This is a genomic window from Bacillus sp. DNRA2 (assembly GCF_012843265.1).
Classification (GTDB): Bacteria; Bacillota; Bacilli; order Bacillales; family Cytobacillaceae; genus Bacillus_BU.
In genome coordinates this window covers 57,672-115,342 of record NZ_JABAIT010000006.1, presented here as the reverse complement: position 1 = coordinate 115,342, position 57,671 = coordinate 57,672, and the positions used below count along the sequence as shown (strand labels likewise).

Sequence of the window (57,671 nt, the reverse complement as noted above, 5' to 3'; positions counted from 1 at the left end):
TTTGTTTCGAGTCTGATGACGTGCTCCTGTGAGAGCTGGAGCTCGGCCGCGTCTTCGATGGTGACGATTCGTTCGTCCTGAGGGATGAACCCCGAGAGGACGTTGAGCAGCGTTGTTTTTCCAGAACCGGTTCCGCCGCTGATGAAAATGTTGAGTCTTGCTTTTACGCAAGCGTCAAGGAATTGCGCCATTTCCGTTGTGAGCGTGCCAAAGCCGATGAGATCCTCAATTTGGAGTCGCTTGTTTGGAAATTTCCTTATCGTAATCGTTGGCCCGTCAAGTGAGAGCGGCGCGATGATGGCGTTGACGCGCGAGCCGTCGGGCAGGCGGGCGTCGACCATCGGGCTGCTTTCGTCGATTCTGCGGCCGAGCGGTGCGACGATTTTTTCAATCACCTGCAGGACATGCTCATCGTCCCGAAAGGTATAGTCTGAGAGCTGGAGCTTGCCGCGCTGCTCGACATAGATTTGGTTCGGGCCGTTGACCATGATTTCCGAGACAGATGTGTCGTTTAAGAGCGGCGTGATCGGGCCGAAGCCGATGAGCTCGTTCATGACTGAAGTGACGAGTTCTTTCTTTGCTTCAAAGGTGAGGCGCTCGCCTTCTTCACTAAGGAATTTCATCGCCTCTTGCTCGATGAATTTTTCCATTTCCTCGTCGTTGGCCTCGATGAGCTGCTTTTTGATTTCGGTGATTAGGTGCTTGTGCAGCAGGTTTCTGAGGCCGTAGTCCTTCGTTTTTTTGGTTTCCTTTTTTTCGATGATTTGCTCGACGTCCGTTTTGACGGAAGGCGCAACGGCGTTTTTTTCACTTAAGCGTTTGAGTAAAGACATCGTTATGCGACCTCCTGGTGTGTGAGTTTAGTTTGGCTCGATGTAATGGCACTCCGAAAATAGGTAACTTTGTTTCTATATATAAAATAAGAATTTGTCTTGTTCGTGATTATTGCGGTGGAGCAGCAAATCTAGGCTTTCTTTTTAAAAATAGAGAAGGTGTGCCGCTTTGGTTTTGATTTTGGCTTTTCGGTTTTGATTTTCCCTGGTGAAACTAAGCTTTCGGCGAATTTCATTGTCGTCTTGGCGACTTGGGTGCGCGGAGCTGAGATGACAAACGGGACGCCTTTATTAATAGAAGAGATCACCGTCATGTAGTCGCTCGGAATGCGCGCAAATATCTGTTTGCCAAGGACGTTTTCGATTGAACCAAGGTTCATGCCCTTCATTTCGGCATCGCGGTTTAGGACGATTTTGATTTTATCGGTAAAACCTAACAGCGCCATCGTATCGAGTGCAAGCTTGCCGTTCTTGAGTGCCGGCAGGTCGAACGAGGTGATCAGCAAGATGTCATCGGCATAGTCGAGCGCGACGAGATTCGTTTCGACGAGGCTCGGCGGCGTGTCGATGATGATGATATCGTAGCGTTTCTTCAGCTCCTCGATGAGACGTGCGACGTGATCCCCGCTGATGAGCTCGGCAAATTCCGGCAAGGGTGGCGCCGCGATGAATTCGACGCCGGATTGGTGCTTCACCATGTACGGTTCGACCTCTCCGTCCTTTTCATCGAGCGATTCTTTGACCCAGTCATAGATGGTCGCTTTCGGTTCCTTGTCAAACAAGAGTGGCACGTCGCCGAACTGGAGATCGAGGTCGATGACGGCGACGGCCAGGTTCTTCTTAGCGAGGGCGGTGGCAGCGTTTACGGACAGTGTTGTTTTGCCGACCCCACCTTTCGTGCTCAAAAAAACGATGATTTTTCCGTCCTTCTGCTGTGTAGTGTTTTGGGCGCTATTGTGGCCGGCCAGGGCCAGATATTGCGCGTTGTTTTCTAGTTTAAGAGCAAGAGACTGTTCTGCTTTTTCAAGTGCGCTTTGGAATTCATGCTTGGGCGGGGTCGTGGTCAGGATGTCGACGACTCCGGCGTAGAGTGCTTGTTTCAGGTCGATTTGTTCTGGTTGGAGCATGAGCAGCACGACGACGGTGGTGCGGCTGTGGAGCATGTGTGTGATTTCGCGTGCGATTTCGTATGGGCTCCGCCCTTGACACGGGCCGATGATGATGATGGCCGGCGTGCTGGTTGTTTCGAGTTCCTTTTTTAGGTCAAGTTCGGTTGTTACGGATTTGAGTTTAGTTTTGGCGAAGCCGGGTTTTACGTGTTGGAGCATTTCGGCCAGGTCCGTGCTGAAGGAGAGTTTTGAGCTTAGGACTAGGTAGTTAGTTGTCATTGGTTGTCTCTCCTTTTGTTGATGTTTTGGTTGTTTCCGGGTTTTGGCGGAGCATCATTGTAAGTGAGCCCTTCACGGAAACGTTGGCGATGGCTAGTGCCTCGTCTGGCGTGACTTCGACGGTGACGGTCGGGTACGTGAATGTCGTTTCGACGGCCGGGTCGATGTTTTTGATGGTTTTGTCGGTTTGGCTGCCCACGGCGAGAACTTTGATTTCCTCGAGGAGGATTTCTGTCGTTTCCGGGTTTTTCGCACTTTCCGGAATGAAGGCGATGATGTCGACGTAGTTGCCAGGGCGGATTAGGCCCGATACCCCTTTGACGTGGTCGACGGCAATCGAGATTGCCCGCTTGTTTGCTGCGATTTTGAGCTTTTCTTTTGGCTTGGTTGTTGTTTTTTCGGATTTTGTTGATTGATTTGTTTTGGTTGATTTGTTTGATTGTTGTTGCTGCTGCTGCGCAGAAGCTGTGTTCTCTGAGTTTGCTGTTGTTGCGTTTATATAAAAGTAAAACAGGATTGTGAAAATGGATGCTATGAGCATGGACAGCATCCAGATTTTTTTCGGTTTCATCTGTTCACCTGCTGTCTGGGTTAAAATAAATATCGGCTTATGCTGCTATTTTTGTTTTTAGTAACCTAATTTTGAATTGCTGGGCTAAATTAGGGCACTAACAGAATGTTTAGTGACCTATTTTTGCTTTGCTGGGCTAAATTAGGGTACTTATGGCGTGTTTAGTGACCTGTTTTTGTTACGCAAGGCTAAATTAGGGCACTTAGCACAGCTCTTAGTGACCTGTATTGCGTGCCTACTATAAAAAGAGGGCACTTAGCGAATTTCGCGAGCGGGTGCCCTCTCTCAATCTGAAAAAAGCAAATTATCTTGTCAGCTTGAAGCCGTAGGCTCCGTAGTTTGTTGTGCTGTAGCTGATTTCGCCGGAGTCAGCGGCCTCGATGAAGCGGCCGACAATTTCGGCGGATTGGCTACCTGAGTTTACATTCTCGATAAAGAAATTGGCAAAGCCGACGATTTTGACTTGCTTTACTTGGTTTTGCTGGGTGACCACTGATTGAAATACTGGTACTAGCACAACTCTCGGGCAATCAGCCGGATGGTTGAGATAAGTCGAGGTCGGGCAGGCGGCGATGCGATAATTAACCGCTCGTGCAGTCGGGCCTGCGAGATTCCCCGTTTGCGTGTCGATGATTTGGTTGACACGCAGCTCATTTTCATAGCCGTTCTTAAAATCTTCCTCGTATAGCTTGGCACCGGGACCGGCGAGGGCGAGCGCACCGAAGTTTCCGACCGTGGCGTCCTCGACCTTGAGATATTTTATATCACCGAATGCAATTTGACTGGTGTACTCGATGCCAACCGGGACCGCCCCTCTCCCTGAGATGAGCGAGCCGATTTCGACTTTACTGAAGGCATCGACTTTGGCTTTATCGAAGCCGAGCACTTTTGCAAAGACGAGGTTGACTGATTTTTGGGCTCGGACCGTGATCCGATGTTTATTTTCATTAAAATTTATGTTAAAGAGATTAGGGTTGGTTTCATTCAATGTTATTGCTTGGTTTGCTTGCGCCGTTGCTTTATCAATTGCCGTTGGGAGCTCTTGGGCTCCGGCCAAGGCTGCAGCGTCGGTAACGTCCTGAAGTTTTTGCTTTTCAAGGTAGAGCATGCCTCCGTCGATGACGAGGGCTGTGACACCTAGAAAAGCCACCATTAACAACGCTACGACAATGATAACAGCACCTTTTTCTTCCTTTATTAGTCGATTCATTTATTCCACCCTCATTACGGTTTTACTTTTTACAGTAAAAGGGTTGGGCAGGATCATTTCCATCAGCGGGACGGAAATGGTCACTGGGTACGAGGTGGCGACGGTCACGTATGTTCCGCGTTTGCGCAGGTCCTGCTGCGGCGTGACTGTGACGGTTAGTTTGGCTGCTTCGTCGACCTGGGCAGCGGTCTTGGTTGCAGTTGTGATTTCGGTGTCGGTCGCGCCAAGGCTGGCGAGCCGCGCCCCCTCGCGTGTAGCATGTTCGGTCGTCAGGTAAGCCTGAAATATCCGACCAAAGTCGATGATGGCGAAGACAATGAGCAACAATACTAACAAGCTGAGTGCCAGTTCGACGGTCGCCTGGCCTGCTTCTGAGTGGGCCAAGCGCCGAGGTTGGCGGGTCTGGCCTGCTTCCGTGCGGGCTAAGTGCCCATGTTGACGGGTCTGGCCTGCTTCCGTGCGGGCTAAGTGCCCATGTTGACGGGTCTGGCCTGCAAAGCGCCGGGATCGACGGTTGCGCCCCCGCTTGTTAGGAGCTTGGTTTTCTCCATCCGGACTTGAATGTTTCATGGGAGGCTGGCTCCCAGCTGGGCAGCTGTGCCGATGACAATCGCCACGCCGTATGGAAAGGCGTGATGATACTCAGATCGGTCGAGCCCGGATAAAGTCTTTATTTTTGTAAAAATAATGATTCGTTTCAGGGTGTTGAGTAGGTCTTTTTTGGCAAATAAAATGATGAGCGCGATGAGGCCGCCGGTGATTGCGGTGAATAGGAATGCACCGAATACGAAGGCTGCGCCTTTGAGCGCGCCGATGGCAGCTAGGAGTTTGACGTCGCCGGCGCCCATTCCATCGAGTAGATATGGGATGAGCAGGAGGCCAAAGCCAAGTAATAGTCCTAGTCCGCTGAATGTGAATCCGGACCAGCCAGCGGCGATGCTGTGATAGGTTAGTCCGATTGCCATCGTTGGAAATGTTATGATATTTAAAATTCGTCTACTTTTGAGATCGGTGACAAGTGAGACGATGAGTATGAGTATTAAAATGGTGTTTAAGAGCATCTTTCACCTCGATAAACATGCTTAAGACGCCTGCTTGCGTGTTGCTTGGAGGCGTCTTGTTTGGATGGAGCGCCGGCTTCGGTACGGCGCTGCAAATGGGAAAAGACCCCCACCTTCAATGTGCAATTGAAAGCGGAGATCTGATATTGTATGTGAAAGTGATTATGGCGTTGTTGTGCCTTCGGTGCCGTCTCCTTGTAGTTCTTTTAGGAGGGCATCGAATTTGGTGTTGAGCTCATCACCAAATAGCCCTAGTACTGCTACTACGGCAAGTGCGATTAGACCTAGGATTAGTCCGTATTCTGTCATACCTTGTCCCTGTTCTTCGCTGAAAAGTCCTTTGATTTTCTTCATCATAATTGTTCACCTCATATTATTATTGGCAAACAACGATAAGTAACACTACAGTTTCGGTAACTGGCTGACTTCGGGCACCTATGGTCTTTAGCTTGATTACGGAGTCGGTGATTTGCTGACGTGGAAACTATTTTTTGCCATGGAATAGATTAGTTAATTGGCATAAGAGTTTAGTTGCTCTGTGAGGTCACTTTTTTTGCACCCTTAATACACTACGAATTTGGCAAGTTGTGATCGCTTATGTGTGTGGTGTGGTTCGCAGTTCCATAAGCATCGGCCGTTTGCTTGTTCGATTTTGGGCGAAAAGATGGCGTGTGTTGTCGTATAGCATAGCGCGGCATGAGTTAGGTCTGCTCGATTTTTGCTAGATTGCTAGACCTGTTGTTTGTTCGCTTGTAGTAGTACGTTCATGTCGGCATGGCTAAACTGGCCACTTTTCGAGTTGCATTGTGCCCTCTTTTGCCTTTCTTCTAATCGATTTTTGGCTATTGTTTAGTTATACACTGTTAGCACTTCAACAGATTCGGTAACTGGCTGACTTCGGCGTTCCCCGTTAAGCCCCTATAGCTTTGCGTCCCAAGATTTCTCAAGGTTTGCCTTTTTCGTTTGTTTGCTATTCAAATATAACATTCTTAATAGTAAAATTCACCTAGGTACTTTATCGAAGGAAGGGCAAAATTGTGAAAATTATAAGAAATAATTATGAATTTGCGGTTGATTTGGAAATTACTGTGTGTGATCGGTTTTGGCCGCGCTTTAGAGGATTAATGTTTCGGTTGCGGCCGATTGTTGATGAAGGAATATTGCTTGTTCCGTGCAATTCGATTCATATGTTCTTTATGTTCTTTCCAATTGATGTAGTTTTTTTGGATGGCGATGACGTGGTGGTGACAGTGCGCGAGAGGGTGAAGCCCAATCGGGTCATTATGCCTGTGGTGGGAGCGGTAAAAACGCTTGAGCTGCCTGTGGGAACAATCGAGAAACTAGCGCTTAGCTCTGGTGACAAGATAGTATATTAACATAGTTTAGCGCGGTGAAGTGTTGGGGGACAGTCCCCCAGCACTTCACCGCAGCAAAGCAGCGGGGGACTGTCCCCCGCTGCTTTAGTGTGTTAACGGATGATGATGGCGCCTTTCATTTTGATTTCGAAGGTGTCGATGGCTCGTTTCATGGCTTGGACAGGGTTTCTAAGGATACCGCCATGTCCGGGGGCGAGTAGTTCTGGATTGTAGATTACGAGTTTTTTGGCACTCTCCAGTGCAGTTGGCTTGCTCCAGGTTGCCCAGCCCGGAAACGGGAAAAGCTTTTTCACATCACCGGCAACAGCAATCCCTCCATGTGTTTGAAAGGCATCCCCGGCAATTAATGCACCTGTTCGCTTATCTAAATAAGACATCGAACCCGGCGTGTGACCTGGCGTTTCGATGGCTTGCAAAGAACCGATATGATCTCCCTCTTTAAGTGTTACATCTGCTTTTGTTTTTATTCTTTTCGGAATGCCCCCCTTAATTGGCGCCTGATCCTCATCAGCACTAAGTGTGTAGTCTCCATTCATAATCAGGTTGTCGCGTTCAGATATATAAACTTCAACTTCTGGATTGGCACGTTTTATCGCATCAAGAGACCCAACATGGTCTTCGTGGGCATGTGTAAGCAGAATTCGCTTGATTGGCTTGCCGATTATTTCTGCCGTTTTAAGGATTGTTTTCGCACTGTATGGGAGTGCCGTATCAATTAAGGTGAGGTTATCGTCTTCCTCGATTAGATAGCAATTTACCGGAAAAATGTGTGGTACAAAGGTAATTTGATACAAGCAATCGCATTTTGTGATTTTCAATTGGATTCCCTCCCTTTTTTCCAATAACTTAAGATATTAAAAGAAACCTTGTATTATTCGGGTTTCGAGGTGTTTTCACTACCGTCATGTAATAAAATGTTCAAAATCTTTTTACGGATTTGTGAATTCAATCACACATGTAACTTTTTCTAATTTTCGTTTGGTATATTTACAGTGTGGAAAGCAAATAAAACATAAGCACTAAGGAGATGTTCTAAATGGTAAAATTTTTACGAGAAAACACTATCGCCGCTGGTATTCTTACAATTATTAGATTGTGGCTTGGATATAACTGGATGACTGCAGGTTGGGGCAAATTAACTGGACCTGGCTTTGACGCTTCAGGATTTTTGAAAAATGCCGTTGCCAATCCGGTAAAAGGTCCAGATGGTAGTGTGGTTTATAGCTGGTATGTGGACTTCTTAAATCATATCGCTCTTCCAAATGTGGATGTATTCAATACTATTGTGCCATTAGGTGAATTCTTAATTGGTCTTGGCCTAATCTTAGGTTGCTTAACAACTGCTGCTATGTTCTTTGGACTTGTGATGAACTTTTCATTCTTCTTGGCTGGAACAGTATCTCATAACCCATCTGATATTTTCTTTGGTGTAATCATCCTAGTTGCAGGTTTCAATGCAGGTAAATTTGGTTTAGACCATTGGGTGATTCCGTTTATCCGCAAAACTGTTTTCAAAAACGGTGGGGCGACTGGAAAAGCTGGCAAAAATGCAGCGTAACGAGTTTGTGTAAATTCGCGATATGGTTCGCGTTTAGAATAGCTTAGATTTGAAAAACCCTTCTGGTTGATGTTGTAAGGATGGTCCTCCCCCTTCCCGACTTACAATGCAACGGAAGGGTTTTTGTGTTGTTTGGAGTTGGTGTTCGGGTGAATAAGTGTAGCGTGGGCTGGCCCCTACATCTGTACTGCTTCACCGTGTTGGGGGACTGTCCCCCACTTCTGTGCCGCTTCACCGTAGTGGGGGACTGTCCCCCACTTCTGTACCGCTTCACCTTGTTGGGGGACTGTCCCCCACTTCGCTAAAGTTTTTTGAATATGTGGTTTTGTGCGTTCATATGATTAGTAGAAAAGGGGCAATGTGGCGTGGTGAAGGCGTGTCTTGTTTGTGCAGCGGATACTAGAAGGGTAATTCGAAGAGGGTTTGAGTTGGTGTATGCTGATAGCAAAGATCCGTTTACCCAGGAGATTTTCGATCGGTATGGTGTGCCATTCTTTGGAGTTGGCGCAATTTGCAATCATTGTTTGAGTAAGTTGGCAAATAACAAAGCATATTTTATCCCAGCTTTGTTTTCGCCAATGATGCGGGGAAAGCTTTAAACTTTGGTCATTATATCGTTCATTTATAAGGTGAAACCTCCCTAGCAGGAACTAAACTTTAGAAAAAATAAGGTTTAACGCAGTAAAGCGATGGGGGACTGTCCCCCATCGCTTTAAAGTGTGTAAGTGCGGGTTTCGTATGGTTTTAGTTCGAGTTGGTTGAGTGGTTCGTGTGGTGCGACTTCGTAGTTGTGGAGCAGCAATTGATCGTACGCCAGAGATTGCGATATTCCCTGCTCCAGTTGGAATTGTGCTGAATGTGCGGAGAGGTTGGCAATCACGATGATTTTATCGCTGTTTTCATCACTTATTAGAGTCCGTGTGTAAGCGTAGATTTGCCCGTGGCCTTGCAGCAGCAGCTCATAGCTTCCGTAGGTGAAGACTAAGTTTTCCTTTTTCAACCTGATCATTTTTTTATAAAAATTTAGGATGGATGACTCGTCGGTTTGTTGCTGCTCAACATTAATGCTAACGTAATTTGGGTTTATTTTTAACCAAGGCGTGCCAGTGGTGAAGCCGGCATTCTCCGAAGCGCTCCATTGCATCGGTGTGCGAGAGTTGTCACGGCTTGAGTCCCAAATGATAGCCATGATTTCCTCATGAGGGATGCCGCTCTCGCGCTTACCGTTGTACAGGTTACGAGTAGCAACATCGTTGTAATCTTCAATAGCTGGGTAATGGACATTGGTCATGCCGATTTCCTGACCTTGATAGATGAATGGTGTGCCTTGCATAAGAAAATACATCGCAGCGAAGGCCGTTGCACTCTCGCGCCAATATTGCTGATCATTACCCCATGTGGAAACCATCCTGGGTTTATCGTGATTTTCAAGAAACAAAGCATTCCAGCCTTTATTCTCAAGCCCTTTTTGCCAGCGCGTCAGGACCTGCTTCAAATCGTTTATATCAAGCTGTTTTTTCGCTTCGGCATCCCAAAGGGCCATATGCTCGAATTGGAAAACCATGTTGAATTTGCCTTCTGTTTCACCGACCCATTGCTCAATATCGGCTGGATTTTCGATGGAGACACCGTTTGCTTCGCCAACCGTAACGATGTCGTATTTCGCAAAGGTTTGTTGTTTCAGCTCCGCAAGATGGGTGTGGATGCCTTCAACGTTCATCATTTTCGGAAAAGCCGGAACGTATTGGTCACCGTACGGATTTGGCATGTCGGACAAGCCGGGTTCTTTTTTTATATGACTGATAGCGTCAACGCGGAAACCGTCGATGCCCTTGTCGAGCCACCAGTTAATCATTTCATAAAGGCTGTTGCGCATCTCGGGATTTTCCCAATTGAGGTCTGGTTGTTTGCGCGAGAATAGATGCAGATAATATTGATTGGTTGCCTGGTCGTATTCCCAAGCAGAGCCACCGAAAATGCTCTCCCAGTTGTTTGGGGGAGCTGTTTGTATTGGTGTTTCAGATTCAGTTTCAGTTTCAGTTGCCGCAGCTTCATTTTCAGGTCTGGTTGCGAATTCAGTTGCCGTTTCAACGATGTAGTGTGGGTTAGCGTCCGTTGTATGTTGGGTTAGAAATCCATCGTTATTTTTTCCGTTGTCAGCGTTCTTGCCGTCCCGCCAGATGTACCAGTCCCGCTTTGGTGAATCAAGTGCGGCACGGGATTCAATAAACCAGGGATGCTCGTCACTAGTGTGATTGATGACGAGGTCAAGGATGAGTTTCATGCCGCGACGATGCGTTTCCGCAAGAAGTTGGTCGAAGTCAGCCATCGTACCGAATTCAGCCAAGATTTCCTGATAGTTGCTGATGTCGTACCCGTTATCGTCGTTCGGCGATTCGAACATCGGGCAGATCCAAATTAGGTCGATGCCGAGGTCTTTCAGGTAATCAAGCTTTGAGATAATTCCTTGGATGTCGCCAATTCCGTCACCATTTGAGTCCATAAAGCTTCTGGGATAAATTTGGTAGGCGATTGCTTCTTTCCACCATGCTTTTTTCATGTGCATTGTGCATACCTCACTGATAGATTTATTTTGTAAAATTGTTATGGTTTTGATGGTTGTGTAGGATTCTGGGTAGATATGTTTGTTTGGATGCTTCACGGTTTACAGAGTTGTGGATTCATGTGGGTTGGTTTCAAGTTTTAGGTTACAGGTTTCTGGATTGAGTTTATCTCATGTTTATCATACGCATGTGCCCAGTAAGTTGTTAGTTTATTTAACTTTTGCGAATGATTTTTACATTCCTAGCGTTGACTTTTTTTCGCTACTTAAAACCTATGGGATTTCAAAACCTACTACTTTTTTGCGTTAAAGCGCTGGGGGACAGTCCCCCGCTGCGGGAACGCAGTGAAGCAGTGAGGGACTGTCCCCCAGCACGGTAGTGCGGTGAAGTGGAGCACACACTTCACGTCGCTTTTGCACATAAAAAGGGTGCCTGATGTTAGGTCAGGCACCCGAAAGTGGGGTTGATCGCGGCGGCCATTGATTCTATGTATGGATGGAGATTTGAATGGGCCAAAATGCATAATACAGAATATGGCTTTTAATAGAATCAAGCATCCGATGTCTTATGGTACAGTGCTTCCAGATCGAGCAATGAATGAAAAGCATTCTTCATGTCTCGTAGGCACATAAGCAGGCGCTTCAACCTCTGCTTGAGCTTGAGCTTCAACCATGAATTGCTCAAGCTGTCCCATTCGCACTGTTAAGTCGTCCAATCTTTGGTTGGATCGCCCTAGCATCGCAATTAGACTTTCAATTAACACTTCTAATTTTTTATTTTGCTCCAAAGCTTGTTCAAGTTCGATTTGTCTCATGTGATGGTTAGACCTCCTGTTAAAACGGCGGATCTGCAGAATCAGATTGTGCGCCATGACCAGATTCACTCAAGGCCATTACTGCTGATATTGCAGCAGCGCTTGACTGGTCACTTGAAGCCTGAGCAACGGTAAATCCATGGGCTTCTCTTTGAGGTAGTGAAGCGGTCGTTTCAACAGCTTCTCTAAGCGGTTGTGATGTGCTTGCGTGTGTGGAGTCTTGTTGAGGTGGTGAATCTGCAACTGCTGCAACTGTCCCTACTGCGGGATTTCCCTGTGCAGATGCTGATTGCGTTGCAACCGCTACTGCACTAGACCCAGACTGTTGCGGTGCTGATGCACCATCCGCACTGTTAGTTTCAGTGCCAGAATTGGATCCACCAGCCGCTTGTCTAAGCGGTTGAGGCTGCGGGACTGCGACTGGCGCATTGGCTGTTACCCTTTTTCCAAGGAATTGGACCGTTTCAGCGACAACTTCGGTTACATACACTCGTTTACCATCGTTGTTATCATAGTGGCGGGACTGGATTCGCCCGGTGATACCGATGACTGAACCCTTGCGACAAAAACGGGCCGTATTTTCAGCAGTTTTACGCCAAAGCGTACATTGGACAAAATCAGCTTCAATTTCACCATTTTGATTTTTAAAATGGCGATTTACCGCTAATGTAACATGAGTGACGAGGATACCATCATTCGTCGTGCGCAGCTCGGGGTCCTTTGTTAATCTGCCTACAAGCGTAACTTGATTTATCATTTCTCATCTCCTCTCTTGTTTGATGAGTTTATTCTCCTATTTTTTTCATTAAACGTAAAATAGGTAAAAAAATATTTTTCACCCAAAAATACCCCTCAAACTTCCAAAATCCCTATAGAAAAATCAATTTTCGACCAAGTTTACATGCGCAAACTTAAAAATCGGCCTTTTTTTATATATTTTTCGACAAACGTGAATTTTGGCTTTTAATTGCCATATGTTATAATTTGAGCAAATTTTACGAAGGGAGGATTTTGAATGAAAACATTTAAACTCATTTCTATCGAGGTATTTGATCATGATACATTCAGGGAAATTGAAATGGTAGATGGTCTAATCATCAATAAAGAGGATGAGAAAAATACTTGGCTCATTGAAATTTATACAAAGCCTGATCAGGTTGATTTTTTTGAAAAATCATTACAAAATCAGGAAGATCAAATCATCCGCGTCGTCATCACCAAGAAAGACAATGACCCCGTTTCCTTCCATATTCAAACGCGTTCCATCACGAAATTAGAAAATAATGTAAGCGTCATGCTCCACGGAACCTTAAAACGGACCTCTCGGAAAAATTATTCCGAAATCCTGTTGAAGGATCTATTAGATCAAGGTTTAAATGGTGAAACCCTGCTGCAGGAATTCCAGAGCAAAATGAAGAATAAACCTTACTTAACCTCTATCAATAACTCTTCGTCTTCTTCCTCAAATTGAAATTGAAGGAGACGGCCTACATATTTATTTTTACCAAAACAAGACAATGGGCGTCCCTTACGAAAAAGGAACAGCCCATTGTTTTTATTCGTCCTTATTGTCGCGGTCTCTTGCGTCATTGCGGTCTTCAATCAAATCTTCGCCACGACCATTATTGTCCCTTGCCGGATCCAGGTCATTTCTGGTATTTCTGTCACGCGTATCTGGGGTAAGTGTCCCATTGCGGTTCGCATCATTAATACGCGCGTCAGGTAATGTGCCATTTCGGTTCGTATCGTTAATGCGCGTGTCAGGTAATGTGCCATTATTTCTATTGTTCACGCGATTGTTTCCGTTGTTGATACCGTCTCTGTCGTCGAGGATACCATTATTGTCACGGTCACGATCAAGAATTCTGTTATTGCGATCGTTATAATTCTTCACGTTTACTCCGTTGTTTTCTGGCGGCGGATTATCCGTATCATTATCAGCACATCCAACTAACATCGTTGCCGATAGGATGGCACTCCCCATTAGCGCAAATAGCTTTTTCTTCATGATGTAAATAGCCCCTTTCTGCTTTGAAAAATTGACCTTGTTTCATCGGTCTGCAGTTATGTTTCCCAATTGATATGCGAAACTTGACACCGTATTTTTTCCAATTTGATTACAGCAGTGGATTCGGCCTTTAGCGCGAGGCCCCGATAGGCTTGTATGCATTTATCTGAGGCTTGTTTTTAGTTGTTAGGTAAGTGCATTTTCTGTTTGCGTTTACCTAGAGCTGGTTTTTAGCAGCTAGGTAAGTACATTTTCTGTTTGCGTTTACCTAGAACTGGATTTTAGATGCTAGGTATATGTATTTTTTTCAAAAAATAAAAACCGGATATCGCTTGTAACGCCGATGTCCGGTTTAATTCTTGGAGCTATTCTTGTTTTGGTCCGAGGGCGAAAGTCATTTCGAGTTCACAGGCTACTTCGCCTTCAACTGTTGCGACGCCTTTGCCTTTGCCGATTGAGCCGCGCACACGAGTCATTTCCACTTCAAGGCGAAGCGTATCGCCGGGGCGAACTTGGCGCTTGAAGCGGCAGTTGTCGATGCCACCGAAGAAGGCTAAGCGTCCGCGATTTTCTTCTTTTTTAAGCATGGCCACAGCACCCACCTGAGCTAAGGCTTCCACAATCAAAACGCCAGGCATGACTGGGAAATCTGGGAAATGTCCGTTGAAAAATTCTTCGTTGGCAGTGACGTTTTTGATGCCGACTGCTCGCACCCCTTCTTCAACTTCTAAAATTTTATCAACAAGTAAAAATGGATAACGGTGTGGAATGATTTGCTTTATTTCATCAACATTTAACATCATTATGACCTCCTCATAATATTTGGTACTTATTTTATATTGTACTAAAAACACCATCAAAAACAAACATGGATTTTTGGACAAATGAAAAGGAAGGGTTGTCCCTTCCTTGGTCATTCTTTGTTGATGAGGTCGACGATGTGGGTCCAGGTTGATTGTTTCAAAACTTCCCATGGATTTCCTCCACCAATGATGCCGTAGCCAACCATCGCACCCACCACAAGCGCAAAGACTAATAATAAGAAAATGATGACGAGGCGGAGCCAGATTGGAATGAGGCGAATCTTTGCGTGTCGGAAAGTTAGCTGTTGTTGCTGCTGTTGTTCTTCCTCAGGGTTTTCTGTTGTCCGTTCTTTTTTAACTTGTTCTCTTGTTTGATTCACTTTAGGGGCAGCGCCAGCGCTTGAAGCCTGTGATAGCTCTGAAGCTTGTGGCTTTGCAGACGTCTGCACTTGTGCTTGATTTCCGTTTGCCGCTTGTGCCTGGTCAAAGTCTGCCGCCGTTTGAGTCTGTTGGTTTTGGTTTGGCGTGGTGTCAGGATTATTTGTGTTTATTTTATTATCAATTTGCGGGGCCGGCTTAGTTTGGACCGCTACCGCTGAGCCATTTTGGCCAGCTGAGGCCTCTTGTTGGGCCGTTTCCGGTTTTGTGTCGGTTACTGACATTTTTTTACTCCTTTAGGATATTCCGAGTATACTTACCTTTATTTTATTCTATTATAAGAAAATTTTGCAGAATAAACATTAGATTTTGCAGAAAAAGGTCAGAAATTCGTGAGATGGCAGTTTTTGGGCAATGCATGGTGGGGTTTTTATCATCGGAAAATGAGGAATGTTCGGCAGTTCTGGTTTATATATTGAAAAATAAAAAGCCCAGCATTCCTTGGTGATTTTTCCAAAAAATGCCAGACTTGAAAATCATTTTATCCGAATCGTCTTGATGGGATTTTGTCGATGTTATCTAACATAATACCTGTGCCGATTGCTACGCAATCCATTGGGTTTTCGGCAACGAGTACTGGTACTTTTAGTTCTTCCGCTAACAGCAGGTCGATTCCGTGCAACAGTGCGCCACCACCTGTTAGGATGACGCCGCGGTCGATGATGTCGGCAGAAAGTTCTGGCGGAGTGCGCTCAAGGACGCTTTTTGCCGCCTGTACAATGACTGCAACTGATTCGCGAAGTGCCGCTTCGATTTCCGCAGAGCGAACAGTGATGGTGCGTGGAAGTCCAGATACCATGTCACGGCCACGGATTTCCATTTCTTCGTCGCGAGATCCTTTAAAGACTGTCGCAATATTGATTTTAATATCTTCAGCAGTACGTTCGCCGATTAATAGCTTGTATTCGCGTTTGATGTAGTGAAGGATTTCCATATCGAATTTGTCACCGGCCATTTTGATGGAAGAAGATGTAACGATGTCTCCCATTGAAAGTACTGCGACGTCAGTTGTTCCGCCACCGATGTCAACAACCATATTTCCGCTTGGTTGGAAAATATCCATACCTGCTCCAATTGCAGCAACTTTTGGCTCTTCTTCTAGATAGATTTTTTTGCCGCCGCTCTTTTCAGCAGCTTCTTTGATTGCTTTTTGCTCAACGCTAGTAATGTTGGTTGGACAACAGATTAAGATGCGTGGCTTAGATAAGAAGCCTTTCACGTTGAGTTTGTTGATGAAATGCTTTAACATTGCTTCTGTTACATCAAAGTCAGCAATTACTCCGTCCTTTAATGGGCGGATGGCAACGATATTACCAGGCGTACGGCCGACCATGCGTCTAGCTTCTTCACCAACGGCTAATACTTTATTTGTATTTTTATCGATCGCCACTACAGACGGTTCATTTAGTACGATACCACGGCCTTTAACATGGATTAACACGTTTGCCGTACCTAAGTCGATTCCAATATCCCTAGCAAACATTTCTTTCGTTCCTCCTTGAAACAATTGGCCAGTTCCAGCTTCCTTCTTATACAGTTGCCTTCACTGCTTTATCTACGAGCACAGTTCTGTCCTAATTTTATATTTTAACATATTTTACCCAAAAGGAATAATGAAATTGTCAAAATTAGTATTATTTTTGATGATGTTTGTCAAAATTAGTAGAAAAATATTTATTGACATCGTTTTCGGTGATTATTTTAGGCAAAAAAAAGAACCTGAGCCCTGTTTCAAGCTGGTTCTTGTCAGTCATAGCCGTCATCTCCGTTATTAAACTCTATGCTGTCAGGGGGTACTTTCGTTTGTTTAGTTGAATATGGGTTATGTTCGGTTGTTCTAAAATCCTTATTTTGTTCACAAAATTGTCGTACTATTGTACCGGTTCTTCTTCAAACTCCTCTTTTCGATATTTTAATTTCGTTGCTTCGCCACCGCGGAGGTGACGGATTGATTTATGATAATCCAATATTTCCTTCACTTCATTTGCCAGATCGGGGTTGATTTCTGGAAGTCTTTCTGTCAGGTCTTTATGGACTGTACTTTTGGACACGCCAAACTCTTTCGCGATGACGCGAACTGTTTTCCTCGTTTCCACGATATACTTTCCAATCTTGATAGTTCTCTCTTTGATGTAATCGTGCACACCACTCGCCCTCCCTAAATTGAAGATGAGAAGCGTGAAATGAGATCCGCTTTTTGCCAACCCTAATGCTGTCAATCCGCATGTGGTGTCATAGGTATATCTGAACTGGTTATGGAACATATTCCATGCGGCAGAAAGCGTTTACTTTCTGTAGTTGTGTAATATAATCGTATCTCCAACTATAATCGCTGCCTGCGTACGACTCCTCACCTCAAACACTTCCTTTGTAAGGTTTGTAACAGTTTATTAGAGCGGGGACGGGAATATGCACAAAATAGTGAAACAGGACGGAAAATTTTTGCAAAATTTAGAAATTTTCATTTAGGAGACCGGTGTTTTTGGTGTAAATGAGTCTGGCTTTACATACTTTTGCTCTGGGGGAAGATTGAGGGGCGAGTTCACTGCGTTTGAAAATAAGCGGACAAATTCCGGTTAAATTAGGAAATTCCTAAATTTCCTTAACAATAAGGGAAGTTTTTCCGCTTAAATGATTAAAATCTTTAAAATTCGGCTTATTTTGAGCAGATAAGCGGAATATCTCCGCTTATCTCAGCTTATTTTGTTACCAGCTAATGCATTAAGCGGAAAATTTCCGCCTATGAATTCTAGTGATTTTCCGAAATGTAAATGCCGTTCATTACATGATATGCATTGATGAAGGAGGATTTTAACATAATTGGGGGGATATGTTTATTCAGATCTATTTTAAAAATAAAAATAAAAAAGCCCACAGGAGGAGCTTTCGGTCTGGAGGAGGTCCAATCCAGGTGCTCGCTTATGTGGGCTTTTGTGATAGATCAAGGATTCGTTTTTACGAAACCGCTTGATTAGGAATTCATGCTGGATTCAACTGGTTTTTTGCTGTTTTCAGCTGGCTTGCCAGGTTCAGCATTTTTGTCTGATTCAGTTGACTTATCGTCTTCAGATTTGCCGCTGTCATCTTTTGATTTTTCATCAGATGGCGTGCTTTCGTCTGTTGACTTTTTGTCATCTGCTGGCTTGCTACCTTCTGTTGACTGCTTGTCTTCAGCAGGTTTGCTATTTGTTGTTGAATCTTTTTCTTCTTTTACATCTTTATTGTCAGTGGCTTTTTTGTCATCAGTTGTTGAGCTGTCATCTTCTGCAGCCTTATTTGCCTTTACGTCAGCGTCTTGCAGGGCGCTAAGTGGCTTGTTGATAAAATCTACAGGGTTGACAGGCACGTTATCTTTGCGAATTTCAAAGTGTACGTGAGTGCCAGCTTTTTCGTTGTACAAGCTCTTTCCTGCAGTCGCAATTGCTTGACCTTGTTCGACTTCGTCACCGGCTTCAACTTCGATATCCGTAACAGATGAATATTGTGTTACAATACCTTTATCGTGTTCGATTTCGATGACATTTCCTAGTAGAGAGTCTTCTCTGACGTCAGTTACGGTTCCGCTAAGGGCTGCAACAACGTCGAAAGCTTTTTTGTCTCTCATCGTAATGTCGATACCAGTGTTTGGATGGTAAGAGTTTTTGTACTCTATTAAAGCTGCTACTTGCTCTTCCTTTTTGCCGTCAAATTCATAGAATTGTTTTTGAATGACGACATCTTCAGGAGTGCTAACAGGCATCACGAAGTTTTCCATTGCGCGGTTGACTTCGATTGCTGGCTCTTCGTTGATTTTTTTGCCAGAAATGTCTGATGCGTTGTAGTCCAGATTTTCTGAACCTAAATCTTTACTATTTTGATACCATAGGATTCCAGTTAGGATGATTGCGGCGCTTGCGATGTAGATTGCTGGAATCACCCAACGTTTTTTGAAAAAGCGAATTATACTAGAATCCCGAGAAGAATTTTTCTTTTCGTCCTCTCTCATTTTCATCACCTCTGCAATCATTGTGAACACAATGCGAGAATAATATACATTTGCTTAAAAAAATTTTTTGGTCTTATTTTTCGACACAGATGTGGGTTTTATACATGGAATGTAAATATTTTTTCAAGGAGTATTTGGGATGTTTTTTGTGAAGTGGATTTTTCGGATTTTGCCGTTTGCTTATATGGTGGCGGTGTGGGTTATGTCGAGCATGCCTAGTAATGCGGTGGTGGAGCTGCCGATTCTGAGTGTGGATCGATTTATTAAGGAGTCTTTGCATTTAGTGGAATTTGCAATTTTGTTTTGGTTGTTTGTGGCGGCATGGTTGACTTTGGGTGCTGATGAGGGTGAAGGTGCTGGTACCGGTTCGGGTACAGGTGCGAAAACCAGGCAGCGAGTTTCGTTTACAGCGAGGGTGAGCCTGATTTTAGCGATTGTGGCGGGGGCGTACGGGATTGTTGATGAGATTCATCAGTCGTTCGTACCGTACCGCTCAGCGACGGTGATTGATGCTGTGAAGGATTGGACAGGGGTGCTAGTGAGTTTGTATTTGGTTCGGGTGGCATATTTTGGTGATGGCACGCGGTTCGTGAGGTTACGTAAAGTTCTGAAGGGGTTTGAGGGGATGTTTGTTCGGGTTCGAGGCTAGGTTGTGGTTTATCCTTATTTCATAAGGACATTTTCGGCATTTCTGAGTGTAGTTTTGGTCTTATGAACACTTCATAAGGACATTCCCGGCTCTCCTGAGTGTAGTTTTGGTCTTATGAACACTTCATAAGTCCATTTTCGGCATTTCTGAGTGTAGTTTTGGTCTTATGAAACCTTCATAAGGACATTTTCGGCATTTTTGGATGTGGTTTTGGTCTTATGAGCCCTTCATAAGGTCACTTTTGGCATTTCTGAATGGGATTTTGGTCTTATGAAACCTTCATAAGGACACTTCCGGTGCTCCTGAGTGTAGTTTTGGTCTTATGAACACTTCATAAGTCCATTTCCAGCATTTCCAAATCTAGTTTTGGACTTATGAAAGTTACTAACACCTGGCAAGACGAATGACCATTTTTCTTTTACCAAAAATCAACAAAATAAACAAAAAGCAGTCGCTGGGCTATGCAGCGACTGCTTTTTCTATTTCTTGGCGGTGATTTGGGCAAGCATGGTGTCTGAGGCCGCAACCTCAACACCTTGATAATAGTGTTTTACAATTTCTTGGTAGGTTTTACCGGAGGTGGCCATGCCGTTAGCACCGTATTGGCTCATTCCGACACCGTGGCCGTAACCTTTTGTATTAATGACGATGTTATCCCCTTTGACGGTCCAGGTGAAATCAGTGGACTTCAAGCCAAGCTTCTCTCTGATTTCTTTTCCCGTTAAGGTTTTGCCATTAATTTTGACTTTTGCGACGCGCTTACCGTCAGTTCTCTCGATAATCGTCCCAACGGAGTCTTTGCTGGCTAATTTTACACCGAGCTTTGCTTCAAATACTGAAATGGTAAAGATTTTTTGATCAGAGAATTTTGGAGATTGCTTATCCCACGGACTTTCGACGCTGCGCAAGTATGGGAAGGAATTAGACCAGTAATCCTCTGAGTTTTCGGTATAGCCATTGCTCGTTGAGAAAAATGTGGCGGTGATTGGCTCGCCATTATACGTGATAATTTGACCGGCTGTTTGGGCGACAGCTTCCTTAATTTTTTTGATTTTCCAGCTATAATCGGACTTCCATAAGTTTCTGAGCTCGGTGTCGTTTTTGTAAACCTGGTGGAGCTCTGTATCGGCGGTGTCTGCACCATCGGGAAGACCAACCCGATTTTGGGTGAGCATTTGCTTGACGATGTAGGTCCGTGCCGTTAGCGCCTGAGCTTTCAGGGCCTCAATTTCGAAGTCTGCCGGCATTTCAGCAGCAACGACGCCAATTACGTATTCCTCAAGCGGGAGCCTTTCCATTGCCTGAGAAGCGGTCCGATACACCGCTACCTCGACCCCGTAATCAGTTGGTTGTTGTTGGCCTGCTACAGCCTGACTGCTTTCAGTTGGGTTTTGAGCTTGATTCTGTCCGTTGGGTTGCTTTTCGCCGAGTTTTCCGCTTGCCTGGTCCTCATTAAAAGGAAGCACTAGTATGGTCGGTACGAGGAGTGTTACTACAATTAACAAAGCCGTGACTACGATGTAAAGTTTGACTTTTGTCATGTCTGAGCCTCCATAAGAAAAGGTAACGCCAGCGGTGGCCCTGCTTATCTTTAACGCGTTGCAGTATCGGGGGACTGTCCCCCGGCGCAGTAGCGCAGCACAGCAGTGGGGGACTGTCCCCCATTACCGCGTCGTTTCATTCAATCTTATGGTTGCAGACAGGCTTTTATGACAAAAATCGGCTATTTGAGTCGGATGACTTTGATGAGGTAAATGACAATAGAACTAAAGATCACACCGAAAAAAATGGGCAATTCCCACACCCCAAGTCCAAACTCACTTCCCTTTGCAATTTGAATGCTTTGGACACTGAGGTAACAAAAGGAGCAGGCTAAGAAAAATTTCAGGAAACTCAACAGTGACCGAGCATATTTATATTGGTTTTCCGCATTTTGCTCAGTGAAATTAATATAATTGTAAATATGTGGATACTTCTCAAGAATGGTCAGCGGCAGCCACAGCACTATGCCCATGATGGGCAGTATCCAAACTTCAGTTTTGCTGCCCCAGCGGTCTACTTCACCAGCGGCGTTAAAATGTCCGGGGAATTTTTCTGGCAAATCTGGCCACTCTATTATGATGTACACGATATTACCAACAAGAAGCAGCAATGAAATGATTGTACTAAGCTTTTGTAGTGGGGTAACTGGAATATCAAGTTTCGGACGAGTTGGTGGGGAAAATTGATTATATTTCTGGTGGTCCATATTTACGCATCCTGCCTTTCCAAAAGAATTCAATCAATCTTATTATAGCTAATTATCAAGGCTTCGGCGCTTTTCAACAAACACAAAAACCGAAGCCTGAGCATAACTCAAACTTCGGTCGTCATCCATACAATATTTATTTTACAAAAAGCTAAAAGCAAAAAATTACGCATTTAAGTCTGAAACAATCTTAGTTTCATGAATTAAGCTGACTTCTTCTTCTCTGACGCGCTCGATATCGGCACCTAAAAGACGAAGCTTCTCGTGGAAGTCCACGTAGCCGCGGTCTAAGTGTTTCAACTCAGTCACGCGTGTCATGCCATCTGCAACAAGACCAGTTAGAATCAATGATGCAGCAGCACGCAAATCAGTTGCCGCAACTTCTGCGCCTTGCAAATTAGATGGACCATTCATGATTACTGAACGACCTTCGATTTTGATGTCAGCATTCATGCGACGGAATTCTTCAACGTGCATGAAGCGGTTTTCAAATACTGTTTCGGTAATCATGCTCGTACCGCGCGCCCGCAACAATAATGCCATCATTTGTGATTGCATATCTGTTGGGAAGCCTGGGTGCGGCATGGTTTTAATATCCACTGGTTTTAATAGGTCTGGGCCAATCACGCGAACACCATCGTTCTCCTCAATGATCTCCACGCCCATCTCTTCCATTTTGGCAATAAGCGATGTTAAGTGCTCTGGAACTGCACCTTGCACAAGCACGTTACCACCTGTAATTGCGGCAGCTACCATAAATGTTCCTGCCTCAACTCGGTCAGGAATGATGGTATGATCTGCACCGAACAGGATGTCAACACCCTCGATTCTGATTGTGCCAGTACCAGCGCCACGAACCTTCGCGCCCATTGCATTTAGGAAATTAGCTAAATCAACGATTTCTGGCTCCTTCGCTGCGTTCTCGATCACTGTTGTGCCAAGAGCAAGCGATGCGGCCATCATGATATTTTCCGTTGCACCAACGCTTGGAAAATCAAGATATATTTTCGCACCTTTAAGGCGATCCTTTACTTCGGCCTCGATAAAGCCGTTGCCAACCTTTACTTCTGCTCCCATTGCTTCAAAACCTTTAAGATGTTGGTCAATTGGACGTGAGCCAATCGCACAGCCGCCAGGAAGAGCGACCCGCGCACGGCCATTTCGTGCCAATAATGAACCCATCACTAATACAGATGCACGCATTTTACGAACGTATTCGAATGGCGCTTCATCCTTTAATGGTTTTGAGGCATCTACAGTTACTAAATTATTGTTAAACTCCACTCCGGCATTTAAGAAACGTAGCACTTCATTGATCGTGTATACATCGGAGAGAGCTGGTACATCACGAATTACGCTTTTTCCGTCACTTGCTAATAATGTTGCAGCGAGCACAGGCAAAACGGCATTTTTTGCCCCTTCAACTTTAACGGTACCGCTAAGCCTATTTCCGCCGCGGACGATGATTTTTTCCAAAGTGTATTCCCCTCCGCGTCCATATTCTCTATATTAATATTCAATCGTAATGATCGGTGTGCCAACAACAAGGGTCGTCTTTGTGCCCATTCCTTGTGTTCGCAGCGCCAATTGTAAGTTGATGCTTTCCTGGTTTCTTTTTAGCGATTCGGCGAATAAAGGCGAAGCTGCCGTTACAGAAATAAATGAGCTTTCAGATAGTGATTCTATTTCATTCGCATTAAATGCTTTTAGTAAACCATCTTTTGTCAGCGACAAAGTCGATACCATCTTATCATCTATTTCCGCCTTGACACAAGAGAAAATTTGCGGTTTGTTGCGAAAAATGTTAGAAAATGTCGAAGGTAACCCAGTATTTAAATAATTTACCGTATGCTTTGTCCAGACCGGACCTTTCAACTCGTAAATAACATACGCCTGGGTGCTTTGTTTTGTGTGGGTCGAAACAATTTTGACACTTTCTTGGAGTGTGGAATGGTCTGGGGATTTAGCCGTGGCCTCCCAATGAGCCTTATCGCTTGCTTCAGTCCAGTCCCATGTTGGAAATTGTTCCCTTAAGCTCTTAATGTAATTTTCTACATCCTTCGAATTTTTAACGCTAGTTAATTTTTCTCTTGCATGAATGGACCATTCGGCGATTTCAATGTTTTCGCCTTGTAAACGTTCCGCTAAAGTAATCAAATCACTGGCTTCCGGTGCGTTAGAATTCGATGATTTAGTTGCTTCAGTCGGACGATTCCCGAATTGCACAAGGATAATACTAATAATGACTAAAATTACCACTTTATTTATATGTTGTTTCATTTCGAACTCCTCTCCTTACTTACATTGTTACCTGAAGAGGAGCTTGCATACTTGGGAATTGTCGTCACTTTTTGACAATCCGTTCTGCAGGTGTTCGACTACCTTTTTTTGTAAAATAAAGCCTGTCTTTTGTTATGACCTTGTTTGATCAATGAAACTCTTTTTTGGCGTTTATGCTTAGCTTTTTTATTGTAAAATCAAGCTGTTATGTTGTTTCGATTCTTATGTAAATAAACAACACCACCATGAATTGTACTGAATAAGTTTACGTTTGGGAACATGTAGGAAGACCTATATTTTTACCAAATCGCTGTATCGATGGTAAAAACATTGCAAATGTTCACTTCCTCTTTATTTTCGACGTATTTCCATTCAAAGTATTAGAACATTAATGGAAGTTGCTGTGACCAAAGTAGATAGTCTAGGAAAAAATTACTAACTGTAGAACCGAGAACAATCGATAATATTATATATAGCACTCTAGCTTGGATGACGTGATTTTTTTTGATGACCTTTTCGATTTGCAGTGCTTGGACAGCCCACCATGCTAAACCAATAAAGACCAGATGCGAGATGATACTGAGCAGTGCTTGCTGTCCCATGTCGGTAATCATTTTGTTGACCTCTCCCTTCTTTCTTTCTCCGCTTACCCTTGATAGTTATAGACGAGCGAGTTGTGAAAAAGTTTCATTTTTTATGGAATGGTTTGAATGTTGATTTCCGCTCCAGGCACTTCGCTTTCCGCGGGGCGGGCGGTGAGCCTCCTCGGCGCTTTAGCGCCTGTGGGGTCTCACCTGTCCCGCTACTCCCGCAGGAGTCTTCGTGCCTTCCGCTCCAATCAACTGCAAAATTTATCTACAAGTAATAATACAATTAAACGGACAAAACCACCTTAGCTTTTGAAGGTGGTTTTCTTATGTTGATTTTATTCTTCAATTAACTCTCGGATTTCGACTGTTGATTGTTGTTCGAGTCCTGGGTCTCTTAAATGAACGGTTGCTGTTCTGCCGTCTTCATTTATTGAATCAATCCAAACGGACACCCCATTATATTTTACATCAATTTCGGCTGAGGATGAAAGGATTTGTCTCACTCTATTTGCGTCCATATCGCACACACTCCCTTTAAGATAAGAATCCATTCTAGTTTTTGAAGGGAGGCACATATTATGTATGGAAAATTCGGGTCAACATTTACAGTGCACAAAAAAAGAAAGGAGCAACCGTACGCTCCTTTCTTTTAAACCCCTTTTAATTGAATCCGTGAAAATTCTATCCCAAGAAATTTAATAAACTTTGTTCGCAATTTAATTTTACCCTAAATTCGGCAATGTTTCCATTTTTTTGTCCAAGTTGAAGTGATAATTATTGCTGAAAGAAATCAGCAAAATTTTTGAACTGAGTATCAATGAATTCATAAGCTGTGTCTGGCGCTACCCCTAACACCAATGTTCCAATCACACAGATAACGATCACAACGGCTACGCCTACCGGAATTTTAAGCTTCGGAGCATGTACTCCGCCTTCAGCCGGACGGAAGAACATTTGCGTCATGATGCCGAAGTAGTACACATACGATACGACCGTTGCGGCAATCATAATCGAAGCCAATACATAATGGGCGGGATCATCAACCAAGGCGCCCATGAAAATGTTGAGCTTTCCGATAAATCCTGCTGTACCAGGGAAACCAGCCAACGATAAAATCGAGATTCCCATCGCCACAGCCAAGAGCGGTGAACGGCGGTATAAACCGGCAAAATGCTTAATGTCTTCTGAATCTTGACCACGAGTTACGATACCAATAATTGCAAATGAAGCTAAGTTCATAAATAAATATGCTGCTAAATAGTACCATAATGTATTAAACATAAATTGTAAGGTCACGAAGCATACCAATAAATATCCAGCGTGAGCAATACTTGAGTAAGCAAACAATCGTTTAACATTGCGTTGACGTAGTGCGACAACGTTTCCGATTACCATCGTTACGCCAGCTAAAAACGCAATGTAATCTTGAAGTTGATAGAAAATTGGCATAGAGCCTGCACCACTCGTTGGGATGCGGATAAATATGAATAAGAACATCCGAGCCATCAGCACAAAGCCGGCAGTTTTCGAAACAACACTCAAGAACGCGGTTACCGGTGTTGGTGCCCCTTGGTAAACGTCCGGAGCCCACATATGGAACGGTGCTGTTGCTAACTTGAACGACAAGCCGACGAAGACGATGAAGAATGCTAGTCCAAGCAAATAGACTATTTGCGTATCTGCGACAGCCTGAACTGCTCCTGCCACCTGCATTAAATTGGTTGAGCCAGTTAAGCCATACACGTAGCTCAAACCAAACATCGTGATCGCCGTTGCAATACTTCCGTTTACAACGTATTTCATTGCTGATTCGTTGGAATGTAAGTTTTTCTTTTTCATACCAGCAAGGATATAAGAAGAAATCGACAGCAATTCCAAACCAACGAACATCGTAATGATGTCACCGCTTGACGACATGATCATCGCACCTAACAGCGCCGTTAGGAATAAGTAGAAATACTCACCGCGATACTCTTCTAGTCCCTCTTTTGTATCATCACTGATTGCTAAAATTAACACTAATGCCGCACCGCCAAGCATTAACAGCTTAAACGCCTTAGCAAATGAATCAAGACGGAACGTATCATATAAAATCGAGGTGACATCAAGCTGGAATAAGCCAGCTAATGAAACCATTGCTAGTAAAATACCAGCGACACCAAGCCAACCAAGATAGCGGCGGTCGACCGATTTTGGCATGAACAAATCAAGTAAGGACATGATGGTTGCCACAATCAGGATAATGAATTCAGGAGCCATGATTCTCCATTCAAACGATAATAGTGTATCTAGATCCATCCTTCATCACCCCCCTATTCCTTGCATGATTGTTTCAATTGTCGACGAGAGTGGTTCGCTTAATATGGTTGGATAAACACCGATTAAGACGATTAGACCCATTAACGTTAAGACTGGAATCATCTCCACTGCGCGCAAATCAGAAAGCCCTGCGAAATCTCGCTCTGCTTTTCCAAATGTCATTCCGAGAACGGCACGCAGTAAGTAAACTGCTGTCATGATAATGCCGAGCGTTCCGACTGCTGCAAGAACTGGCATTTCTTTAAACAAGCCCATGAAGGCCATGAATTCGCTGACGAATCCGGACATACCTGGTAAGCCAAGCGATGCCATTGCTCCAGCTAGTAAAAATCCTGCTGTCAGCGGCATCCCTTTTGCAAGTCCGCCTAAATTAGTGATGACTGTTGTATGCGTTCTTTCATACATCACACCAACTAGGAAGAACAATAATGCTGAAATTAATCCGTGCGAGACAACTTGGAAAATTGCCCCTTGAATACCGGCTTCATTAAGTGCTGCTAAACCGATTAACACAATACCCATATGCGAAATTGATGAGTATGCAAGCACCATTTTGAAATCTGATTGAATGAAGGCCAAGAATGCACCATACAGAAGGTTGACAACGCCAAGCACGGCTAGGACCACTGCCACCTCTTTAAATTGCTCAGGGAAAATTCCCATCCCGAAGCGAATGATACCGAATGCCCCAATTTTCAAAAGAATACCGGAGTGAATCATAACGATTGAAGGCGGCGCTTCAACGTGAACCTTCAGCATCCAAGTGTGCAGCGGGAAGATTGGCAGCTTAACGCCAAACGCAACCAGCAACGCTACCAGCATTCCGAACTTCGCTGAATCGGAAATCGGTGCAATCAGCTCGACTCCATCATTGTTCATGAAGTACTTCAATGCTTCGATATTTGATGTTCCTGTGCGAGCGAACAAAATCATGATTACAATTAATAATATCGCTGAGCCTAAACCGTTATAAATCAAGAAGTTGTAGGCTGCTTTTTCTTTGTCAAAATAGCCCCATTTTCCAATGAGGAAGAACATTGGCACTAAGGTTACCTCGAAGAAAATAAAGAATAAAATCAAGTTTTGGGCGGTAAACACGCCAAGCATTCCTACTTCTAGCAGTAAAAACAGCATGAAGTAACCCTTCCATTCCTTCTTAATATGAATGGAGGCAATCGCTGCAAGCATTGCAACTACGGAAGTTAACACAACCATAATAAGTGAGAATTCATCGACACCAAGCTCATAGTCAACCGCAAATAGGTATTTCTCATCGAAACGTCCGAATTGTACCCATTTGACTTTTTCCGCTAACAGCGTCAGATTAGCTCCATTCAAATATTGAATGAAGGCTACGAGCGAGAATACTGCAGCTGGAAGTGTAGCGATAAAGCCGATCAGCTTAATCGTGTCCTCTTTCGTTTTCGGAACAAAAGCTAAAACCAAAATACCAAGTAATGGGGAGAAAACTAAGATGGATAAGAAATTGTCCATATTCATTTATAAGTACCCCCCTGTCAAAGCAAAGATGACAACTAACAGAGCAAGACCGACAAAGGCAACCGTACCGTACGTTTGAATTTGTCCGTTTTGAAGTTTTGAACCAGTTTTGCTAAGCGTTTGAACCGTACCAAGCACTAAATTGATGATCCCTTCGACTAGGAAGATTTCAATAATTTTGAAGAGCTGGCTGATCCATTTAGTTGCTGTAACAACTGTTAGCTGATATAACTCATCGAAATAATATTTATTGTAAAGAATGTTGTAAACTATCGGCATTCTGCCAGATAGCCAATCGCGTGACAAACTCTTCTTCGCGTACATAAGGTAAGCAAGGAAAATACCTGCTAGCGATACAACTGTCGCTACAATCATAATCCAAGCCGGACCTTCAATATGGCCATGGCCAAGTGCTTCATTTCCTTCAGTGAGCCAATTACCAAGGAAAGTTCCAAACCAAGGTGTGTTCACATAACCAGCCACCACAGCAAGTACACCTAGAACCATCATTGGCAAAGTCATCACGCCTGGTGATTCGTGAACGTTTTTCATCTCACTGCGCGCTTGGCCTGCAAACACCATAAAGAAGAGGCGGAACATATAAAAAGCAGTAAAGAAAGCAGCGATAACGGCTAACCAGAATTGCACGACATTACCTGACTCCCAAGCAGCAATTAAGATTTCATCCTTACTGAAGAATCCTGAGAATAATGGTACACCGCTAATCGCTAATGTTCCGATTAAGAACAATGGACCAGTGATTTTTAATTTTTTCCATAATCCACCCATTTTTTCGATATCTTGCGTATGGACAGCATGAATGACGCTTCCTGCCGCTAAGAATAGCAATGCTTTAAAGAAAGCGTGAGTCATTAAATGGAATACTCCGGCAACATAGCCAGCAGAACCAAGCGCGAGCATCATGTAACCGAGTTGGCTCACGGTTGAGTATGCGAGCACTCGCTTAATATCCGTTTGTACAAGACCGATGCTGGCTGCAAAAATCGCGGTAATCGCTCCGATTGTCGCAACCGTTAGCATCGCTGTTTCACTCGCATTAAATAGCGGGAATAGTGACGCCACTAAATATACCCCGGCAGCAACCATCGTTGCAGCATGGATTAATGCTGATACTGGTGTCGGACCTTCCATCGCATCCGGTAACCAAGTGTGCAGCGGGAATTGACCAGATTTACCGACCGCTCCGATAAAGATTAAGATTGCTGTTAAAGTAATCCAGCCGGAAGAAATGGCTCCTTCTTCTACAGCTCTAAAGATTTCATCATATTCAAAGCTACCGACCTGCCAGAATAACAGGATCATTCCGATCAGTAAGCCAACGTCACCAATTCGAGTCATGATGAAAGCTTTTTTGGCAGCGGCTTTTGCTTCTTCTTTGTAAAAATAAAAACCGATTAATAGGAAAGAACCTACACCGACGAGCTCCCAGAAAATGTACGTTTGTAGTAAGTTCGGTGAAAGAACTAAGCCGAGCATCGCAAACGTAAACAAGCCAAGGTACGCATAGAAGACTGGAATTCGGTCATCCCCGTGCATATAGCCCTTAGAATAGGTATGTACTAGTAAACTGACAAGCGATACGATTACTAGCATTAATGCATTTAATTGATTCACTTCAAACCCCGCAGTTATCACGGTATCCCCGAACGAAAGCCAGGTGGCCTCGCTCTTAAATGTTGATGCTGTAAAGCGTTCAAACAGCACCACTAAAGAGTAAATAAACGTGGCCAATGTTAATAGGATTCCGATATAGGCACTCGCTTCTTTAAGTCGTTTACCGACAAGAAGCAGGATGAAAAACGATAAAAGCGGGAAAAGCGGTATGATCCATGCATTCTCCATCAATATCACATTCCCCTTTTTTAAACGCAGTTAAAGGACTTAATAGCCCCTGCGTCTGTTTTAATGCTTCATAATGTCCATTTCGTCAACGTTGACAGTTTTTCGGTTGCGGTGGAGTGCAATCAGAATTGCTAGTCCAAGTGCTGCTTCAGCTGCAGCGACCGCCATCGTGAATAGCGCGAAAACCTGTCCGTCGATTGATGGGATGACACCATATTTGCTAAAGGTAACCAAGTTGATGTTGACGGCATTGAGCATAAGCTCAATCGAAATGAGCACGATGACCATGTTTCTTTTTGTCAGAGCACCGTAAAGACCGATTGAGAACAGAATAAGTGCAAGTGTTAAAAATACTGAAATTGGTACTGAGCTCATTATTTTTCCGCCTCCTTCTCGTTGTCTTTTTTCGCTAGGACAATCGCCCCGATTAACGCTACTAAAAGCACAACAGAGGTTACTTCAAACGGAATAATAAATCTTGTATAAAGGGCTTCCCCGATTTGCGCTGTATTTTTTTCATGAAGCGCAGCTTGGCCCGCCGGAAGCTCAAGATTGTAAATACCGAAGTAAACAGCAGCTGCAAAGCCAACTATACCTAGGAAGACGAGGAATTTGCGCAAGCGGCCTGTCTTCGGTTCTTCCACATCATCATGGCGCGTAAGCATAATCCCAAACATCATGATAATTGTAATGGCTCCAGAGTAGATCAGGATTTGCACCCCAGCGACAAATTCCGCTGATAGTAAAACGTAAATCCCGGCGATACTGATAAAGGTTAGCACGAGTGCTAACACTGCTTGAACGACACCACGGAGGTTCAAGAGAAGGACCCCGCCGATAATGGCGACGAGAGCGAGGCCCATAAATGCGATTAATTCACCCGTCATGGTTTATTCACCTGCCGAACATTCTCATCATTTTCATCAAGCCATTCGAGGTTTTTGAATAATTCATCACGACTGTATGTGGCAAGCTCAAAATTGTTGGTCATGACAATCGCCTCGGTTGGGCAAACCTCTGTGCATAGGTCGCAGAGGATACAGATTTCAAAGTTAATGTCGTATGTGTCAATGATTTTTCCCTTTTTGGTTGGGTCCGGATGCTTTTTGCCTGTTAATTGAATACAGTCAGTTGGGCAAATCGTGGCACATTGATTACATACGATACATTTTTCCGGATAGAATTTTTGGATGCCTCTGAAACGATCCGGAAGCGGTAGTGGCTCGTTTGGATAGTCATAAGTTAACTTATCCCGCGTCAGGTTCTTAAGGGTATACTTCAAGCCTTTCGCTAATCCAAGCATGTAATTCACCCCTTTTTTATTGTCGTGCTCTAGTGGACACGAGCTCTAGTGCGAGCCGTATCCAATCTTTATTTTTATAAAAGATTAATAAGTTCTTTAAATAAAGCAGTTAAGAAGATGTTTGCTAGTGCGACTGGCAGTAATACCTTCCAACCAAACTCCATTAATTGGTCGGCGCGAACACGTGGGAAGGTACTGCGAATCCATAATAGGAAGAAAACTACTCCAGTGAATTTGAGCGCGAACCATACGGCACCAGGGATGAACCCTAGGAATGGGAGCGGCAACCAACCACCTAAGAAAATGGCAGTAATCAATGCAGACATTGCAAACATGTAAACATATTCAGTGAGCATGAAAAACGCCCAGCGGAACCCTGAGTACTCAGTAAAGTATCCGGCAACAAGTTCGTTTTCAGCTTCAGGTAAGTCGAACGGTACCCGGTTCAGTTCGGCAACAGCGGCGATGATGAACACGATGAACGCAACCGGCTGTAGTAAAATATACCAGCCATCCTGTTGTGCTGCAACGATATCATTTAAGTTTAAGCTTCCTGTTAATAAAATAATCCCTAATACGGACATAACAAGTGGAATCTCGTAGGAAATCATTTGCGCTGCAGCCCGCATACCACCTAGTAATGAGTATTTATTATTGGAAGCCCAAGCTCCTGTTAAAATCCCCACGATGGTGATACCTGAAACGGCAACATAGTATAGTAAACCGATGCCAATATCAGCAAACTGAAACTTGTCAGTGAACGGAATCGCAGCGATAACCATAAATGATGGCGCAAATGCCAGAATTGGAGCCACGATGAACAATGGCTTATCAGCAAGCTTCGGAATTGTATCTTCTTTTAATAATAGCTTTAATACATCGGCGACCGTTTGCAATAATCCAAACTTTCCGCCGAGCTGGTCTGGACCTTTACGAAGCTGGATGAAACCCATGACCTTACGTTCAGCAAGGATGGCATAGGTAACAAAGCCTAAAATCGTTAATAGTAAAATCGTCGCAAGTAAGAAAAAGATTCCGAAATTCAACCAACTGGGATTGGAATATAGTAAATCCTCAATCATTAGCCGTCCACCTCCCCAAGGACAATATCAATCGCACCTAAGATGGCAATTAAGTTTGAAATATTTTCGCCCACTAATAGCTTAGGGAGAATTTGCAGATTGTAAAATGATGGTCTGCGGAATTTCAAACGGTACGGTTCTTTTTTACCATCGCTGGCAATGTAACAACCGATTTCGCCACGAGGTGATTCGATCCGAACAAAGCCCTCTCCTTTTGGTGCTTTGATGATTTTTGGCACCTTCGCCAAAATTTCGCCTTCAGCAGGGAATTGTTCCACTGCCTGCTCAAGAATTTTAAGTGATTCCTCAATTTCTTCTAAGCGTAAATGATAGCGTGCTAGGCAGTCGCCCTCGTCACGAACTGGAACATCAAATTCGAAGCGGTCATAGATTGAGTATGGCTCATCCTTACGAAGGTCCCACTTCACTCCGGTTGAGCGAAGATTGATCCCACTTAATGAATAATTAAGGGCATCTTCTTTTGTATATTTTCCAATACCTTTAACACGATTTAAGAAGATCTCATTTCCTGACACTAAGGAATGGTAGCCCTTTAATTCCTGACGCATGTATGGAATGAATTCGCGTAATTTTTCAATCCAGCCATCTGGAGCATCCCACTTAACACCGCCAACCCGCATGTAGTTAAAGGTTAGACGGGCACCGGAAAGCTCAGCAAGCATATTAATGATCATTTCGCGCTCACGGAATGCATACAGGAACGGACTTGTTGCCCCTAAGTCTAATAGGAAAGTTCCCCACCATACAAGGTGGCTCGCGATGCGCCCCATCTCCATCACGATGACACGCAAGTACTCGGCACGCTCAGGAATCTCTAATCCCATCATCGTTTCGACAGCATGGACAAGCACGTAATTGTTGGTCATGGATGATAGATAATCCAAGCGGTCTGTATAAGGAATAATTTGTGTATATTGTAGATTTTCAGCTAATTTTTCGGTACCACGGTGCAGGTAACCTATAACGGGAATGGCTTCTGTGATCATCTCTCCGTCAATTTTTACAACTAAACGAAATACCCCGTGGGTACTCGGATGCTGTGGTCCGATATTTAGCATCATTTCTTCTGTACGTATCATTGTTTATACCTCCACATCATACTGTTCATAATCTTTGCGGAGTGGGTATCCGACCCAATCCTCGCCAAGGAAAATACGATGGAGGTTTGGATGACCCGTAAATTTCATCCCCAAGAGGTCGTATGCTTCACACTCAGGCCAATCGGCTCCTGCCCAAAGCGGTTGCAGTGATTCGATTTGTGGCTCGTCACGGTCAATTTTTACTTTTAAAGCAACAGATTGACGATTTTTGTAGGAGTAAAGGTGAACGTACACTTCCATATGGGTTTCAAAATCCGTACCGTGCAGCTCTGATAAGTAATCAAATCCAAGCTGTTCATTGTATTTCAAAAACTGAGCTACTTTATAATAAGTATCGCGTTTTGCTACCAATGTTGGTACGTCTTTTGAGAGCTTATTAATATAAGAATCTTCTAGAACTTCGTTACCGAGGTGTTCTTCAATCACCCGAACGTATTTATCAAGATATTCTTGGTTTGGTGACGGTTGTTCTTCAACTGGAGCTGCTGCTTCTTGAGCTGCAGCTCCTGCTCCGGCAGCTTTTGCTTTCGCTGCTGCTGCGGCTTTGGCCTTCGCTTTTGCGGCAGCAATCGCTTTGGCTTTCTCGTCGTCAGTTGCAGCTGTGGTCGTGCTATCGCCTTTTGCTGCTGCGGCAGCTTTGGCTTTGGCTGCGGCTGCGGCCTTCGCTTTTGCGGCAGCAATCGCTTTGGCTTTCTCGTCGTCGGTTGCAGCTGTGGTCGTGCTATCGCCTTTTGCTGCTGCGGCAGCTTTGGCTTTCGCGGCCGCTGCGGCCTTCGCTTTTGCGGCAGCAATCGCTTTGGCCTTCTCGTCGTCAGTTGCAGCTGTGGTCGTGCTATCGCCTTTTGCTGCTGCGGCAGCTTTGGCTTTCGCGGCTGCTGCGGCCTTCGCTTTTGCTGCTGCTGCGGCTTTCGCTTTCGCTGCTGCTGCGGCTTTGGCTTTCGCTGCTGCTGCGGCTTTGGCCTTAGCATCTGCATCGGCTGGTGCTCCTGCTGCTGCTTGGGCTTCAGGCTGGGCTGGTGCTTCTACTTGTGCTTCGGCTTCACCTGCTTGTTCGGCAGCTTTTTGCTTAGCTAGCGCGGCAGCCTTCGCTTTCGCAGCGGCTGCGGCTTTCGCTTTTGCTGCTGCGGCAGCTTCTTTCTTTATTTGTTCGATATCTTTATCCCCGCTCATCGATTACAACACCTTCTTCCCGGTTTTCGCCTCGTAGCGGATCTTTTCCTTTAGTTTGTTAATTCCATAAATTAATGCCGCCGGATTTGGCGGGCATCCTGGAATATAGACATCCACTGGGACGATTTGATCAACACCCTTTACGACAGAGTAAGAACGCACATACGGTCCACCGGCTGTGGCACAGGATCCCATTGCGATTACCCATTTTGGTTCCGGGATTTGGTCGTAAAGTCGGCGAAGGATTGGCGCCATTTTCTTCGTTACAGTCCCAGAAACGATCATACAGTCTGACTGACGTGGTGATGCCCGGAAAATGGTTCCGAAACGGTCCAAGTCATAGGCTGCAGAACCAGTGCCCATCATTTCGATGGCACAGCAAGCAAGGCCAAATGTCATGGGCCATAATGAGTTACTGGTAGCCCAAGCTTTGACCTGTTCTAATGTTGTAAAAAAAACAGTCCGTTTGATTTCTTCCATTTCTTGAGGTGAGATGTCCTTTAAACTTAAATCCATTTGAGCACCTTCTTTTTCCAAGCATAGATGAGTCCAATTAATAGCATGATGACAAAAATCATCATTTCAATGAGTGCAAAGATTCCAAGCTTTTCGTAGGCAACAGCCCATGGATACAAGAACACAGTCTCCACATCAAAAACAACAAACATAAGTGCAAAAATATAATAGCGGACATTAAACTGGACCCTAGCATCATGGAATGGGTCAAGACCGCTTTCGTAAGTGGTATATTTCTCAGCACTTGGTTTAAATGGTCGAAGTAACCTACCAAGCGTTAAGGCAACTACTGGCAGCAATACTCCCAGACATAGAAACACAAAGACAATCAGATAATTATTCTGATACAAGTTGAGTAAATCCATGCCCATACCTCCCTATGTCATAAAATTTTCATAATTTCTTTTTGTAACCGATAACATTATATCACTGTTACAATTTTGTGTCGACAAACCGTTACTATTTTTACCAAAGTGAATTTCTTGACAAAATATAGATAATTATGTCGAGAAAGCCTTATTTTATGTGTATTTCCAACGTGTAAATATACATAATTCGACAAAGTGCTGTCGATTCGCCATTTACTACTATATACCTTATTTTTAACTGTTTAATTATTATTCGAATATTGTTGGTTTTATAAGCGTGGAAGCTTGGCCAACTCAGGAATGAAGATTATTTTTTAAAAGCAGTGAAGAACGTGTACATAATCGCGCAAGCACCACTCAACATCCAAAAAAAACACCCCCTGAGCGAGCGCTCAGAGAGTGTTTGGTTCTATATCTTATGTTGTGCAACAGTGATACGGTTGATGGCACGTTTAAGTGCAAGCTCGGCACGTTTAAAATCAAGATCTTCTTGTTTTTGTTCACGAAGGCGTTGCTCAGCACGTTCTTTTGCACGAAGGGCACGTTCGACATCGATGTCTTCAGCTTTTTCCGCAGTTTGCGCTAGAACAGTTACTTGGTCTGGGCGCACTTCTAGGAATCCACCATTAACGGCCACGAATTCTGTTTTTCCCTCAACTTTTAAGCGAAGGGCTGCAATCTCTAACGGTGCAACCATCGGAATATGTCCTGGTAAGATACCAAGTTCGCCTGTTTGCGCTTTTGAACTTACCATTTCAACATCTTTATCGTACACCGGGCCATCAGGAGTAACAACATTGACTTTGATCGTCTTCATTTTTTACCCTCCTGGACCGAAATTAGACCTGTACACCCATTTTTTTCGCGTTCTCAAGCACATCTTCAATGCGGCCTACGAGACGGAATGCATCTTCTGGAAGGTGGTCATATTTACCTTCAAGAATTTCTTTGAAACCTTTAACAGTTTCTTTAACAGGTACATAAGAACCTGCTTGTCCAGTGAACTGTTCAGCCACGTGGAAGTTTTGAGATAGGAAGTTTTGGATACGACGCGCACGTAGTACGACTAATTTATCATCATCTGATAATTCATCCATACCTAGGATAGCGATAATATCTTGTAACTCTCTATATTTTTGAAGAATTTGTTGTACCTTACGAGCTACTTCATAGTGCTCTTCACCAACGATTTCTGGTGATAATGCACGTGAAGTTGACGCTAATGGATCCACCGCAGGGTAGATACCCATTTCAGAAAGCTTACGCTCAAGGTTAGTTGTTGCATCTAAGTGAGCGAATGTAGTAGCCGGAGCCGGGTCAGTGTAGTCATCGGCTGGTACGTAAATCGCTTGGATTGAAGTAACAGATCCTACGTTAGTAGAAGTGATACGTTCTTGTAATTTACCCATTTCAGTAGCAAGTGTTGGTTGGTAACCTACGGCAGAAGGCATACGGCCTAATAACGCAGAAACCTCAGAACCTGCTTGAGTGAAACGGAAGATGTTATCCATGAAGAACAACACGTCTTGGCCTTGCTCATCACGGAAATATTCAGCCATTGTCAAACCAGTTAAGGCAACACGCATACGTGCACCTGGTGGCTCGTTCATTTGTCCGAATACCATTGCAGTTTGCTTGATAACGCCTGAGTCAGTCATCTCGTGGTAAAGGTCGTTCCCTTCACGAGTACGCTCACCTACACCAGCGAATACTGAGATACCGCTGTGCTCTTGGGCGATGTTATTGATTAATTCCTGGATTAATACGGTTTTACCTACACCGGCACCACCGAATAGACCGATTTTACCACCTTTGATATAAGGAGCAAGTAAGTCTACTACTTTAATACCAGTTTCAAGGATTTCAACTTCAGTAGAAAGCTGTTCAAAAGAAGGAGCTTCTCTGTGAATTGAATCGCGACGAGCATCTGCAGGAATAGCATCAGCTAAGTCAATATTTTCACCTAGTACGTTAAATACACGACCAAGTGTTACGTTACCTACTGGTACAGAGATTGGAGCTCCAGTATCAGTTACTTCTACATTACGAGTTAAACCGTCAGTAGAAGACATAGCGATCGTACGAACTGTATCGTCACCTAAGTGAAGGGCAACTTCAAGGGTTAAGTTAATACTAACTTCAGATTCGTCACGCGCTTGAGTGTTGATTGTCAACGCATTATATAGTTCAGGAAGTTGACCACTTTCGAACTTTACGTCAACAACCGGACCCATAATTTGAAGAACGCGTCCTTTGTTCATCGTTTTCCCTCCTAACATACTCTTACAACTAAATGAGCCATTTGGACTCATGCCTTTTATTGGATAAGGGGTCAACTACCCCTTTTTCTAATGAACGTTTACTTGTTTATTTTTTTCAAAAAAAAACAATAACGAAAGAATAGATAAATTTCGGTAAACTTACTATTCTAGTGCAGCTGCACCACCGACGATTTCAGTGATTTCTTGAGTAATCGCAGCCTGACGGGCACGGTTAAACAATAGAGTATACGAGTTGATAAGCTCTTTCGCGTTATCAGTCGCATTCTTCATCGCTGTCATCCTTGCGGCAGATTCACTAGCTTTACTGTCTAATAACGAACCATATATTAAGCTTTCAGCATATTGAGGCAAGAGAACGTCCAATATTTCTTCAGCAGATGGCTCAAATTCATAAGAAGTAAGTTTAGAAGAAGTTTGAATATCCGTTAACGGTAATAACTTCTTAGTCGTTACTTCTTGAGAAATGGCGCTTAAATAATGGGTATAGTAGACATGTAATTCATCGAATGTACCGTCAGAATACATACCAACAGATTTATTTGCGATTTCTCGGATATCTTCAAAACTTGGCAGGTCGGAAATACCAATAATATCAAGGATTACAGGCATTCCTCGCTTTACGAAAAAGTCACGTCCCATTCTTCCGATTGCAATAATTGCATATTCATCAGTAGATTTATGACGCTCCTGGATTGTTTGGTATACAGCACGAAGCACGTTAGAGTTATATCCTCCACACAAGCCACGGTCTGAAGTGAATACTACGTAACCAGTCTTTTTAACAGGACGGCTTACGAGCATTGGATGGTTTGCATCCTTGCTACCAATCGCAATAGACGCCGTTACTTCTTGGATTTTTTCCATGTAAGGAACAAACGCTTTTGCGTTTCCAACGCCTTTACTCCACTTTGCAGAATATACCATTTCCATCGCTTTCGTAATCTGGCTCGTCTTTTTAGTAGAAGTTATCTTTGATTTTATATCACGTAAAGATGCCACAGGTTCTCACCACCCTTTTACAAAGAATTAAGGTATCAAGCGCCTTTAACAAAAGACGCCTTCACCTTTATTTATTAGTCCTATAGATTACTCGGATACTGCGAAAGTTTTCTTGAATTCGTTGATCGCAGCAGACATATCAGCATCAGCAGGAAGTTCCTTAGTATTTTTGATATGATCTAATAAATCTTTGCGGTTATGGTCTAACCATGTATGGTATTCAGCTTCAAAGCGACGGATGTCTTGTAAAGGTACATCATCCAAGAAGCCTTTTGTTAATGCATATAGAATCGCAACTTGTTTTTCAACAGGAAGCGGCTTGTTAAGATCTTGTTTAAGAACCTCAACTGTACGAGCACCACGGTTTAATTTCGCTTGAGTAGCTGCATCAAGGTCAGAACCGAATTGTGCGAACGCTTCTAGCTCACGGTATGACGCAAGGTCAAGACGTAATGTACCAGAAACCTTCTTCATCGCTTTAATTTGCGCAGATCCTCCTACACGAGATACGGAAAGACCAGCGTTGATTGCTGGACGAACACCTGAGAAGAACAAGTCAGATTGTAAGAAGATTTGTCCATCAGTGATCGAGATAACGTTTGTTGGAATATACGCAGAAACGTCACCAGCTTGAGTTTCGATGAATGGAAGAGCTGTAATTGAACCCTTACCAAGTGCATCGGATAATTTAGCAGCACGCTCTAAAAGACGGCTGTGTAGGTAGAATACATCCCCTGGATACGCTTCACGACCTGGAGGACGACGTAATAATAATGAAAGTTCACGGTATGCAGATGCTTGCTTAGAAAGGTCATCATAAACAACCAATACGTGCTTGCCATCGTACATGAATTCTTCAGCCATTGATACACCAGCGTAAGGAGCTAGGTATAGTAATGGAGCTGGTTGAGAAGCAGACGCTGTTACTACGATTGAGTATTCTAATGCGCCGTGCTTACGAAGAGTTTCAACTGCGTTACGTACAGTTGACTCTTTTTGTCCGATTGCAACGTAGATACAAATCATGTCTTGACCTTTTTGGTTCAAGATTGTATCGATTGCAACAGATGTTTTACCAGTTTGACGGTCACCGATGATCAATTCACGTTGTCCACGTCCGATTGGTACAAGAGCGTCGATCGCTTTGATACCAGTTTGAAGTGGTTCATGAACAGATTTACGAGCCATTACTCCTGGTGCATTATACTCGATAGGACGAGTTTTTGTAGTATTGATTGGTCCTAGACCATCAACAGGTAATCCAAGTGGGTTCACAACACGTCCGATTAACTCAGGACCAACAGGAACTTCCATGATACGACCTGTACGACGAACCTCATCACCCTCACGGATATCTAAGTAAGGTCCAAGGATAATAATACCGACGTTATTTTCTTCAAGGTTTTGTGCCATACCCATAACGCCGTTTGAAAATTCAACAAGTTCTCCAGCCATGACATTGTCGAGGCCATGAGCACGAGCGATACCGTCACCTACAGAGATAACCGTACCTACATCACTCACTTGAATTTCCGACTGATATTCTTCAATTTGCTTTTTTATCAGCGCACTAATTTCTTCAGCTTTGATGCTCATGAGTTTCACCCCTATCTACGAATCTTAGCCTAATAATGTACGTTCTAATCGTTCCAGTTTCCCGCGCAGGCTGCCGTCGAAAATCCGGTTTCCAATTCGAAGCTTAACGCCGCCGAGCAAATTGGAATCAACGATATTATTAATAGTAAGAGATTTTTTGCCAACCTTGCTTGCAAAGGATTCTGATAAAGCTTTGCTTTCATCCGCTGTTATTGGGCGGGTTGTGTAAACGTCAGCTTCAGCAACTCCTCTTTCTTCGTTCGCAAGGACAATAAATTCATCTGCTAGCGCTGTCAATTGAGCAGCACGTCCGCGATCAATCATAATTTTTAAAGTGTTTACCACAAATGGACTAGCCGATGAAAATGCTTCATTTACAATTTCTTTCTTCTTATCTTTAGAAAGCTTTGGAGATTGTAATAAAGCTGTTAACCCCGGATTATTAGTGACTACATCTTTCACTACACGAAGTTCTGTTTCCATCTGGTCAAGAAGCTGGTGTTCCTTCGAAAGCTGGAAAAGAGCTAACGCATAGCGCTTTGCTACTGCAGAGTTGCTCATCGCTTTTCTCCTGCCTCTTGAATATAATCATTGATAAGTTTTTCTTGATCAGCCGCAGTTAATTCTTTTTCAATAACTTTAGACGCAATCAACACAGATAAAGAAGCCACTTGTTCACGAATAGCAGTAACTGCTTTCTCTTTTTGAGTTTCGATTTCAAGTTTAGCTGCTTCTTTAATACGATCAGATTCTGCGCGTGCAGCTACGATAATTTCTTCACGTTGCACATCGCCTTGTTTTTTCGCATTTTCGATTAATACGTGCGCTTCTTGACGAGCTTCTTTTAAAAGAGCGCGTTGCTCTTCTAAAATTTTGTTAGCTTCTGTACGGCTCTTTTCAGCCGCATCAATTTGACCATTTACATGATCTTCACGCTGTTTCATGATGCCCATTAACGGACCCCATGCGTATTTTTTCAATAATGCTAACAAGATGATAAACATTACTAATTGGAAAATGATGTCTCCACCATTAAAACCGCTATGAGCTTCAGCCGCTCCTAATACTAAACTGCTTGTTAACACCCCGGGTTCACTCCCTTCAAGAGTCGATCACTTCAACTTTTAAGGTTCATGTATATGAATCCTGATTTTTTGTCAAAAATAATTCAAATGTCGCCAAGTGGACATAAGAGAATGGCGAAGGTTCACATGGAATGATCTTCGCCACACTTGAACGTCTTGCTTAGTAAAAAATTATTGACCTTGAACCATGAACGCGATAACAACCGCGATGATAGGAATCGCCTCTACTAACGCAACCCCGATGAACATTGTAGTTTGTAACATACCACGAGCTTCTGGTTGACGTGCGATACCTTCTACTGTACGAGATACGATAAGACCGTTACCGATACCAGCACCTAGTGCTGCTAAACCAATTGCGATTGCTGCTGCTAAAAGACCCATTATAAAGTTCCTCCTTCAAATATGTGGAAAAATAGTTTTTTTAAGATGCTCGAATTGAACACCGTAATATATTAATGGTCGCTACTCACTTTGTGAGAAAGATAAACCATCGTTAACATTGTAAAAATAAATGCTTGGATTGCGCCGACAAAGACTGAGAAGCCTTGCCATGCTAGCATTGGTACAATTGCTGCAATAGTACCACCCACGCCAGTCGCAAGTCCGCTGGCTAATAAACCTAATAAAATTTCACCCGCATAAATATTCCCGTAAAGCCGCAGACCGAGAGTTAACGTATTCGCGAACTCTTCAATAATCTTAATTGGGAACATAAATGCAAACGGCTTTAGGAATTCTTTTCCGTATGCCGCTGTACCTCTCATCTTTACACCATAGTAATGAGATAAACCAACTACCATAGTAGCAAGTGTTAAGGTAACGACTGGGTCGGCTGTTGGTGATTTCCACCATAGCGTACCGTCGATTACAACTGAGAATGGAAGGCCTAACATGTTCGAAACAAACACATACATCATGATTGTAATACCTAAAACGTGGAATCTTCCACCAGTTTTCCAATCCATTGTGCTGTCGATAATGTTTTTAACGAAATCCATAACCCACTCAAAGAAGTTTTGCATTCCGGTCGGTCTCATTGCGAGTTTCCGTGTAGATAGGACTGCAATTAAGAAGACTATCACACTGGCGACCGTAATCATTAAAACGTTGGCCAAGTTAAAATTAAGACCAAGAAATTCAACTATAGGAGCTTCGTGATGCAACAGTATCACCTCTCTTCCGCGTTATTTATGTGAATGAAAAGATTGAAGAAAAAAATCTATCATAATGACAATATAGGATGTCATTAATCCCAAAACTACAGAAACAAGGTGAAATGATTCAGGATATCTCAAAGCAATCATTACTGCCAATGCCGCTGTCGCCATCCTCGAAAAGGATCCAAGCGAACGGACTTTTTTTCCTTGTAATACAGCATCACCGAACTTGTCTGTTTTTCGAACCATTAACCATAAATTAAACAGACTTAAGCTAGTTCCAAGAATCAAGCCTAGAAATACCGATTGATATGTAGTAAAACCCCAGCCTAAAACATATAAAGCCAGCAAAAAAAATATGTACTTCCGTTGGCGTGTATACATTGATTTAATCTCAAACATATTAGTGATCCCCTGATGAGAAGAATTGATTAACAAGTCGAAGCATTGCGAAGATTCCTGCTGCCAGACCAAGCATCAACCCAATAATGAGAAATAACGGCTCGGTTCCTACCCAGTTATCAAGTGCTCTACCGGCGAAAATCCCAATCAAGATGCATCCTACTAATGAGGATAAAATCCCTGACATGAGCGCCATAGCTTGAAACGGGCGACGGTTCTTTTGAGTCATAAAAAACACATCCTCCCTTTAAGAGAATGGTAATTTCTTTGTAGAATCTTGAAATTCGATTAGTCTTGGCTGCTGAAATTGTAGAAAAATCTTGATGGCTTTGTTAAAAATAGTATTGTAAATATTATGTATTCTCATGATGTTGGATGTGATTTTTGTTCAAAAATAACATTTTAATGAAGGCGAAAATATCAATACTAGCATTGTAAACCCTATCATTTTATACCCTTTGTTAGCATACAATAGCACTTTGGCATTGTCAATGTAAATTCAGGAAATAAGTCACAATTTGGACACGTTTTTTTAAATGTTCAAAATTTACACACTGTCAAACAATTCTTAATATAGTAAATTTTTTGTTGAAAATTATCGCCTAAATGCTGTCATTTCTAGGAACATCCGCCTTGTTTCTGTACTACAACAAAGCGGACCAGCTTGTGACTGTACCTAATTTTACAGGAATTGTATGTTATTGGAATCGACTTTCCTCACTTTTTGGCATAATTTTTATCATTGTTTCGAGCCTATCCTCTTTTCCGCCCTTTTTTGCAAACACCTTCGCTAAATACAGCCCCTCTTGCGGCAAATGCTCCCGACTGATTTCTTTTTCCAAAAGGCCATTCGGGACATTACGTGCCCAATCCAAATACCCGATAAATTCGAGTGTTTCAGGGTTAAATATCGCAATCCCAAACTCCTCAGCACCTCCTGGTAAATACACTTCATAGCGGTAGTTATCCTCCGCATCACCCACTCCTATCTCAAACCCCATCACGCGTGGATAATCTGGCTCTTCAAATACATAAAGGTATGGAATTCTGATGATGTCTGTCTCATCATGAAGCTCTAGGTAACCATCATAAATCTTCTCTGCGAAATGCTTTGGATCAATCGTCATGCTAATTTGAATTTGCTTTGCCTCACCAGGTGTAAGCTCAAAGCTTAACGGCAGACTCCAATTAATTCCCGGAATCTGCTTTGGCATTTTGAAATGATAGCTTTGCTTGTGATCGGCAGTGTTTGTTACGGTAAGACTAGTCTGATGCCTATGGTGATATTCCTGTAAGTTGAATTTCCCAAATTGGAGCGAACCAGGCGTGATGATTGATTTTGCCCGAATTGCTCGGATTGGCTGAATTCTTCCGGCACCTTGCTCATATGTTTGATAGTTTTTGCCTGTTTGATTTTTGATGGGTTTAGCTGTATTCATCAGGGCTGCTTTAATTTGCTCCGGCGGCCAATCGGGATGCGCCTGTTTGATGAGCGCAGCCGCTCCCGCCACATGGGGTGCTGCCATGCTCGTCCCCTGAAGTTCGAGATAACCACCTGGAATCGTACTATTGATCGCCACTCCTGGCGCAACAACATCCGGTTTTATTTCCCAACTTGACGTGACCGGTCCTCTTGAACTAAATTCTGCCAAATGATCAGTTTCTTCTATTAATAATGTTCTAACCGATAGTGGGCACAGTTTCTTTAAAGTCCGCCCGTCTTTTTGTGATGCCGACATAACCGGAATATTCAGCTTCTCTTCAAGATTCCCCATAAAGCTTCCTTTTGTATTGTTAAAAATAATAACTGCTTTCGCTCCGGCTCTAGCTGCGTTTTTCGCCTTTTGGGTGAAGGTCAGTTTGCCTCGTTCGAGAATGACGATTTTACCTTGTGCTTGCTTTAGTTCGTCGGTTCGACCCAAGCCCCCAAAAATTAATTCCGCAGTACGGTTATCTTGAGTCCAAGCACTGGAACCTTGGAGTGGTTCGAGACGGACTTTGGTAGGGAGGGGTTCAGACTGCGACTGGGACTCGGAGTCGGACTCGGACTCACGCACAGATTGGTTGCCTGTTTTAGCGCGAGAACTTTCATTTGGTAAAATTTCTAAATATGGTATGCGCTGTTTCGGCGTGGACGCACCAACGGATATTGCTTTTGTCGCTGTCCCCGGTGAGCCAACCGTCCAGCGATTTGGACCCGAATTCCCAGATGATGTGACAGAAGTGATTCCTGCTTCAACCGCTTTGTTAAGAGCCTGACTGATTGGCAAGTCCGGGCCATTGACACTATTGCCTAGCGAAAGGTTGAGAATATCGACTTTATCCTTGATAGCTTGCTCAATCGCGGCAATGACCTGTTCGGTTGTACCACTCCCACCTGGGCCAAGTGCGCGATAGGCGATAATATTCGCCTCAGGGGCCACACCTTTTATTTTGCCATTTGCGGCAATAATTCCAGCAACATGTGTACCGTGGATGGTAGACCGCCCCGCTATTCCTTTTGTCTCCATCGGATCCTTATCTCCGTCAACAAAATCCTGACCACCTTTGTAGTTCGCCTTTAGGTCCGGATGCGTGTAATCAACGCCAGTATCGATCACCCCGACGGTGACACCTTTACCGGTAAGATAGTTTCCTTGTTCATCGAGAAGTCTATTCGCTTTGTTGGCGTCGATGATATCTAGATTGGAACTGTTATGTGTATCGAGTGTTCCGAGCGCTTCGTATGCTGTTATGCGCGACGGTCCAATCGTTTCTATTTCGTACGTACTCACAGGTGAAATTCTGGTCGCTTCAATTTCGTACGTACTCACAGGTGAAATATTGATAATGTTTGATTGTTTTTTAGCCAACTGTTCTAGCGCTTTCATGGGGCCTTCTACCGAAAACCCAGTAAGGGCATGCTCAAACACATACCTTAGCTTCAGCTCGGGAAAGTCTTTTAAAATCTCCGCAGGCTGCTGCGGGTTTTCAAGCGTCACTATTGCGATTTTTTCAGTTTGGGGATTTTCGGTTGGGATAGGCGGATGAATTAGCCTTGCAGTTGGCGCTTCCGAAGTGTTGATATTGGTCTGAATGTGTATTGATGGGTGCGTTTTAACTTCAATTCGAGCATAGGTCTGGTGCAGCGCGCTGTTCACAATCATAAAAAGGATAAACACAGAAAGCAAGATACGCATGATGTGGACTCCTTTTTTGCTATTAGGTTTTTCTGTTAGGGTGAGAATTATACAAAAGGTGTAACTGTAGCTTCACGAAACCCGACAACAGTCTGCCCCTTACACTTAAAAATCTGGCGGGCGGTGGTAAAGTCGGTTTTTGTTTGCGCCAGTAGTGGGGAGGTTCATTCTTAAAAGGAGCTTTTTGGAGATATTTCGTGAGCAAAGTAATACAAACTCCCGGAATTGTTTATTAGAAATTTCCGTTGCAAAAATTAAGAAGTACTCCTCGACTGCCTTTATGTGAGCATTCCTGTTGTACGTTTTACATATTGCACAATACCAGTTTTGTGTTTCACGAGTCATATGAAACTGTCCACACTCTGGACATTGAATACCTTTTTTTAATTCAGTGGGATTTATATTGTATTTTTTTAAAATGGTTGGAGAAACAGGAGTGTGACTCTTTAGAAGGAGTTTTTTAATCTGTTGAATTTGTCTATTGGTTAGTATTTTTTCAGTGAATATAGATTCAAACTGTCTTATCTTCTGCAATATGACATCGGCGTAAATTAATTTTTGATATATTTGTTTGTTATCGTGTGTAGTGACAATTAAAGTTCTGCGGTCCGCTATTCCAACAAGGTCCTCAATCGGAACCTTAGGAATTTTATGTTTAGTTAGCCAATCTATCAATTTCACTTTGTGTCTTGCTACTTGGACTATCGGATTTGTGAAGCCTTGTTTAATACCGTCTAATTCCCTGATCATTTGGGTAGAGTCTTTCTCAAAGATTAACGTTCCGGCGATATGCTTTGATTCAATAATAAGGAAAAAATATGGAGAAATTAAGAGTGTGTCCATTTGGAAGGCACGGTTCGTATTGGAGATTAAGCGCAAATCAGCGAAAATAAGATAATCACTTGCTTTTAATTCTTCTAAATAGTAATCAATTTGCTTCTCACCTCGAAATCCTTTCATATAGTTCGTTCGATTTTCTTCAAGAATTGACCTTTTTGAATGTGTCAAAGGTATTCTATTTAGAATTGCATCAATTTCTCTAACAATTAGAGGTGTTTTTCGCTCTTTCACAAACAAGTAATATCCCTCCTAATGAAAATTTATAAATAATTTCGAGAATTAAGCGATTTATCCCTGCTATCATTCATGAAACATTATGACCATTTGATGACGATAAAATTTATGGGTCGCTTTTCGATTTTTATGGGTCACCTTTATGAAATTATGGGTCGCCTTTGAAATTTTATGGGTCACTTTCCGAAATTTATGGGTCAATGTGAATAAAATCACTCGCATCACGCTCCGCTCCAACCAAAAAAAATCAGCAAATTGAGCTTTTAACCATCTCATCCCAACGGTTAATCGCTAATACAATTTGCTGATCATTTATTTTATCCCGTAAACCTTGCACTTTTCGTAAAATCGGGTTTTGCCGATTTCGAGGAGTTTGGCCGCTGCTAGTTTATTACCATCGGCAGCTTGTAATGCTCCCAGAATTGCCTGTTTTTCGACGAAAGCGATTGTGTCTTTTAATGGTTGGATTATGGTTGGCAGCTGTAAAGAGTAATCTCCTTCTACCTCGGCTTGATTTTCCGGAACCACATAGCCCTCAACCCCAGCCAAATCACGAATATATAACGGAAGGTGCACGAGCTCAATCTGCGTTCCGGACAGAACATTAATCGCTCGCTCCAACACGTTTTCGAGCTCGCGAATGTTGCCTGGCCACGTATGCTGCTGAAGTCGTCCGATGACTTCGGGACTTAGCATGATGCCCTTCCGGTAAAATTTCTTTTCTATCTTCTCGACGAGCTTTTTCGCTAGAAGCTCAATATCTCCCTTTCGGTCGCGAAGCGGTGGGATATCAATCTTGATGACATTTAAGCGATAGTACAAGTCTTGGCGGAACTTGCCCTCTTTGACCATTTTCTCAAGATCGCGATGAGTCGCGCCGATGATGCGGACGTCAATTTTGATTGATTTTTGCCCGCCGACAGGCTGGATTTCTTTTTCCTGAAGCGCCCTAAGCAGCTTACTTTGCATCGACAGTGGCATGTCGCCAATTTCGTCGAGAAAAATAGTACCTTTATTGGCAAGCTGAAACAATCCCTTCTTGCCACCCTTTTTCGCACCAGTAAACGAGCCATCTTCGTAGCCGAACAACTCGGACTCAAGCAGGTGCTCCGGAATGGAAGCACAGTTGATAGGTACAAACGGCTTGAATGCACGAGGGCTATTATGGTGGATCGCATGTGCGAACAGCTCTTTTCCGGTGCCTGATTCGCCAATCAACAGAATCGAGGACATGCCCACAGACACCCGTTCGGCAAGCTTGCGGGCATTTAGGAATGTTTGACTGCGACCAATTAAATCAGCAAAGGAATATTTGCAGTTTAGGTCCTTTTCCATTTGTGTTTTATAAAAATTAAGCTCTTCAATGAGCATTTCAATTTGTTCTTTCGAGGAATGGATTTCATCAGGGTTACCGAACATCACTGTTCCAAAGGCGCCGACAAGTTCATTATCAATGATGATGGGAAAGCGGTTGGCAATCATTTCACTGCCTTTGACAGGTTGAAGGGCGGCAAGCTCCGGTTTCCCCGTTTTGACGACGATATGCATCCGTGTATTTTCAATTACTTCCTGAACCGGGCGACCGAGCGCATCCTCTGGTGTTATGCCGAAGAACTGACAATAACCAGCATTAATGTAGCGAATGATCCCCTCCCTATCTACCACAACTACGCGCTTGCCTGATAGATTCAAGATTTCCTCTACCCATTGTCTGGGAATTTGATCAATTCCAACGTTCACACCTTTCACCCCTACCCTTTTATCTCTCTACATTATACATGCAAATAGTAAGGAATCCCATTCGAAGGACCGAGATGAGATTCCTTTTTTAGTAGATTGGGTTATAGGATAAGAGTTTCGGAGCGTGATTAAGATTTAAATATCGATTATTGGGCTGTGTAACCCCCATCGATTACTGCTGCTTGCCCGGTAATTCCCCGGGCTCGATCACTTGCCAAAAACACAGCGTAATCAGCAATTTCAGTTACCGATAGCAGGCGCTTTTGCGGTACAAGCGGGTAGATGACCTCATCAATGACGCGCTCAAGGCTGACATTTCTCGTTTTAGCCAAATCGTCCAGCTGATTTCGCACGAGTGGAGTGTCAACATAGCCTGGGCAAAGTGAGTTAACGGTTATACCATTTGGTGCACCTTCTAATGCGGCGACCTTTGTTAAGCCAATAATGCCATGTTTGGCACTATTGTAAGCTGCTTTCCCCGCAAAGCCAACTAGGCCATTGATGGAAGCCATATTGATGATTCTGCCATAGCCTTGCTCCTTCATGATTGGGAAAACGTGCTTGATGCCGATAAACGGCGCGGTGAGCATAACCTTGAGCAATTGCTCGAATTTTTCCGTCGGGAATTCCTCGATTGGCGAAACAAATTGAAGCCCGGCATTGTTGACTAAAATATCGATGGCGCCGAACGTAGCCTTAACTTGCTGAATACTTTTCTTAAAATTGACCTCATCAGTCACATCACATTGTTCAGCGGCAGCTACAAAACCTTGCTGGGTTAGCTCGGATGCAACCGCTTCACACGTTTCAATGCTGAGATCAGATATTACGACCTTCGCACCTTCAGCGGCAAACGTTTTGGCAAGCTGAAGTCCGATTCCACTGGCAGCACCTGTAATAAACGCCACTTTCCCCTCTAACAAATTACTCATAGTCAATTCTCCTTGAATTTGCTTAGGTTTTTGCTAGGTTATATTTCGAACATTTCGGTGTTGGATGCACTTTTTGCGGTGTCGGAGTAATAATTGAAGTTTTTGATGATGAATATGATGTTTTTTGATTGTTTTCGAAATGTTTGATGGGCGGTGAGCGAGGCATGACTCATGACTCTCATGCCCCCCCACCCTGAGTATTATGTTTATTTTTCTAACTCTACAATACTAGCAATTCCCATTCCGCCGCCGATACAGAGAGTTGCTAGGCCATATTGTGTGTTACGGCGTTTCATTTCATGGAGCAGGGTAACGAGGACACGAGCACCGCTTGCGCCGATTGGGTGGCCAAGGGCAATGGCGCCGCCGTTTACGTTAAGGATTTCTCTCGGAATTTCGAGTCCTTGACCAACAGCGAGCGATTGCGCCGCAAAGGCTTCATTCGCTTCAACCAAGCCAATGTCTTCAATTGAAAGACCGGCTTTTTCGAGCGCCTTTTTCGTTGCTGGAATTGGCCCGACACCCATGATGCTTGGGTCGACTCCGGCACTTCCGTTGCCACGAAGGACCGCCATCGGCTTCACGCCTAATTCGTTTGCTTTGTCACGGCTCATGATGACGAAGGCAGCGGCGCCATCGTTAATACCGGATGCGTTACCTGCTGTTACTGTCCCGTCCTTTTTAAATGCTGGTTTCAATTTTCCTAGCGCTGCTGCTGTTGCACCAGCACGCGGATATTCATCTTGATCAAAACGAATTGGATCACCTTTACGGTTTGGCAGCAGAACTGGCACAATTTCATCCTGGAATTTGCCGTCCTTGATCGCTTGCTCAGCCTTCTGTTGGCTCCATGCCGCAAATTCATCCTGCTGCTCGCGCGTTAATCCGTATTGTTCTGCAATATTTTCAGCGGTGATCCCCATATGGTAATCATTGAAGGCACAATGCAAACCATCTTGAATCATGCTGTCAACGACCTTACCGTCACCCATTCGAAAGCCTGTCCGGCCCTTCGGAAGCAAGTATGGCGCGAGACTCATATTTTCCATCCCACCAGCCACAACGATGTCAGCATCTCCTAACTGAACCGCTTGTGCGGCAAGATGAACGGCTTTTAACCCCGAACCACAGAGCTTGTTAATTGCCATTGACGTTTTTTCAATTGGAATTCCGGCTTTTACAGCGGCCTGCCGTGCAGGTCCTTGGCCAATCCCCGCTTGGAGAACATTTCCCATAATGACTTCATCAACTTGCTCCGGCTTGATTCCGGCTCGATTTATCGCTTCTTTAATAACGACCGCTCCAAGCTCTGTTACTGGAGTGTTGCTCAATGACCCCATGAAACTTCCAATCGCTGTCCGAACGGCACTTACAATTACGACTTCACGCATAACAAATTCCCCCTATTCGCTATTTTTTCTCCCTGGTAGGACACCTTCCCCCTGGGTTACCCTTGTTGTATTCATGAAAGCGTTATCAGTCTGTGTCTGTACTACTCTTGTCCAGAAGGTTATAGGTGATTTATATTCTTCTTAACCTTTATATATGCATGTTCCGTGCCAAAAATAAGAATAGAATGCCGGTGAATTTTATATTTTTCTAAAAATGGCTATATAACGGGGTTTAGGATTCAGAAAAAAATAATAGCATTGATGATTACGAGGATAATAGAGTTGGATATTTTTCCGAAAAGATGGAATTTTCCATCAATACGGAAGTTTGTTTCCGGAAAAACGGAAAATAGTGTTAAGTTGTGAAACACTACATGTAAAGTAATGAAACAGTCTTTATTTTTAAATAAGCAATCAAGCTTGCCACTCTTGAATAATCGTCTTCACTTTTTTCTTATTGATGATATTGATGGCATAGTAGGTTACGGATTTCTCTTCCATGACCCGGACAGGATGGTGAGCGACTCCGTAAATTTCACCTAGTGTCAAAACATCTTCATGTGAAAAGGCAATCAGGATAATCATCGGCTTCCCGTTGCCGGTCCAAGTTCCCTTTGTGCCAAGCACAACTGGCAACGGATGCTCCTTTCCCTTGATGTAATCCGTTACCCATTCCTGCTCCGTTCTAGTTTTTAGCATCGTCAGACAACTCCCGCACAGTGTTTGTTGTGCTTATTTTTTTCAAAATCGCGCAGGATATTCTTGGAAAGACAAAAAAGAGGCTGCACCGTTTACCGGATTCGCCTCTTTGAACTGTTATTATTTTGTACCGAATAAACGGTCGCCGGCATCGCCTAGACCTGGAACGATGTAGCCATGGTCATTAAGCTTTTCATCAAGTGCCGCGATGAAAATGTCAACATCTGGATGAGCATTTTTAAGGGCTTCGACGCCTTCAGGTGCTGCGATTAAGCACATGAATTTAATGTGTTTCGCACCGCGTTTCTTTAAAGCGTGGATAGCTTCAATTGCTGAGCCACCAGTTGCCAACATTGGGTCAACCACGATAAAGTCACGTTCTTCAACATCACTAGGGAGCTTGATGTAATATTCTACCGGTTTTAAGGTTTCTGGGTCACGGTAAAGACCGATGTGGCCAACCTTTGCTGCTGGAATCAATTTTAAGATCCCGTCAACCATGCCGATTCCTGCACGTAAAATTGGCACAAGGCCGATTTTTTTACCGGATAGTACTTTTGATTTTGTTTTTGAAACCGGTGTCTCAACTTCAATATCTTCTAGCGGTAAATCACGGGTGATTTCAAACGCCATTAACGTTCCAACTTCATCAACGAGCTCACGGAATTCTTTTGTTCCAGTTTCTTTGTCACGGATGTATGTAAGTTTATGCTGGATGAGTGGATGGTCGAAAACATATACTTTTGCCAATTGTCTCGCTCCTTCGTTTATCAATTTTTGTCGTACTATGTAAAACGCTGTACCACACTTCGATTTATTTTACAGAAAAAAGCTTTAACAGGCAACAATCTTTATGCACTTATCACGTAATTGCAATATATGTTTATGGTTTCCGTCATGATGCGAAAAAAATCAATTTTTTTGTGAGATGTTAAAGGGGGCTTGAAGTTTTTTAACAAGCTGTTGATTTCCGTTCCGGGCGCTCCGCTCCAATCAACTCTGTAAGTATCAACATTTTTTACTCACCTTCACAAAAATCGGGATGGTCTTGTGACCATCCCGAGTGTTTGTGATTAATATGCTGGATATAATGGGAATTTCGCAGTTAGAGCTGCAACGCGCTCACTTGCTTCTTGAAGTTTCGCTTCATCTTCATGATTTTTAAGTGCAAGGGCGATGATGCTTGCGATTTCATCCATTTCCGCTACGCCGAAGCCACGAGATGTTGCAGCAGCTGTACCGATACGGATACCGCTTGTTACGAACGGGCTTTTTGGATCGTAAGGAATTGTATTTTTGTTTACAGTAATTCCGATTTGGTCAAGAACGTGTTCTGCCACTTTACCAGTTAAATCAAGTGATTGCAGGTCAACTAGTAATAGGTGGTTGTCAGTTCCGCCAGATACAAGGTTGATGCCTTCATTTTGCAAGCCAGCAGCGAGGCGGGCAGCGTTTGTGATGATGTTTTTCGCATAATCTTTAAAGCTGTCTTGAAGTGCTTCACCAAATGCTACTGCTTTTGCAGCGATTACGTGCATTAATGGACCACCTTGAACGCCTGGGAAGATTGATTTATCAATTGCTTTTGCGAATTCTTCACGGCACATGATCATACCGCCACGAGGTCCGCGAAGCGTTTTGTGAGTAGTTGTTGTTACGAATTCTGCGTAAGGCACTGGGCTTGGATGTAAGCCTGCTGCTACAAGACCAGCGATGTGCGCCATATCAACCATTAAGTAAGCGCCAACTTCATCAGCGATTTCACGGAACTTCGCGAAGTCAATGACACGAGGATATGCTGATGCACCCGCAACGATTAATTTTGGTTTGTGCTCTAATGCTTTGGCACGAACATCTTCATAATCGATGTAGTGAGTTTCTTTGTCTACACCGTACTCGATGAAGTTGAATTGTAGACCACTGAAGTTAACTGGGCTACCGTGAGTTAAGTGACCACCCATGGAAAGGTTCATTCCAAGTACAGTGTCACCGTGCTGTAGGATGGCATAGTAAACAGCCATGTTTGCTTGGGCACCAGAGTGCGGTTGAACGTTAACATGCTCTGCTCCGAAAATTTGCTTTGCACGATCGCGAGCGATGTCCTCTGCGATATCGACGTATTCACAGCCACCATAGTAGCGTTTACCAGGGTAACCTTCTGCGTATTTGTTAGTTAAAACGGAACCTTGTGCTTCCATAACTGCTTCACTTACAAAGTTTTCAGAAGCGATTAGTTCGATGTTGTTGCGTTGACGTCCTAATTCTTTTTGAATGGCTTGGTATACTTGTTCGTCTTGACGAGCTAAATTTTTCATATTAATCCCCTTTCTTTATTTAAACGAAGTCTATTTCCGAACTATTATTTGAAAATTCTATTACATTTTACACGGTTTTTGTCTAAAAAGAAAGAATGAAAGCGAGATTAGGCGAAAAGTAAACGGATACATTTTAAAATTTCCGAATGATAGTGATTTCGGGGTGGCACAAAAGGTAATGTTTGGTTATTCTGTGGCATTTGCATTTACCTGAGTAAGATTTTTTGGTGCTAGGTAAATGCATTTCGCGTTTGTATTTACATGAGTCGGTTTTTTTGAGGCTATGTAAATGCATTTCTATGTTCGAACCTTAGCCTTGCCCGACAAACTGTTTTATTTTTCCCAAAAAAGAAAAGATAAGTACCTGTGTGTACTTACCTTTGGTTTGTATATCAATTTAGTGACAAGTAGTGTTGTCGACGGTGCGCTCGTAGACAGCGCGAGGGCCGCCAATCAGTTTTGGCCGTGTTTTCGCCAAGATTACACGAGCTGAGCCAACGGTCCGCTGCTCGGTTCGAACAGGAACGGCGACACGCTTGAGGTGCATGCCAATCATCGTTTCACCAATGTCGATTCCGGCTTCGGCCTGAACAGCCTCAACCATAACAGGGTCGCTGAGATGCGCGTAAGCGTAAGTGGCCATCGCACCGCCTGCACTTTGAATCGGAATCACGGAAACCTCATCGAAATTGCGCTCGATTGCCGTTTGCCGTTCAATCACAAGCGCGCGATTTAGATGCTCACAGCATTGGAATGCCAGCTTGAATCCAATTTGCGCTTGATACTTTGTTAAAACACGAAAAATCATTTCCGCAACCTCAGTTGATCCAGCTGTGCCGATGCGCTGGCCGATGACTTCGCTTGTACTGCAGCCAATTACAACAAGATTGCCTGATTTCAAATCAACCTGATTAAAAAAGCTACTTAAAATATTGTCTAATTCGGTTTCCCAAACTTGTACTGACACGAGGCCCTCCTCCTTTCTGCGCCCATAATCATCTTCCGTTTTACCGGAAATTGTTGCCGTGACTTATGGATGGGCAGTGGCTTCCGGCTTTGGCGTCTAGTTAAGGCGCACCGGGTTTGCCAAATTATTTACCTAATTCAATTGCGGTAATTTTGTTCACGCGATTAGCATGACGACCGCCTTGAAATTCTGTTGTTAACCAAGCTTTTGCAATTTCACGAGCAAGACCCGCTCCGATGACGCGTTCACCCATTGTTAAAATATTGCTGTCGTTGTGCTCACGAGTAGCGATTGCTGAGAATACGTCATGAACTAGCGCAGCGCGGATGCCCTTCACCTTATTTGCGGCGATGCTCATGCCAATTCCGGTGCCACAAACGAGGATGCCGCGATCAAATTCGCCCGATGCTACTTTTTCAGCAACCGGTAAAGCGTAGTCTGGGTAGTCAACTGAGGATTCGCACTCACAGCCAAAATCTTCATATTGAATGCCCATTTCATCCATTAAATTCTTTATTTCTTCACGAAGGACTAGTCCACCGTGATCAGATGCGATTGCTACTTTCATTATTGTTTCCTCCTGTTATCTAAACCATATATTTAAACATCATTATTTTGACATGAAAGTAGTAAGATTTCAAATTTATCTTTGCAGTAATAATTACTTTTCACTAGTAAGGCGATTAATGATTTTATCGATGGTGTTTTCGATTTCGGCGAAGGTTTGCCGGTAGAGTTCGAGTGGTCCACCGAACGGGTCAACCACATCTTGACCTATAAAGCTGTCTTCAACCGCCGCAAATTCCTTTATCGTGTATGTTTTGTTCGCTGCTTGTGGAAAATAGGCGAGCACCGATGCCTTATGGCCAACCGTCATCGTGAAAATATGAGTGGCCCAATTGATTTCCGCTTCAGAAAGCATCGTGGAGCGGTGCTCCTCTGGAATGTTGTTCTCACCAAGCACGGTCCGAGCATGGGAAGATGCTGGGCTGCCATCAACCGCGAAAACCCCTGCAGACTTTACTTCGATGCCTTCAACTGCTTTATTTTTTAAAATAGCCTCGGCCATTGGGCTTCTACATGTATTCCCTGTGCAAACAAATAAAATCCGCATTTTCATCCCTCCAGTCTTTACTTCCATTATAAGCATTATTGGACGAATCACATAATAATGAAACCTGCTGTCGAATGCATACCATTTACTCGTACCAATCCGGAAAAAGGGCACATATACTCGAGCAAATAAAAAAACCCTAGTCGCGAACTAAGGTTTCAAGATGGAACGGTTTATCATATAGGCAAAAGGAGCTTGAGACCAAAGCCGAGGAGGATGCTGCCACCGAGCGCTTCGCTATAGGTGCCAAGCCAGCCTTGCACTTTGCGGCCGACAAGGAGTCCCGCCCAGGTCAACAGAGTCGCGGCAATCCCAAAGCTAATCAGGACAGCCAGCGTTTTTGCTTTGTAAATTCCGAGCGTCAGACCGACGGAAAAACTGTCAAGGCTCACGCTTAATGCAAACACGATAAGACCAAAGCCGACCGGTGTAATGAGGCGGTTTTCCTCGCTTTTTAGGCTCGACCAAATCATTTGCAGTCCGAGAATCAGCAATAGCAATCCTCCGGCATAGCCGGCAAATTGCCCAAATTTATCTGACAGAAATCTTCCAGCAATGATGCCTAACAGCGGCATCCAAACGTGAAATAACCCTATCATAACGCCGATTTTGAATATTTGCTTGAGCTTGAGGCGGATCATGCCCATGCCAAGACCGACGGAAAAGGCATCCATTCCTAATGCAAATGCCATCACACACAAGGTGAACATTTCACCAATCATTGCGGCCAAATCTTTCGCCCCCTTGGACACTTGGACTTACTAATTCAACATATGCACGTCCACAAGGGTTTAGACTTAAGAAAAAGCCTGAATCTTGAGGTGAAAAGATTCAGGCCCTAGCAATTAGCTTATTTTACGACGGATATTTTCGATTTCATCAGCAACAAACTGGACGTTTGTGCCAACAATGACTTGGATACTTTGTGGTCCGACAATATTAATTCCTGGAACACCAGTTGCCTTAATCATTTTTTGGTCGACTAGTTTCATATCTTTCACTTCTACTCTTAGGCGCGTAATACAATTATCAACTGAAATGACGTTTATATCTCCACCTAAGCCTTCATAAATACTAGCAGCCATTGCGGAAAATCTTGATTTTCCATTAAGCTCAAC

At 43.7% G+C, this 57,671-nt stretch carries 62 protein-coding genes and 1 riboswitch (2 of these 63 cut by a window edge); of the genes, 5 read left to right on the top strand and 57 right to left on the bottom strand.

The annotated features are described in order from the left end of the window. The 7 genes from HHO41_RS07450 to HHO41_RS07420 all read right to left on the bottom strand — a co-directional run. Positions 1-833, bottom strand: the 5' portion of a protein-coding gene (locus HHO41_RS07450) for a TadA family conjugal transfer-associated ATPase (protein ID WP_169097060.1). It extends 523 nt beyond the left edge of the window; 833 of the gene's 1,356 nt are visible here — the first part of the coding sequence; its start codon is at positions 831-833; its stop codon lies off the left edge, out of view. A gap of 131 nt (positions 834-964) precedes the next feature. Beyond that, positions 965-2,221, bottom strand: a complete 1,257-nt coding sequence (locus HHO41_RS07445; protein WP_169097058.1) for a CpaE/TadZ family protein — start codon at positions 2,219-2,221, stop codon at positions 965-967. Further along, positions 2,211-2,792, bottom strand: a complete 582-nt coding sequence (gene cpaB, locus HHO41_RS07440; protein WP_169097057.1) for a Flp pilus assembly protein CpaB — start codon at positions 2,790-2,792, stop codon at positions 2,211-2,213. Before cpaB ends, HHO41_RS07445 begins: the two co-directional genes overlap by 11 nt. Positions 2,793-3,096: 304 nt before the next feature. Next, positions 3,097-4,002 carry a pilus assembly protein TadG-related protein gene (locus HHO41_RS07435; RefSeq protein ID WP_169097055.1) on the bottom strand — a complete coding sequence of 302 codons (906 nt, stop codon included), beginning with the start codon at positions 4,000-4,002 and terminating at the stop codon, positions 3,097-3,099. Then, positions 4,003-4,572 (bottom strand): TadE/TadG family type IV pilus assembly protein, encoded by a 570-nt coding sequence (locus tag HHO41_RS07430; RefSeq protein ID WP_169097053.1) that lies wholly within the window; start codon positions 4,570-4,572, stop codon positions 4,003-4,005. After that, positions 4,569-5,063, bottom strand: coding sequence for an A24 family peptidase (locus tag HHO41_RS07425; protein ID WP_169097051.1), 495 nt, complete (start codon positions 5,061-5,063; stop codon positions 4,569-4,571). The genes HHO41_RS07430 and HHO41_RS07425 overlap by 4 nt, the downstream gene beginning before the upstream one ends. Before the next feature lie 162 nt (positions 5,064-5,225). Next, positions 5,226-5,420 (bottom strand): Flp family type IVb pilin, encoded by a 195-nt coding sequence (locus HHO41_RS07420; protein WP_169097049.1) that lies wholly within the window; start codon positions 5,418-5,420, stop codon positions 5,226-5,228. A 522-nt stretch (positions 5,421-5,942) separates the two neighbouring features. Continuing rightward, positions 5,943-6,028: riboswitch (cyclic di-GMP riboswitch) on the bottom strand. Between the two features lie 72 nt (positions 6,029-6,100). Between HHO41_RS07420 and HHO41_RS07415 the strand changes: the two genes are divergently transcribed. Further along, complete coding sequence (locus HHO41_RS07415) at positions 6,101-6,439, top strand: DUF192 domain-containing protein (RefSeq protein WP_169097047.1); 339 nt, start codon at positions 6,101-6,103, stop codon at positions 6,437-6,439. A gap of 92 nt (positions 6,440-6,531) precedes the next feature. Here HHO41_RS07415 and HHO41_RS07410 read toward each other — a convergent pair whose 3' ends face one another. Next, entirely contained in the window at positions 6,532-7,257 is a 726-nt protein-coding gene (locus HHO41_RS07410) for an MBL fold metallo-hydrolase (RefSeq protein WP_169097045.1), read from the bottom strand. A gap of 218 nt (positions 7,258-7,475) precedes the next feature. Between HHO41_RS07410 and HHO41_RS07405 the strand changes: the two genes are divergently transcribed. After that, positions 7,476-7,997 carry a DoxX family protein gene (locus HHO41_RS07405; protein ID WP_169097043.1) on the top strand — a complete coding sequence of 174 codons (522 nt, stop codon included), beginning with the start codon at positions 7,476-7,478 and terminating at the stop codon, positions 7,995-7,997. A 365-nt stretch (positions 7,998-8,362) separates the two neighbouring features. Next, positions 8,363-8,596 (top strand): hypothetical protein, encoded by a 234-nt coding sequence (locus HHO41_RS07400; RefSeq protein WP_169097041.1) that lies wholly within the window; start codon positions 8,363-8,365, stop codon positions 8,594-8,596. Between the two features lie 113 nt (positions 8,597-8,709). Here HHO41_RS07400 and HHO41_RS07395 read toward each other — a convergent pair whose 3' ends face one another. The 3 genes from HHO41_RS07395 to ssb all read right to left on the bottom strand — a co-directional run bounded on the left by HHO41_RS07395 (position 8,710) and on the right by ssb (position 12,132). Beyond that, complete coding sequence (locus tag HHO41_RS07395) at positions 8,710-10,563, bottom strand: glycoside hydrolase family 13 protein (protein ID WP_481747088.1); 1,854 nt, start codon at positions 10,561-10,563, stop codon at positions 8,710-8,712. A gap of 563 nt (positions 10,564-11,126) precedes the next feature. Beyond that, the gene (locus HHO41_RS07390; protein ID WP_169096860.1) at positions 11,127-11,375 is read right to left on the bottom strand and encodes a hypothetical protein; all 249 of its coding nucleotides are present in this window, start codon (positions 11,373-11,375) and stop codon (positions 11,127-11,129) included. Positions 11,376-11,394: 19 nt separating this feature from the next. Continuing rightward, entirely contained in the window at positions 11,395-12,132 is a 738-nt protein-coding gene (ssb, locus tag HHO41_RS07385; RefSeq protein ID WP_169097039.1) for a single-stranded DNA-binding protein, read from the bottom strand. A 258-nt stretch (positions 12,133-12,390) separates the two neighbouring features. Between ssb and HHO41_RS07380 the strand changes: the two genes are divergently transcribed. Continuing rightward, positions 12,391-12,846 (top strand): YwpF family protein, encoded by a 456-nt coding sequence (locus tag HHO41_RS07380; protein WP_169097037.1) that lies wholly within the window; start codon positions 12,391-12,393, stop codon positions 12,844-12,846. Positions 12,847-12,930: 84 nt separating this feature from the next. Here the strand turns inward: HHO41_RS07380 and HHO41_RS07375 are convergent, their stop codons facing one another. From HHO41_RS07375 to spoIIQ, 6 genes are all read right to left on the bottom strand, one after another. Then, positions 12,931-13,383: a hypothetical protein gene (locus HHO41_RS07375; RefSeq protein WP_169097035.1), complete on the bottom strand. Its 453-nt coding sequence runs from the start codon at positions 13,381-13,383 to the stop codon at positions 12,931-12,933. 365 nt (positions 13,384-13,748) lie between these two features. Beyond that, positions 13,749-14,183: a 3-hydroxyacyl-ACP dehydratase FabZ gene (gene fabZ, locus HHO41_RS07370; RefSeq protein WP_169097168.1), complete on the bottom strand. Its 435-nt coding sequence runs from the start codon at positions 14,181-14,183 to the stop codon at positions 13,749-13,751. 113 nt (positions 14,184-14,296) lie between these two features. Beyond that, positions 14,297-14,848 (bottom strand): DNA-directed RNA polymerase subunit beta, encoded by a 552-nt coding sequence (locus HHO41_RS07365; protein WP_169097034.1) that lies wholly within the window; start codon positions 14,846-14,848, stop codon positions 14,297-14,299. 257 nt (positions 14,849-15,105) lie between these two features. Then, positions 15,106-16,107: a rod shape-determining protein gene (gene mreB, locus HHO41_RS07360; protein WP_169097032.1), complete on the bottom strand. Its 1,002-nt coding sequence runs from the start codon at positions 16,105-16,107 to the stop codon at positions 15,106-15,108. 388 nt (positions 16,108-16,495) lie between these two features. Beyond that, positions 16,496-16,768 (bottom strand): sporulation transcriptional regulator SpoIIID, encoded by a 273-nt coding sequence (gene spoIIID, locus HHO41_RS07355; RefSeq protein WP_147534418.1) that lies wholly within the window; start codon positions 16,766-16,768, stop codon positions 16,496-16,498. A gap of 827 nt (positions 16,769-17,595) precedes the next feature. After that, entirely contained in the window at positions 17,596-18,615 is a 1,020-nt protein-coding gene (gene spoIIQ / locus HHO41_RS07350; protein ID WP_348981239.1) for a stage II sporulation protein SpoIIQ, read from the bottom strand. Positions 18,616-18,748: 133 nt separating this feature from the next. Between spoIIQ and HHO41_RS07345 the strand changes: the two genes are divergently transcribed. Further along, positions 18,749-19,258: a VanZ family protein gene (locus tag HHO41_RS07345; protein WP_169097029.1), complete on the top strand. Its 510-nt coding sequence runs from the start codon at positions 18,749-18,751 to the stop codon at positions 19,256-19,258. 479 nt (positions 19,259-19,737) lie between these two features. On the opposite strand, the gene spoIID is transcribed toward HHO41_RS07345, so the two are convergent. The 40 genes from spoIID to nagE form a co-directional block, all read right to left on the bottom strand. Then, entirely contained in the window at positions 19,738-20,799 is a 1,062-nt protein-coding gene (gene spoIID, locus HHO41_RS07340; RefSeq protein ID WP_169097027.1) for a stage II sporulation protein D, read from the bottom strand. Between the two features lie 182 nt (positions 20,800-20,981). Then, positions 20,982-21,506 (bottom strand): DUF1648 domain-containing protein, encoded by a 525-nt coding sequence (locus HHO41_RS07335; RefSeq protein WP_169097025.1) that lies wholly within the window; start codon positions 21,504-21,506, stop codon positions 20,982-20,984. A 165-nt stretch (positions 21,507-21,671) separates the two neighbouring features. Next, on the bottom strand, positions 21,672-22,982 hold the full coding sequence (gene murA / locus HHO41_RS07330; protein ID WP_169097023.1) for a UDP-N-acetylglucosamine 1-carboxyvinyltransferase: 1,311 nt from the start codon (positions 22,980-22,982) through the stop codon (positions 21,672-21,674). 33 nt (positions 22,983-23,015) lie between these two features. After that, entirely contained in the window at positions 23,016-23,786 is a 771-nt protein-coding gene (locus HHO41_RS07325; protein WP_169097021.1) for a YwmB family TATA-box binding protein, read from the bottom strand. A 380-nt stretch (positions 23,787-24,166) separates the two neighbouring features. Then, positions 24,167-24,400 carry a DUF1146 family protein gene (locus HHO41_RS07320; RefSeq protein ID WP_169097019.1) on the bottom strand — a complete coding sequence of 78 codons (234 nt, stop codon included), beginning with the start codon at positions 24,398-24,400 and terminating at the stop codon, positions 24,167-24,169. A 311-nt stretch (positions 24,401-24,711) separates the two neighbouring features. Next, positions 24,712-24,894, bottom strand: a complete 183-nt coding sequence (locus HHO41_RS07315; protein ID WP_169097017.1) for an H-type small acid-soluble spore protein — start codon at positions 24,892-24,894, stop codon at positions 24,712-24,714. A 256-nt stretch (positions 24,895-25,150) separates the two neighbouring features. Continuing rightward, positions 25,151-26,674 (bottom strand): NADH-quinone oxidoreductase subunit NuoN, encoded by a 1,524-nt coding sequence (gene nuoN / locus HHO41_RS07310; RefSeq protein WP_169097015.1) that lies wholly within the window; start codon positions 26,672-26,674, stop codon positions 25,151-25,153. Between the two features lie 6 nt (positions 26,675-26,680). Beyond that, entirely contained in the window at positions 26,681-28,195 is a 1,515-nt protein-coding gene (locus tag HHO41_RS07305) for an NADH-quinone oxidoreductase subunit M (protein WP_169097013.1), read from the bottom strand. Continuing rightward, positions 28,196-30,061 carry an NADH-quinone oxidoreductase subunit L gene (nuoL, locus tag HHO41_RS07300; protein ID WP_169097011.1) on the bottom strand — a complete coding sequence of 622 codons (1,866 nt, stop codon included), beginning with the start codon at positions 30,059-30,061 and terminating at the stop codon, positions 28,196-28,198. It abuts the gene before it with no gap. 57 nt (positions 30,062-30,118) lie between these two features. After that, positions 30,119-30,433: an NADH-quinone oxidoreductase subunit NuoK gene (gene nuoK / locus HHO41_RS07295; protein ID WP_169097009.1), complete on the bottom strand. Its 315-nt coding sequence runs from the start codon at positions 30,431-30,433 to the stop codon at positions 30,119-30,121. After that, positions 30,433-30,945, bottom strand: a complete 513-nt coding sequence (locus HHO41_RS07290) for an NADH-quinone oxidoreductase subunit J (RefSeq protein ID WP_169097007.1) — start codon at positions 30,943-30,945, stop codon at positions 30,433-30,435. The genes nuoK and HHO41_RS07290 overlap by 1 nt, the downstream gene beginning before the upstream one ends. Continuing rightward, on the bottom strand, positions 30,942-31,361 hold the full coding sequence (gene nuoI, locus HHO41_RS07285) for an NADH-quinone oxidoreductase subunit NuoI (RefSeq protein WP_169097005.1): 420 nt from the start codon (positions 31,359-31,361) through the stop codon (positions 30,942-30,944). Before nuoI ends, HHO41_RS07290 begins: the two co-directional genes overlap by 4 nt. Positions 31,362-31,435: 74 nt before the next feature. Next, positions 31,436-32,443, bottom strand: a complete 1,008-nt coding sequence (nuoH, locus tag HHO41_RS07280; protein ID WP_169097003.1) for an NADH-quinone oxidoreductase subunit NuoH — start codon at positions 32,441-32,443, stop codon at positions 31,436-31,438. Then, a complete protein-coding gene (locus HHO41_RS07275; protein ID WP_169097001.1) occupies positions 32,443-33,543 on the bottom strand; it encodes an NADH-quinone oxidoreductase subunit D in 1,101 nt (366 codons plus the stop codon). The genes nuoH and HHO41_RS07275 overlap by 1 nt, the downstream gene beginning before the upstream one ends. Before the next feature lie 3 nt (positions 33,544-33,546). Then, entirely contained in the window at positions 33,547-34,734 is a 1,188-nt protein-coding gene (locus tag HHO41_RS07270) for an NADH-quinone oxidoreductase subunit C (RefSeq protein ID WP_169096999.1), read from the bottom strand. A gap of 3 nt (positions 34,735-34,737) precedes the next feature. Beyond that, positions 34,738-35,250, bottom strand: coding sequence for a NuoB/complex I 20 kDa subunit family protein (locus tag HHO41_RS07265; RefSeq protein ID WP_147534969.1), 513 nt, complete (start codon positions 35,248-35,250; stop codon positions 34,738-34,740). Further along, positions 35,241-35,615, bottom strand: a complete 375-nt coding sequence (locus HHO41_RS07260; protein ID WP_169096997.1) for an NADH-quinone oxidoreductase subunit A — start codon at positions 35,613-35,615, stop codon at positions 35,241-35,243. The genes HHO41_RS07265 and HHO41_RS07260 overlap by 10 nt, the downstream gene beginning before the upstream one ends. Positions 35,616-36,027: 412 nt before the next feature. After that, positions 36,028-36,435: a F0F1 ATP synthase subunit epsilon gene (locus tag HHO41_RS07255; protein WP_169096996.1), complete on the bottom strand. Its 408-nt coding sequence runs from the start codon at positions 36,433-36,435 to the stop codon at positions 36,028-36,030. Between the two features lie 22 nt (positions 36,436-36,457). After that, a complete protein-coding gene (gene atpD / locus HHO41_RS07250) occupies positions 36,458-37,879 on the bottom strand; it encodes a F0F1 ATP synthase subunit beta (RefSeq protein WP_169096994.1) in 1,422 nt (473 codons plus the stop codon). A gap of 162 nt (positions 37,880-38,041) precedes the next feature. Next, a complete protein-coding gene (gene atpG, locus HHO41_RS07245) occupies positions 38,042-38,899 on the bottom strand; it encodes an ATP synthase F1 subunit gamma (RefSeq protein ID WP_169096992.1) in 858 nt (285 codons plus the stop codon). A gap of 87 nt (positions 38,900-38,986) precedes the next feature. Continuing rightward, positions 38,987-40,495: a F0F1 ATP synthase subunit alpha gene (gene atpA / locus HHO41_RS07240; RefSeq protein WP_169096990.1), complete on the bottom strand. Its 1,509-nt coding sequence runs from the start codon at positions 40,493-40,495 to the stop codon at positions 38,987-38,989. 24 nt (positions 40,496-40,519) lie between these two features. Then, positions 40,520-41,056 (bottom strand): F0F1 ATP synthase subunit delta, encoded by a 537-nt coding sequence (locus HHO41_RS07235; protein WP_169096988.1) that lies wholly within the window; start codon positions 41,054-41,056, stop codon positions 40,520-40,522. Next, the gene (atpF, locus tag HHO41_RS07230; protein WP_169096986.1) at positions 41,053-41,580 is read right to left on the bottom strand and encodes a F0F1 ATP synthase subunit B; all 528 of its coding nucleotides are present in this window, start codon (positions 41,578-41,580) and stop codon (positions 41,053-41,055) included. Before atpF ends, HHO41_RS07235 begins: the two co-directional genes overlap by 4 nt. Positions 41,581-41,751: 171 nt before the next feature. Then, positions 41,752-41,964 (bottom strand): F0F1 ATP synthase subunit C, encoded by a 213-nt coding sequence (atpE, locus tag HHO41_RS07225; protein ID WP_006838507.1) that lies wholly within the window; start codon positions 41,962-41,964, stop codon positions 41,752-41,754. Between the two features lie 71 nt (positions 41,965-42,035). After that, entirely contained in the window at positions 42,036-42,746 is a 711-nt protein-coding gene (atpB, locus tag HHO41_RS07220; RefSeq protein WP_169096984.1) for a F0F1 ATP synthase subunit A, read from the bottom strand. A 21-nt stretch (positions 42,747-42,767) separates the two neighbouring features. Next, entirely contained in the window at positions 42,768-43,142 is a 375-nt protein-coding gene (locus HHO41_RS07215; RefSeq protein ID WP_169096982.1) for an ATP synthase subunit I, read from the bottom strand. 1 nt (position 43,143) lies between these two features. Beyond that, a complete protein-coding gene (locus HHO41_RS07210) occupies positions 43,144-43,371 on the bottom strand; it encodes an AtpZ/AtpI family protein (protein WP_169096980.1) in 228 nt (75 codons plus the stop codon). Positions 43,372-43,840: 469 nt separating this feature from the next. Further along, positions 43,841-46,321, bottom strand: coding sequence for a S8 family serine peptidase (locus tag HHO41_RS07205; protein ID WP_169096979.1), 2,481 nt, complete (start codon positions 46,319-46,321; stop codon positions 43,841-43,843). Between the two features lie 105 nt (positions 46,322-46,426). Then, on the bottom strand, positions 46,427-47,392 hold the full coding sequence (locus HHO41_RS07200; RefSeq protein WP_348981238.1) for a nuclease-related domain-containing protein: 966 nt from the start codon (positions 47,390-47,392) through the stop codon (positions 46,427-46,429). A gap of 315 nt (positions 47,393-47,707) precedes the next feature. Then, positions 47,708-49,135, bottom strand: coding sequence for a sigma 54-interacting transcriptional regulator (locus HHO41_RS07195; protein WP_169096975.1), 1,428 nt, complete (start codon positions 49,133-49,135; stop codon positions 47,708-47,710). A 146-nt stretch (positions 49,136-49,281) separates the two neighbouring features. Further along, positions 49,282-50,067 carry a 3-hydroxybutyrate dehydrogenase gene (locus HHO41_RS07190; protein ID WP_169096973.1) on the bottom strand — a complete coding sequence of 262 codons (786 nt, stop codon included), beginning with the start codon at positions 50,065-50,067 and terminating at the stop codon, positions 49,282-49,284. Positions 50,068-50,273: 206 nt separating this feature from the next. Then, positions 50,274-51,458 carry an acetyl-CoA C-acetyltransferase gene (locus HHO41_RS07185; protein ID WP_169096971.1) on the bottom strand — a complete coding sequence of 395 codons (1,185 nt, stop codon included), beginning with the start codon at positions 51,456-51,458 and terminating at the stop codon, positions 50,274-50,276. 414 nt (positions 51,459-51,872) lie between these two features. Beyond that, entirely contained in the window at positions 51,873-52,157 is a 285-nt protein-coding gene (locus tag HHO41_RS07180) for a hypothetical protein (protein WP_169096969.1), read from the bottom strand. 120 nt (positions 52,158-52,277) lie between these two features. Beyond that, positions 52,278-52,907, bottom strand: a complete 630-nt coding sequence (gene upp, locus HHO41_RS07175) for a uracil phosphoribosyltransferase (RefSeq protein WP_169096967.1) — start codon at positions 52,905-52,907, stop codon at positions 52,278-52,280. A 323-nt stretch (positions 52,908-53,230) separates the two neighbouring features. Next, a complete protein-coding gene (gene glyA, locus HHO41_RS07170; RefSeq protein WP_169096965.1) occupies positions 53,231-54,472 on the bottom strand; it encodes a serine hydroxymethyltransferase in 1,242 nt (413 codons plus the stop codon). A gap of 397 nt (positions 54,473-54,869) precedes the next feature. Continuing rightward, positions 54,870-55,439: a TIGR01440 family protein gene (locus HHO41_RS07165; RefSeq protein WP_169096963.1), complete on the bottom strand. Its 570-nt coding sequence runs from the start codon at positions 55,437-55,439 to the stop codon at positions 54,870-54,872. A 124-nt stretch (positions 55,440-55,563) separates the two neighbouring features. Beyond that, the gene (gene rpiB, locus HHO41_RS07160) at positions 55,564-56,007 is read right to left on the bottom strand and encodes a ribose 5-phosphate isomerase B (RefSeq protein ID WP_169096961.1); all 444 of its coding nucleotides are present in this window, start codon (positions 56,005-56,007) and stop codon (positions 55,564-55,566) included. A 93-nt stretch (positions 56,008-56,100) separates the two neighbouring features. After that, positions 56,101-56,559: a low molecular weight protein arginine phosphatase gene (locus HHO41_RS07155; protein ID WP_169096959.1), complete on the bottom strand. Its 459-nt coding sequence runs from the start codon at positions 56,557-56,559 to the stop codon at positions 56,101-56,103. A 170-nt stretch (positions 56,560-56,729) separates the two neighbouring features. Further along, positions 56,730-57,275: a manganese efflux pump gene (locus tag HHO41_RS07150; protein WP_211171077.1), complete on the bottom strand. Its 546-nt coding sequence runs from the start codon at positions 57,273-57,275 to the stop codon at positions 56,730-56,732. A gap of 123 nt (positions 57,276-57,398) precedes the next feature. Then, a protein-coding gene (gene nagE, locus HHO41_RS07145; RefSeq protein WP_169096955.1) for an N-acetylglucosamine-specific PTS transporter subunit IIBC crosses the window boundary here: on the bottom strand, positions 57,399-57,671 show its end. The gene runs 1,188 nt beyond the window's last position; only the last 273 of its 1,461 coding nucleotides appear in the window; the start codon falls outside the window, past its right edge; it ends in the stop codon at positions 57,399-57,401.

Excerpts from the sequence above, each read along its gene's own strand:
- HHO41_RS07445 (WP_169097058.1), bottom strand. The coding sequence starts at position 2,221 with ATGACAACTAACTACCTAGTCCTAAGCTCAAAACTCTCCTTCAGCACG.
- cpaB (WP_169097057.1), bottom strand. The coding sequence starts at position 2,792 with ATGAAACCGAAAAAAATCTGGATGCTGTCCATGCTCATAGCATCCATT.
- HHO41_RS07435 (WP_169097055.1), bottom strand. The coding sequence starts at position 4,002 with ATGAATCGACTAATAAAGGAAGAAAAAGGTGCTGTTATCATTGTCGTA.
- HHO41_RS07430 (WP_169097053.1), bottom strand. The coding sequence starts at position 4,572 with ATGAAACATTCAAGTCCGGATGGAGAAAACCAAGCTCCTAACAAGCGG.
- HHO41_RS07425 (WP_169097051.1), bottom strand. The coding sequence starts at position 5,063 with ATGCTCTTAAACACCATTTTAATACTCATACTCATCGTCTCACTTGTC.
- HHO41_RS07420 (WP_169097049.1), bottom strand. The coding sequence starts at position 5,420 with ATGATGAAGAAAATCAAAGGACTTTTCAGCGAAGAACAGGGACAAGGT.
- HHO41_RS07405 (WP_169097043.1), top strand. The coding sequence starts at position 7,476 with ATGGTAAAATTTTTACGAGAAAACACTATCGCCGCTGGTATTCTTACA.
- HHO41_RS07395 (WP_481747088.1), bottom strand. The coding sequence starts at position 10,563 with ATGCACATGAAAAAAGCATGGTGGAAAGAAGCAATCGCCTACCAAATT.
- HHO41_RS07390 (WP_169096860.1), bottom strand. The coding sequence starts at position 11,375 with ATGAGACAAATCGAACTTGAACAAGCTTTGGAGCAAAATAAAAAATTA.
- ssb (WP_169097039.1), bottom strand. The coding sequence starts at position 12,132 with ATGATAAATCAAGTTACGCTTGTAGGCAGATTAACAAAGGACCCCGAG.
- HHO41_RS07380 (WP_169097037.1), top strand. The coding sequence starts at position 12,391 with ATGAAAACATTTAAACTCATTTCTATCGAGGTATTTGATCATGATACA.
- HHO41_RS07375 (WP_169097035.1), bottom strand. The coding sequence starts at position 13,383 with ATGAAGAAAAAGCTATTTGCGCTAATGGGGAGTGCCATCCTATCGGCA.
- fabZ (WP_169097168.1), bottom strand. The coding sequence starts at position 14,183 with ATGTTAAATGTTGATGAAATAAAGCAAATCATTCCACACCGTTATCCA.
- HHO41_RS07365 (WP_169097034.1), bottom strand. The coding sequence starts at position 14,848 with ATGTCAGTAACCGACACAAAACCGGAAACGGCCCAACAAGAGGCCTCA.
- mreB (WP_169097032.1), bottom strand. The coding sequence starts at position 16,107 with ATGTTTGCTAGGGATATTGGAATCGACTTAGGTACGGCAAACGTGTTA.
- spoIIQ (WP_348981239.1), bottom strand. The coding sequence starts at position 18,615 with ATGAAAATGAGAGAGGACGAAAAGAAAAATTCTTCTCGGGATTCTAGT.
- HHO41_RS07345 (WP_169097029.1), top strand. The coding sequence starts at position 18,749 with ATGTTTTTTGTGAAGTGGATTTTTCGGATTTTGCCGTTTGCTTATATG.
- spoIID (WP_169097027.1), bottom strand. The coding sequence starts at position 20,799 with ATGACAAAAGTCAAACTTTACATCGTAGTCACGGCTTTGTTAATTGTA.
- HHO41_RS07335 (WP_169097025.1), bottom strand. The coding sequence starts at position 21,506 with ATGGACCACCAGAAATATAATCAATTTTCCCCACCAACTCGTCCGAAA.
- HHO41_RS07325 (WP_169097021.1), bottom strand. The coding sequence starts at position 23,786 with ATGAAACAACATATAAATAAAGTGGTAATTTTAGTCATTATTAGTATT.
- HHO41_RS07320 (WP_169097019.1), bottom strand. The coding sequence starts at position 24,400 with ATGATTACCGACATGGGACAGCAAGCACTGCTCAGTATCATCTCGCAT.
- HHO41_RS07315 (WP_169097017.1), bottom strand. The coding sequence starts at position 24,894 with ATGGACGCAAATAGAGTGAGACAAATCCTTTCATCCTCAGCCGAAATT.
- nuoN (WP_169097015.1), bottom strand. The coding sequence starts at position 26,674 with ATGGATCTAGATACACTATTATCGTTTGAATGGAGAATCATGGCTCCT.
- HHO41_RS07305 (WP_169097013.1), bottom strand. The coding sequence starts at position 28,195 with ATGAATATGGACAATTTCTTATCCATCTTAGTTTTCTCCCCATTACTT.
- nuoK (WP_169097009.1), bottom strand. The coding sequence starts at position 30,433 with ATGAGCTCAGTACCAATTTCAGTATTTTTAACACTTGCACTTATTCTG.
- HHO41_RS07290 (WP_169097007.1), bottom strand. The coding sequence starts at position 30,945 with ATGACGGGTGAATTAATCGCATTTATGGGCCTCGCTCTCGTCGCCATT.
- nuoI (WP_169097005.1), bottom strand. The coding sequence starts at position 31,361 with ATGCTTGGATTAGCGAAAGGCTTGAAGTATACCCTTAAGAACCTGACG.
- nuoH (WP_169097003.1), bottom strand. The coding sequence starts at position 32,443 with ATGATTGAGGATTTACTATATTCCAATCCCAGTTGGTTGAATTTCGGA.
- HHO41_RS07275 (WP_169097001.1), bottom strand. The coding sequence starts at position 33,543 with ATGATACGTACAGAAGAAATGATGCTAAATATCGGACCACAGCATCCG.
- HHO41_RS07270 (WP_169096999.1), bottom strand. The coding sequence starts at position 34,734 with ATGAGCGGGGATAAAGATATCGAACAAATAAAGAAAGAAGCTGCCGCA.
- HHO41_RS07265 (WP_147534969.1), bottom strand. The coding sequence starts at position 35,250 with ATGGATTTAAGTTTAAAGGACATCTCACCTCAAGAAATGGAAGAAATC.
- HHO41_RS07260 (WP_169096997.1), bottom strand. The coding sequence starts at position 35,615 with ATGGATTTACTCAACTTGTATCAGAATAATTATCTGATTGTCTTTGTG.
- HHO41_RS07255 (WP_169096996.1), bottom strand. The coding sequence starts at position 36,435 with ATGAAGACGATCAAAGTCAATGTTGTTACTCCTGATGGCCCGGTGTAC.
- atpD (WP_169096994.1), bottom strand. The coding sequence starts at position 37,879 with ATGAACAAAGGACGCGTTCTTCAAATTATGGGTCCGGTTGTTGACGTA.
- atpA (WP_169096990.1), bottom strand. The coding sequence starts at position 40,495 with ATGAGCATCAAAGCTGAAGAAATTAGTGCGCTGATAAAAAAGCAAATT.
- HHO41_RS07235 (WP_169096988.1), bottom strand. The coding sequence starts at position 41,056 with ATGAGCAACTCTGCAGTAGCAAAGCGCTATGCGTTAGCTCTTTTCCAG.
- atpE (WP_006838507.1), bottom strand. The coding sequence starts at position 41,964 with ATGGGTCTTTTAGCAGCAGCAATCGCAATTGGTTTAGCAGCACTAGGT.
- HHO41_RS07215 (WP_169096982.1), bottom strand. The coding sequence starts at position 43,142 with ATGTTTGAGATTAAATCAATGTATACACGCCAACGGAAGTACATATTT.
- HHO41_RS07210 (WP_169096980.1), bottom strand. The coding sequence starts at position 43,371 with ATGACTCAAAAGAACCGTCGCCCGTTTCAAGCTATGGCGCTCATGTCA.
- HHO41_RS07205 (WP_169096979.1), bottom strand. The coding sequence starts at position 46,321 with ATGCGTATCTTGCTTTCTGTGTTTATCCTTTTTATGATTGTGAACAGC.
- HHO41_RS07190 (WP_169096973.1), bottom strand. The coding sequence starts at position 50,067 with ATGAGTAATTTGTTAGAGGGGAAAGTGGCGTTTATTACAGGTGCTGCC.
- HHO41_RS07185 (WP_169096971.1), bottom strand. The coding sequence starts at position 51,458 with ATGCGTGAAGTCGTAATTGTAAGTGCCGTTCGGACAGCGATTGGAAGT.
- HHO41_RS07180 (WP_169096969.1), bottom strand. The coding sequence starts at position 52,157 with ATGCTAAAAACTAGAACGGAGCAGGAATGGGTAACGGATTACATCAAG.
- glyA (WP_169096965.1), bottom strand. The coding sequence starts at position 54,472 with ATGAAAAATTTAGCTCGTCAAGACGAACAAGTATACCAAGCCATTCAA.
- rpiB (WP_169096961.1), bottom strand. The coding sequence starts at position 56,007 with ATGAAAGTAGCAATCGCATCTGATCACGGTGGACTAGTCCTTCGTGAA.
- HHO41_RS07155 (WP_169096959.1), bottom strand. The coding sequence starts at position 56,559 with ATGAAAATGCGGATTTTATTTGTTTGCACAGGGAATACATGTAGAAGC.
- HHO41_RS07150 (WP_211171077.1), bottom strand. The coding sequence starts at position 57,275 with ATGATTGGTGAAATGTTCACCTTGTGTGTGATGGCATTTGCATTAGGA.